This window comes from Streptomyces sp. NPDC096311 (assembly GCF_044763085.1).
Lineage (GTDB): Bacteria > Actinomycetota > Actinomycetes > Streptomycetales > Streptomycetaceae > Streptomyces.
Map to the genome: position 1 here is coordinate 681,999 of NZ_JBIWFN010000001.1, position 56,808 is coordinate 738,806.

Annotated in this window: 52 protein-coding genes and 2 pseudogenes (2 of these 54 running past the window's edge); 33 read left to right on the top strand and 21 right to left on the bottom strand. The window is 71.6% G+C overall.

Features of this window, described 5'->3' with window-relative positions; genetic code table 11:
* The 13 genes from ACIRA5_RS03065 to ACIRA5_RS03125 all read left to right on the top strand — a co-directional run.
* Positions 1–547 carry the final stretch of a beta-galactosidase gene (locus ACIRA5_RS03065; protein ID WP_403686579.1) on the top strand. 1,475 nt of this gene lie to the left of the window's left edge, so 547 of the gene's 2,022 nt are visible here — the last part of the coding sequence; its start codon lies beyond the left edge, outside the window; it ends in the stop codon at positions 545–547.
* Positions 548–773: 226 nt separating this feature from the next.
* Complete coding sequence (locus ACIRA5_RS03070; RefSeq protein ID WP_403686582.1) at positions 774–2,336, top strand: glycosyl hydrolase 53 family protein; 1,563 nt, start codon at positions 774–776, stop codon at positions 2,334–2,336.
* Positions 2,337–2,515: 179 nt separating this feature from the next.
* Complete coding sequence (locus tag ACIRA5_RS03075) at positions 2,516–2,800, top strand: ArsR family transcriptional regulator (protein WP_403686584.1); 285 nt, start codon at positions 2,516–2,518, stop codon at positions 2,798–2,800.
* 200 nt (positions 2,801–3,000) lie between these two features.
* Positions 3,001–3,477 (top strand): fluoride efflux transporter CrcB, encoded by a 477-nt coding sequence (gene crcB / locus ACIRA5_RS03080; protein ID WP_403686585.1) that lies wholly within the window; start codon positions 3,001–3,003, stop codon positions 3,475–3,477.
* A gap of 79 nt (positions 3,478–3,556) precedes the next feature.
* The gene (crcB, locus tag ACIRA5_RS03085) at positions 3,557–3,931 is read left to right on the top strand and encodes a fluoride efflux transporter CrcB (protein ID WP_403687225.1); all 375 of its coding nucleotides are present in this window, start codon (positions 3,557–3,559) and stop codon (positions 3,929–3,931) included.
* 93 nt (positions 3,932–4,024) lie between these two features.
* The gene (locus ACIRA5_RS03090) at positions 4,025–4,861 is read left to right on the top strand and encodes an undecaprenyl-diphosphate phosphatase (RefSeq protein WP_403686588.1); all 837 of its coding nucleotides are present in this window, start codon (positions 4,025–4,027) and stop codon (positions 4,859–4,861) included.
* 169 nt (positions 4,862–5,030) lie between these two features.
* Positions 5,031–5,708 carry a FadR/GntR family transcriptional regulator gene (locus tag ACIRA5_RS03095; protein WP_403687227.1) on the top strand — a complete coding sequence of 226 codons (678 nt, stop codon included), beginning with the start codon at positions 5,031–5,033 and terminating at the stop codon, positions 5,706–5,708.
* Entirely contained in the window at positions 5,705–7,153 is a 1,449-nt protein-coding gene (locus ACIRA5_RS03100) for an amino acid permease (protein WP_099939789.1), read from the top strand. Before ACIRA5_RS03095 ends, ACIRA5_RS03100 begins: the two co-directional genes overlap by 4 nt.
* Before the next feature lie 8 nt (positions 7,154–7,161).
* Positions 7,162–8,169: an asparaginase gene (locus ACIRA5_RS03105; RefSeq protein WP_403687229.1), complete on the top strand. Its 1,008-nt coding sequence runs from the start codon at positions 7,162–7,164 to the stop codon at positions 8,167–8,169.
* A gap of 251 nt (positions 8,170–8,420) precedes the next feature.
* On the top strand, positions 8,421–9,839 hold the full coding sequence (gene aspA / locus ACIRA5_RS03110; protein ID WP_060902532.1) for an aspartate ammonia-lyase: 1,419 nt from the start codon (positions 8,421–8,423) through the stop codon (positions 9,837–9,839).
* Positions 9,840–9,872: 33 nt separating this feature from the next.
* Positions 9,873–10,823 (top strand): glutaminase, encoded by a 951-nt coding sequence (locus ACIRA5_RS03115; RefSeq protein ID WP_403686590.1) that lies wholly within the window; start codon positions 9,873–9,875, stop codon positions 10,821–10,823.
* A 140-nt stretch (positions 10,824–10,963) separates the two neighbouring features.
* Positions 10,964–12,376, top strand: a complete 1,413-nt coding sequence (gene mptB, locus ACIRA5_RS03120; protein ID WP_403686592.1) for a polyprenol phosphomannose-dependent alpha 1,6 mannosyltransferase MptB — start codon at positions 10,964–10,966, stop codon at positions 12,374–12,376.
* Positions 12,373–13,758, top strand: a complete 1,386-nt coding sequence (locus ACIRA5_RS03125) for a glycosyltransferase 87 family protein (protein ID WP_403686593.1) — start codon at positions 12,373–12,375, stop codon at positions 13,756–13,758. Before mptB ends, ACIRA5_RS03125 begins: the two co-directional genes overlap by 4 nt.
* 59 nt (positions 13,759–13,817) lie before the next feature.
* On the opposite strand, the pseudogene ACIRA5_RS03130 reads toward ACIRA5_RS03125, so the two are convergent.
* The 3 genes and pseudogenes from ACIRA5_RS03130 to ACIRA5_RS03140 form a co-directional block, all read right to left on the bottom strand.
* A pseudogene (locus ACIRA5_RS03130) lies at positions 13,818–14,651 on the bottom strand (D-alanyl-D-alanine carboxypeptidase family protein); the annotation flags it as partial.
* Between the two features lie 124 nt (positions 14,652–14,775).
* Positions 14,776–15,918 carry a transcription termination factor Rho gene (gene rho / locus ACIRA5_RS03135; RefSeq protein WP_403686596.1) on the bottom strand — a complete coding sequence of 381 codons (1,143 nt, stop codon included), beginning with the start codon at positions 15,916–15,918 and terminating at the stop codon, positions 14,776–14,778.
* A gap of 286 nt (positions 15,919–16,204) precedes the next feature.
* The gene (locus ACIRA5_RS03140; protein WP_403686599.1) at positions 16,205–17,035 is read right to left on the bottom strand and encodes a class I SAM-dependent methyltransferase; all 831 of its coding nucleotides are present in this window, start codon (positions 17,033–17,035) and stop codon (positions 16,205–16,207) included.
* A gap of 189 nt (positions 17,036–17,224) precedes the next feature.
* Between ACIRA5_RS03140 and ACIRA5_RS03145 the strand changes: the two are divergent.
* From ACIRA5_RS03145 to ACIRA5_RS03175, 7 genes and pseudogenes are all read left to right on the top strand, one after another.
* A pseudogene (locus ACIRA5_RS03145) lies at positions 17,225–18,453 on the top strand (cytochrome P450).
* A 150-nt stretch (positions 18,454–18,603) separates the two neighbouring features.
* The gene (locus tag ACIRA5_RS03150) at positions 18,604–19,374 is read left to right on the top strand and encodes an SDR family NAD(P)-dependent oxidoreductase (RefSeq protein ID WP_403686602.1); all 771 of its coding nucleotides are present in this window, start codon (positions 18,604–18,606) and stop codon (positions 19,372–19,374) included.
* 6 nt (positions 19,375–19,380) lie between these two features.
* Positions 19,381–19,794 (top strand): VOC family protein, encoded by a 414-nt coding sequence (locus ACIRA5_RS03155; protein ID WP_352045439.1) that lies wholly within the window; start codon positions 19,381–19,383, stop codon positions 19,792–19,794.
* Between the two features lie 11 nt (positions 19,795–19,805).
* Entirely contained in the window at positions 19,806–20,642 is an 837-nt protein-coding gene (locus tag ACIRA5_RS03160; RefSeq protein WP_403686605.1) for an MFS transporter, read from the top strand.
* Positions 20,643–20,764: 122 nt separating this feature from the next.
* Positions 20,765–21,502, top strand: a complete 738-nt coding sequence (locus ACIRA5_RS03165) for a nuclear transport factor 2 family protein (protein ID WP_403686606.1) — start codon at positions 20,765–20,767, stop codon at positions 21,500–21,502.
* On the top strand, positions 21,499–21,840 hold the full coding sequence (locus ACIRA5_RS03170) for a YciI family protein (RefSeq protein WP_352045436.1): 342 nt from the start codon (positions 21,499–21,501) through the stop codon (positions 21,838–21,840). Before ACIRA5_RS03165 ends, ACIRA5_RS03170 begins: the two co-directional genes overlap by 4 nt.
* 5 nt (positions 21,841–21,845) lie before the next feature.
* On the top strand, positions 21,846–23,096 hold the full coding sequence (locus tag ACIRA5_RS03175; protein WP_403687232.1) for an RNA polymerase sigma factor: 1,251 nt from the start codon (positions 21,846–21,848) through the stop codon (positions 23,094–23,096).
* Between the two features lie 35 nt (positions 23,097–23,131).
* On the opposite strand, the gene ACIRA5_RS03180 is transcribed toward ACIRA5_RS03175, so the two are convergent.
* The 8 genes from ACIRA5_RS03180 to ACIRA5_RS03215 form a co-directional block, all read right to left on the bottom strand.
* Positions 23,132–23,902 (bottom strand): SDR family NAD(P)-dependent oxidoreductase, encoded by a 771-nt coding sequence (locus ACIRA5_RS03180; protein WP_403686608.1) that lies wholly within the window; start codon positions 23,900–23,902, stop codon positions 23,132–23,134.
* Between the two features lie 36 nt (positions 23,903–23,938).
* On the bottom strand, positions 23,939–24,919 hold the full coding sequence (locus ACIRA5_RS03185; RefSeq protein ID WP_403686610.1) for a LysR family transcriptional regulator: 981 nt from the start codon (positions 24,917–24,919) through the stop codon (positions 23,939–23,941).
* Between the two features lie 153 nt (positions 24,920–25,072).
* On the bottom strand, positions 25,073–26,029 hold the full coding sequence (locus tag ACIRA5_RS03190) for a fumarylacetoacetate hydrolase family protein (RefSeq protein WP_403686612.1): 957 nt from the start codon (positions 26,027–26,029) through the stop codon (positions 25,073–25,075).
* A gap of 3 nt (positions 26,030–26,032) precedes the next feature.
* Positions 26,033–27,403 carry an FAD-binding oxidoreductase gene (locus tag ACIRA5_RS03195; RefSeq protein WP_403687234.1) on the bottom strand — a complete coding sequence of 457 codons (1,371 nt, stop codon included), beginning with the start codon at positions 27,401–27,403 and terminating at the stop codon, positions 26,033–26,035.
* An 8-nt stretch (positions 27,404–27,411) separates the two neighbouring features.
* Entirely contained in the window at positions 27,412–28,380 is a 969-nt protein-coding gene (locus tag ACIRA5_RS03200; protein WP_352045430.1) for a cyclase family protein, read from the bottom strand.
* Entirely contained in the window at positions 28,377–29,381 is a 1,005-nt protein-coding gene (locus ACIRA5_RS03205; RefSeq protein WP_403686615.1) for an amidohydrolase family protein, read from the bottom strand. Before ACIRA5_RS03205 ends, ACIRA5_RS03200 begins: the two co-directional genes overlap by 4 nt.
* Positions 29,378–30,502: an FAD-dependent monooxygenase gene (locus ACIRA5_RS03210; protein WP_403686616.1), complete on the bottom strand. Its 1,125-nt coding sequence runs from the start codon at positions 30,500–30,502 to the stop codon at positions 29,378–29,380. Before ACIRA5_RS03210 ends, ACIRA5_RS03205 begins: the two co-directional genes overlap by 4 nt.
* A 50-nt stretch (positions 30,503–30,552) precedes the next feature.
* Complete coding sequence (locus ACIRA5_RS03215) at positions 30,553–30,858, bottom strand: antibiotic biosynthesis monooxygenase family protein (RefSeq protein ID WP_403686618.1); 306 nt, start codon at positions 30,856–30,858, stop codon at positions 30,553–30,555.
* Positions 30,859–31,086: 228 nt separating this feature from the next.
* Between ACIRA5_RS03215 and ACIRA5_RS03220 the strand changes: the two genes are divergently transcribed.
* The 5 genes from ACIRA5_RS03220 (at position 31,087) to ACIRA5_RS03240 (ending at position 37,327) form a co-directional block, all read left to right on the top strand.
* Positions 31,087–32,061 (top strand): fumarylacetoacetate hydrolase family protein, encoded by a 975-nt coding sequence (locus tag ACIRA5_RS03220; protein ID WP_403686621.1) that lies wholly within the window; start codon positions 31,087–31,089, stop codon positions 32,059–32,061.
* The gene (locus ACIRA5_RS03225) at positions 32,058–32,999 is read left to right on the top strand and encodes a VOC family protein (RefSeq protein ID WP_403686622.1); all 942 of its coding nucleotides are present in this window, start codon (positions 32,058–32,060) and stop codon (positions 32,997–32,999) included. The genes ACIRA5_RS03220 and ACIRA5_RS03225 overlap by 4 nt, the downstream gene beginning before the upstream one ends.
* A 40-nt stretch (positions 33,000–33,039) precedes the next feature.
* Positions 33,040–34,341, top strand: coding sequence for a histidinol dehydrogenase (hisD, locus tag ACIRA5_RS03230; RefSeq protein WP_403686624.1), 1,302 nt, complete (start codon positions 33,040–33,042; stop codon positions 34,339–34,341).
* The gene (locus ACIRA5_RS03235; RefSeq protein WP_403686626.1) at positions 34,338–35,108 is read left to right on the top strand and encodes an SDR family NAD(P)-dependent oxidoreductase; all 771 of its coding nucleotides are present in this window, start codon (positions 34,338–34,340) and stop codon (positions 35,106–35,108) included. Before hisD ends, ACIRA5_RS03235 begins: the two co-directional genes overlap by 4 nt.
* 305 nt (positions 35,109–35,413) lie before the next feature.
* Positions 35,414–37,327, top strand: coding sequence for a hypothetical protein (locus ACIRA5_RS03240; RefSeq protein WP_403686628.1), 1,914 nt, complete (start codon positions 35,414–35,416; stop codon positions 37,325–37,327).
* A 233-nt stretch (positions 37,328–37,560) separates the two neighbouring features.
* On the opposite strand, the gene ACIRA5_RS03245 is transcribed toward ACIRA5_RS03240, so the two are convergent.
* A complete protein-coding gene (locus tag ACIRA5_RS03245) occupies positions 37,561–39,156 on the bottom strand; it encodes an alpha-amylase family glycosyl hydrolase (protein WP_403686629.1) in 1,596 nt (531 codons plus the stop codon).
* Positions 39,157–39,210: 54 nt separating this feature from the next.
* On the opposite strand from ACIRA5_RS03245, the gene ACIRA5_RS03250 reads away from it, so the two are divergent.
* Positions 39,211–40,101: a class I SAM-dependent methyltransferase gene (locus tag ACIRA5_RS03250; protein ID WP_403686631.1), complete on the top strand. Its 891-nt coding sequence runs from the start codon at positions 39,211–39,213 to the stop codon at positions 40,099–40,101.
* A gap of 17 nt (positions 40,102–40,118) precedes the next feature.
* Here ACIRA5_RS03250 and ACIRA5_RS03255 read toward each other — a convergent pair whose 3' ends face one another.
* From ACIRA5_RS03255 to ACIRA5_RS03265, 3 genes are all read right to left on the bottom strand, one after another.
* Positions 40,119–40,952: an alpha/beta hydrolase gene (locus tag ACIRA5_RS03255; protein ID WP_403686633.1), complete on the bottom strand. Its 834-nt coding sequence runs from the start codon at positions 40,950–40,952 to the stop codon at positions 40,119–40,121.
* A gap of 65 nt (positions 40,953–41,017) precedes the next feature.
* On the bottom strand, positions 41,018–41,758 hold the full coding sequence (locus ACIRA5_RS03260) for a GntR family transcriptional regulator (RefSeq protein WP_403686635.1): 741 nt from the start codon (positions 41,756–41,758) through the stop codon (positions 41,018–41,020).
* A gap of 171 nt (positions 41,759–41,929) precedes the next feature.
* Entirely contained in the window at positions 41,930–43,099 is a 1,170-nt protein-coding gene (locus tag ACIRA5_RS03265; RefSeq protein WP_403686638.1) for a serine hydrolase domain-containing protein, read from the bottom strand.
* Positions 43,100–43,295: 196 nt separating this feature from the next.
* On the opposite strand from ACIRA5_RS03265, the gene ACIRA5_RS03270 reads away from it, so the two are divergent.
* Positions 43,296–44,345, top strand: a complete 1,050-nt coding sequence (locus ACIRA5_RS03270; RefSeq protein WP_403686640.1) for a phosphatidylinositol-specific phospholipase C domain-containing protein — start codon at positions 43,296–43,298, stop codon at positions 44,343–44,345.
* A 29-nt stretch (positions 44,346–44,374) separates the two neighbouring features.
* Here ACIRA5_RS03270 and ACIRA5_RS03275 read toward each other — a convergent pair whose 3' ends face one another.
* From ACIRA5_RS03275 to ACIRA5_RS03285, 3 genes are all read right to left on the bottom strand, one after another.
* On the bottom strand, positions 44,375–45,340 hold the full coding sequence (locus ACIRA5_RS03275) for an acetylxylan esterase (RefSeq protein ID WP_403686642.1): 966 nt from the start codon (positions 45,338–45,340) through the stop codon (positions 44,375–44,377).
* A gap of 382 nt (positions 45,341–45,722) precedes the next feature.
* Positions 45,723–47,612 carry a hypothetical protein gene (locus tag ACIRA5_RS03280; protein WP_403686644.1) on the bottom strand — a complete coding sequence of 630 codons (1,890 nt, stop codon included), beginning with the start codon at positions 47,610–47,612 and terminating at the stop codon, positions 45,723–45,725.
* Positions 47,613–47,753: 141 nt separating this feature from the next.
* Complete coding sequence (locus tag ACIRA5_RS03285; protein WP_403686646.1) at positions 47,754–48,338, bottom strand: hypothetical protein; 585 nt, start codon at positions 48,336–48,338, stop codon at positions 47,754–47,756.
* Positions 48,339–48,580: 242 nt separating this feature from the next.
* Here ACIRA5_RS03285 and ACIRA5_RS03290 point away from each other — a divergent pair, with 242 nt between their 5' ends.
* Positions 48,581–49,396, top strand: a complete 816-nt coding sequence (locus ACIRA5_RS03290) for a universal stress protein (RefSeq protein ID WP_403686649.1) — start codon at positions 48,581–48,583, stop codon at positions 49,394–49,396.
* 24 nt (positions 49,397–49,420) lie between these two features.
* On the opposite strand, the gene ACIRA5_RS03295 is transcribed toward ACIRA5_RS03290, so the two are convergent.
* Together ACIRA5_RS03295 and ACIRA5_RS03300 are read right to left on the bottom strand one after the other, a co-directional pair.
* The gene (locus ACIRA5_RS03295) at positions 49,421–50,176 is read right to left on the bottom strand and encodes a ferredoxin reductase (RefSeq protein ID WP_403686651.1); all 756 of its coding nucleotides are present in this window, start codon (positions 50,174–50,176) and stop codon (positions 49,421–49,423) included.
* 4 nt (positions 50,177–50,180) lie between these two features.
* A complete protein-coding gene (locus tag ACIRA5_RS03300; protein WP_403686653.1) occupies positions 50,181–50,786 on the bottom strand; it encodes a sulfite oxidase-like oxidoreductase in 606 nt (201 codons plus the stop codon).
* Positions 50,787–51,009: 223 nt separating this feature from the next.
* Between ACIRA5_RS03300 and ACIRA5_RS03305 the strand changes: the two genes are divergently transcribed.
* A complete protein-coding gene (locus tag ACIRA5_RS03305; protein ID WP_403686656.1) occupies positions 51,010–51,930 on the top strand; it encodes an NADP-dependent oxidoreductase in 921 nt (306 codons plus the stop codon).
* On the top strand, positions 51,927–52,679 hold the full coding sequence (locus tag ACIRA5_RS03310; RefSeq protein WP_403686658.1) for a GNAT family N-acetyltransferase: 753 nt from the start codon (positions 51,927–51,929) through the stop codon (positions 52,677–52,679). Before ACIRA5_RS03305 ends, ACIRA5_RS03310 begins: the two co-directional genes overlap by 4 nt.
* A gap of 30 nt (positions 52,680–52,709) precedes the next feature.
* On the opposite strand, the gene ACIRA5_RS03315 is transcribed toward ACIRA5_RS03310, so the two are convergent.
* Complete coding sequence (locus ACIRA5_RS03315) at positions 52,710–53,192, bottom strand: MarR family winged helix-turn-helix transcriptional regulator (protein ID WP_403686660.1); 483 nt, start codon at positions 53,190–53,192, stop codon at positions 52,710–52,712.
* A 238-nt stretch (positions 53,193–53,430) separates the two neighbouring features.
* Here ACIRA5_RS03315 and ACIRA5_RS03320 point away from each other — a divergent pair, with 238 nt between their 5' ends.
* The 3 genes from ACIRA5_RS03320 to ACIRA5_RS03330 all read left to right on the top strand — a co-directional run.
* Positions 53,431–54,216 (top strand): putative protein N(5)-glutamine methyltransferase, encoded by a 786-nt coding sequence (locus tag ACIRA5_RS03320; RefSeq protein ID WP_403686662.1) that lies wholly within the window; start codon positions 53,431–53,433, stop codon positions 54,214–54,216.
* Positions 54,217–54,414: 198 nt separating this feature from the next.
* A complete protein-coding gene (locus tag ACIRA5_RS03325; RefSeq protein WP_403686663.1) occupies positions 54,415–56,430 on the top strand; it encodes an FAD-dependent oxidoreductase in 2,016 nt (671 codons plus the stop codon).
* A 65-nt stretch (positions 56,431–56,495) separates the two neighbouring features.
* Positions 56,496–56,808 carry the 5' portion of a PadR family transcriptional regulator gene (locus ACIRA5_RS03330; protein WP_403686664.1) on the top strand. 230 nt of this gene lie beyond the right edge of the window, so 313 of the gene's 543 nt are visible here — the first part of the coding sequence; the start codon lies at positions 56,496–56,498; the stop codon falls past the right edge of the window.

Below are 56,808 nucleotides of genomic sequence, written 5' to 3' on the forward strand. Positions count from 1 at the left end.
CATCGTCGACGAGCACGACGCCGTGCACGAGGGCGCCTACCCCGGTGCGCTGCGGGACGTGCTCGGCCTGACCGTCGAGGAGTTCTCACCGCTCCTGAAGGACGACCGGGTCCGGATCACCGGCCCCGACGGCTCCGAACTCACCGGCGACGTCTGGACCGAGTTCGTGGTGCCGCGCGGCGCCGAGACCGTGTGGACGTACGCCGACGGACTCACCGTGGGTCGCCCGGCCGTCACCCGCCACCGCCTCGGCGAGGGCTCCGCCTGGTACGTCTCCACCCGCCTCGGCGCGCAGGGCCTGGACGCCCTCATCGGCTGGGCGTCCGACGACGCGCGGATCGCGCCGCGCGCCGACCTGCCCCGCGATGTCGAAGTGGTGCGCCGCAGCGGTGAGTCGGGCACCTTCCTGTTCGCGGTCAACCACACCTCGTCGGACGCCAAGGTGCCGCTGGACGCGGCCGGCACCGAGCTGCTGACGGGCGAACGCGCCGCGGGCCGCCTGGTGCTGCCCGCGGGGGCCGTCCGGGTCGTACGGCTCGACGGCTGAGCCGACCGGTGTCCCGGCCGTACGGCTCGACGGCTGAGCCGACCGCCGTCCTCGTCGTACGGCTCCACGCTTCACCCGACCGCCGCCGGGCGCAGGACCCCCGTGGCGGAGCCGAACTCCCCTCCGCCCGTGCGTGCCACGAGAGCCGCGGGCGGAGGGGTCGCCCCCCAGAGCCACTCCGGGGGCACCCCCATTTCCCATCACGTCGAAGGGACGACGGACGAAGATGTTCCATCCCAGACGCACACTCAGGACCCTGCTGCTGCCGCTCGCGGCCGGGCTGGCCCTCACCGCCCTGCCCGCGCAGACGGCACAGGCCGCGAGCACCCTCACCAACGCCGGATTCGAGGCCGACGGCGCCGGCACGGCCACGCCCGCCGGCTGGTCGGAGTACGGCGACACCGGCGCCTCCTACGTGGAGGCCGGAGGCCACAGCGGTGGTTACCGCCTCTCGCAGTACTCCTCCGCCGCCTACAAGGTGGAGACGTACCAGTACCTCTCCGGACTGACCAACGGGAACTACCGGCTCACCGCCTGGGTGCGCTCGGGCGGCGGCCAGAACTCCGCCTACCTCGCTCTGAAGAACTGCGGCGGCACCGAGCAGCGCACCGACCTGCCGGTCTCCAGCAGCGGATGGATACACCTCGTCGTCCCTGTGGCGGTGACCAACAACCAGTGCACGATCAGCATCAACTCCGATGCCAACGCGGGCAACTGGATCAACGTCGACGACCTGACGTTCACCTCCGGCAGCGCCACCGGGCTGTCCGTCAAGGGCTCCGACATCTCCTCCCTCGCCAAGAGCGAGGCCCTCGGCGGCGTCTACAAGACCAGCTCCGGCACCACCGGTGACGCGCTCGCCATCCTCAAGTCCGCCGGTATGAACTACGCACGCCTGAAGGTCTGGGTGAACCCCGCCGACGGCTACAACAACAAGACGCGCGTCCTGGCGATGGCCAAGCGCATCAAGGCGCAGGGCATGAAGCTCCTGGTCGACTTCCATTACTCGGACACCTGGGCCGACCCCGGCGCCCAGACCAAGCCGGCCGCCTGGGCGGGCCACTCTTACAGCCAGCTGAAGACGGACGTCTACCACCACACGTACGACGTCCTCAACGCGCTGAAGGCGCAGGGCACCACCGCCGACATGGTCCAGGTCGGCAACGAGATCAACGGCGGCATGCTGTGGTCCGAGGGTTCCACCGACAACTGGTCGCAGCTCGCCGGGCTCCTCAACTCCGGCTACGACGCCGTCAAGGCCGTCAGCTCGTCGACGACCGTCGCGCTGCACCTCGCCAAGGGCGGCGACCTGTCCGGCACCCGCTGGTGGTTCGACAACGCGGTCTCCAACGGCGTGAAGTTCGACGCCATCGGCCTGTCCTACTACGGCTACTGGCACGGCCCGCTCTCCGACTTCCAGACGACCCTGGACGACGCGGCCGCGCGCTACGGCAAGCCGGTGTTCCTGGCCGAGACGGCCTACCCCTTCCGTCTCGACAGCGACGACTCGCTCGTCAACCAGATCGACACGACCGATGAGCTCGTCGCCGGCTACCCGGCCACCACCGCCGGGCAGTCCGCGTGGCTGCGGGACGTGATGAACGTCGTGGAGGCCGTCCCGAACGGCCGCGGCCTCGGTGTCTTCTACTGGGAGGCCACCTGGACCGCCGTCACGGGCAACGGCTGGGACCCGGCCGATGCCACGTCCGGCAATGGCTGGGAGAACCAGGCGCTGTTCGGCTTCGACGACAAGGCGCTGCCCGCCATGTCGCAGTTCGGGCACCGCTGATCAGCCACCTGATCAGTCACCGTCGATGACATGAGGGCCCGGCTGCCGAGGCGGCCGGGCCCTTGTGATGTCCCGGGGATTTCCGGGCCGCGCGATGGCGTGGAAGTCCCGTGCGGGCCGCCCCGGGCTGCGGGACAGTGGCCACACAGCGCCACCATCACGAAGGGCAGGGGGACGAGATGCTGAGGGTTCCCGTCGGCGGGCGACGCCTGGACATCCTGGAGTGGCTGCGGGACCCCGCCGAGCACTTCCCGCCCGAGCGCCACGGCTCTCTCGTCGACGGCGTCGACGCGGCCACCCTCGCCACCAAGCTCGGCGTGAGCCACGCCGTCGCCCGCACCCACCTCGACCTCCTCGTCGGGGTCGGGCTCCTGCGCGCGAGCAGGATCGGGCGGCGCACGCTCTACCACCGCGACGAGTACCGCATCGCCGAGGTCCGCTCCCTGTTCGAGAAGGGCTGGTAAGCGGCGGGGCGCCGCGTGCCCCGGTCGAGTGTGCGAGGGCGTCGGCGTCGGCGTTACCCTGTTCAGCGGCCGCGATCATGTGTCGCGGCGCGGCGGTGGGGCCCGCCGTACCCGAACCGCGGCGCTGATGCCGTCAACGGTCCCTACTTGCGATGAGGTGTGCCCGGGGGCCCGGGCCTGGCGAGTAGGAGAAGTACGTCGTGACAGTCCCGCATCCCGAGCGCGTCGACGAACCCGTTGCCGCCGCACGGCCGACCCCGCGCCCCGCGTCCCCCTGGCACGGCCAGGCCCCGGTCGTGGCGATGGTCTCGCTCGGCGGAGCCATCGGCGCCACCGCCCGGTACGGGGCCACGCGGCTGTGGCCCGTGGAGACGGGCGGTTTCCCCTGGACCACGTTCTGGGTCAACGTCATCGGCTGTGCGGTGATCGGCGTGTTCATGGTCGTCATCACGGACGTGTGGGCGGCCCACCGACTCGTGCGGCCCTTCTTCGGCACCGGTGTGCTGGGAGGGTTCACCACCTTTTCGACCTACGCCGTGGACATCCGGAAACTGGTCGACTCGGGCCACCCCGGAACCGGCCTCGCCTATCTCGCCGCGACCCTGTGCGCGGCGCTCACGGCGGTGTGGCTCGCGGCCACCGCGACCCGCCGCGCCCTGGTACGGAGGCGGCGATGACACGGCTGACGGGCAGCGCCCGGCATGCGGGACGTGACGTCGGATCCGACAAAACGGGCAAGGAAGGTAAGAGGTGGTTGTGAACTGGCTGCTGGTGATCGTCGGTGGAATGGCCGGCGCACCCCTGCGCTATCTGACCGACCGTGCCGTGCAGACCAGGCATGACACCCTCTTCCCCTGGGGCACCTTCGCGGTCAACGTCGTCGGCTGCCTGATTCTCGGCCTGCTGACCGGCGCGGTCGCCGCAGGCGCCGCGGGTTCCCACCTTCAGCTGTTCCTCGGTACCGGCCTGTGCGGGGCGCTGACCACGTACTCGACGTTCTCGTACGAGACACTACGGCTGACCGAGACCGGCGCGGGGTTCTACGCTGCGGCCAACGTGCTCGTGAGCGTGACGGCCGGGCTCGGCGCGGCGTTCGCGGGTGTCTCGTTCGCCCGGGCGGCGTGGGCGTAGGCGCCGGACGGCACCCGCGCATAGTAAGACTGTCTACAGCACTGTCGACCAATACTTCTCATCATCAACCCCTCAGACCTAGAACTGGATCCTATGAGCGTCATCAACGTCGGTCAGGCCGTCGTCCTCGGAGTCGTCGAGGGAGTGACCGAGTTCCTCCCCGTCTCCTCCACCGGCCACCTCAAGATCACCGAGGGGCTGATGAACATCCCGGTCGACGACAAGGCCGTCGTCGGGTTCTCAGCGGTCATCCAGGTCGGCGCGATCGCCGCCGTACTGGTGTACTTCTTCAAGGACATCGTGCGGATCGTCTCCGCGTGGGGCCGAGGGCTGCGCGACCGCGAGGAGCGGCAGCACCACGACTACAAGTTCGCCTGGTGGGTCATCTACGCCACCATCCCGATCGTGATCGTGGGCCTCGCCGCCAAGCCGCTCATCGACGGACCACTCGCGTCCCTGTGGGTGGTCGCGGGCTCGCTGATCGTGGGCAGCGGTGTGATGTGGGCGGCGGACCAGATGGGGCGCCACAAGCGCGGTGAGGACGACACGTCCTTCAAGGACGCGATGCTGGTCGGTTGTTCGCAGATCCTCGCGCTGCTCTTTCCGGGCTTCTCCCGCTCCGGCGCCACGATGTCGACCGCGCTGATCCTGGACCTGGACCGGGTCGCCGCCACCCGGCTCTCCTTCTTCCTCGGCATCCCCGCCCTGACCGGCGCCGGTCTGTACGAACTGAAGGACGCCCTGGGCACGGGGGTGGGCGCCGCGCCGCTCGCCGTCGGCACGATCGTCTCCTTCGTCGTCGCCTACGGGTCGATCGCCTGGCTGCTGAAGTTCGTCGCCAAGCACTCCTTCAACGCCTTCGTGATCTACCGGATCGTGATCGGTCTGGCACTGTTCGGGCTGCTGGCGAGCGGGAACCTCGCCGGCTGATCGTCGAAACAGCAGCTCACAGGGGGTGCGAAGCCGGTTTACAGGCTTCGCACCCCCTGAATGTTTCTTTTCACCGCCCTTGACAGCCCCCTCTTGTCACCCGCAGGATCACCCCGTGAACCTGTCAGACAGCCAGACAGGTGGATCGGTACCGCGGCGCGTCAGCGCCATGGAAGCGGTGCTCACCCACCTTCGCGGCGCCATCGAGCGCGGCGAATACGCCATCGGTGACAAACTCCCCTCCGAGGCCGAGCTGTGCCGCCGCCTGGAAGTCAGCAGGCCGGTACTCCGCGAGGCGCTGCGGGCCCTGCAGGTGATGGGCCTGACGGTGTCCCGTACGGGCAAGGGCACCTTCGTGGTGGCCAACGCGGTCGAGGACCCCACCTTCGGCGACTACGCGGCGAGCGACCTGCTCGAGGTGCGCCGCCACGTCGAGATCCCGGTCGCCGGTTACGCGGCGGCGCGCCGCACCCCGGAGAACCTCGACCACCTGGCCCATCTGCTGGAGCGGATGGAGCGGGAGACCGACACCACGGCGTGGGTCGCGATGGACACGGTCTTCCACATCGCGGTCGCCGAGGCCTCCCAGAACCCGGTCTTCCGCAGGGTGATCGAAGAGATCCGGGACGCGCTGGCCCGCCAGTCCGCCTTCCTCAACGAGCTCGGCGGTCGGCGCGAACAGTCCAACCGTGAGCACCGGGCGATCGTCGAGGCGCTGATCGACGGCAGTGAACACGACGCGGTGGAGGCGATGTCCCATCACCTCGACCGCGTGGAGACCACCCTCACCGACATCGTGCGCCCCGCGCGTACGGACATCCCCACGGAAGGCGGACCCGAGGCGTGAGCGAGCAGTCCCTCAAAGACGAGGCCACATCGGCCGGCAAACCGGCCGCGCACGTCGACGCCGGAGACGCGGGTTACAGCAAGTCGCTGAAGTCCCGGCACGTCAACATGATCGCCATCGGCGGTGCCATCGGCACCGGCCTCTTCCTCGGCGCGGGCGGCCGGCTCGCCGACGCCGGCCCCTCCCTCTTCGTCGCGTACGCGGTGTGCGGCGTTTTCGCCTTCCTCGTCGTGCGCGCGCTCGGCGAACTCGTCCTGTACCGGCCGTCCTCCGGCGCCTTCGTGTCGTACGCCCGGGAGTTCCTGGGGGAGAAGGGCGCGTACGTCGCCGGCTGGATGTACTTCCTGAACTGGGCCACCACCGGTATCGCCGACATCACCGCCGTGGCCGTCTACACCCACTACTGGGGCATGTTCTCCGACATCCCGCAGTGGGTGATCGCGCTCGTCGCGCTCGCCGTCGTCCTCACGGTGAACCTGATATCCGTACGCATGTTCGGCGAACTGGAGTTCTGGTTCGCGATCATCAAGGTGAGCGCGCTCGTCGTCTTCATGCTCATCGGCATCTTCCTGCTGGTCACCCAGCACCCGGTCGACGGCACCACCCCCGGCCCGTCCCTGATCACCGACAACGGCGGAATCTTCCCCAACGGCCTGCTGCCGATGCTGCTGATCATCCAGGGCGTCGTCTTCGCCTACGCCTCCGTCGAGCTGGTCGGTGTCGCGGCGGGCGAGACGGAGAACCCCGAGAAGATCATGCCGAAGGCGATCAACTCGATCATGTGGCGTGTCGGCCTGTTCTACGTCGGCTCGGTCGTCCTGCTCTCGATGCTGCTGCCCTGGAACAAGTACAGCGCGGGCCAGAGCCCCTTCGTGACCGTCCTGTCGAACATCGGCATCCCCGCGGCGGGCGGCGTGATGAACCTGGTCGTGCTCACCGCGGCCATGTCGTCCCTCAACTCCGGCCTCTACTCCACCGGCCGCATCCTGCGCTCCATGGCGATGTCGGGCTCCGCTCCCAGGTTCACCGGCGTGATGAGCCGCAGCCAGGTCCCGTACGGCGGCATCCTGCTCACCAGCGGGATCTGCGTCCTCGGCGTCGGCCTCAACTTCGTGGTCCCCGCCGACGCCTTCGAGATCGTCCTGAACTTCGCCGCCATCGGCATCCTCGCCACCTGGGGCATGATCATGCTCTGTCATGTGCTGTTCTGGCGGAAGACCCAGCGCGGTGAGCTGACCAGGCCGAGCTACCGCCTGCCCGGCTCGCCGTGGACCGAGATCGTGACGATCGGCTTCCTCGTCTCCGTCCTCGTCCTGATGTACGCGGACGGGGGAGCGGGGCGCACCACCGTGCTGTGTCTGCCGCTGATCGCCGTGGCGCTCGTTGCCGGGTGGTACGGGGTGCGCCGCCGGGTCTCCGGCATCCGTGACGGAGTGGACGCGTGAGCACGAGCATGACGTACGCCGCCTCGATCGCGGCCGCCCCGGTGATCCGCGAACCCCTGCACGCCCCCGTCGCCCAGCTCGTCCGCGGTGGAGTCGTCGAAGGCGTCCACTACGGCTCGGTGGTCGTCCTGGCCGCCGACGGCGGCGTCGACCTCCAGATCGGGGACATCGAGGCCGCGTTCTACCCGCGCTCGGCGCTCAAGCCCGTCCAGGCGGTGGCGATGCTGCGGGCGGGACTGCCGCTGGACGGCGAGCTGCTCTCGCTGGCCGCGGCCAGTCACTCCGGTGAGGAACGGCACCTGGCCGGGACCCGGCGGATCCTGGAACTGGCCGCAGTCACCGAGGACGACCTGCGCAACGTGCCCGACCTGCCGTACGACCCGGTCGTGCGGGACGCCTGGATCCGCGAGGGGCGGCTGCCGTCCCGACTCGCGCAGAACTGCTCCGGCAAGCACGCCGCCATGCTGATGACCGCCCGGCTCAACGGCTGGTCGCTCGATGACTACCTCGACCCGGGTCACCCTCTCCAGCAGGCCATCGCGGAGATCGTCGAGGACCTCACTGGGCAGGCGATCGCCCAGGTCACCGTCGACGGTTGCGGCGCGCCCCTCTTCTCCGTCTCGCTGCACGGGCTCGCCCGCGCCGCCGCCCGGATCGCCACCGCACCGGCCGGCACCCCCGAGGCGCGGGTCGCCGACGCGATGCGCGAGCACGCCGAGATGGCGTCCGGCTCCGGCCGCGATGTCGCGGCGCTGATGCGGGCCGTGCCGGGGCTGCTCACCAAGGACGGCTTCGAAGGCGTCCAGATGGCCGCGCTGCCGGACGGCCGGGCCGTCGCTGTGAAGATCGCCGACGGTGCGGACCGGGCGCGTGGGCCGGTGGCCGCGGCGGCGCTCGCGCGCGCGGGGGTCGCCCCGGCGTTGCTCGCGGAGTTCGGCTCCGTGCCGTTGCTCGGGGGCGGCGGCGTTGTGGGCGGGCTTCGCCCCGCCCGGGCGCTCGATCCGCTCATGGAGTGAGCGGCGCGCGACCACGGCCGTGGGGGTGCGGTGGCGGGTCCGGGTGCGGGTTCGTCGTGGCTGGTCGCGCCCATGCGGCGGAGACGCATGTTGTCACAGCCCCGCGTCCCTTGGGTTCGTGCGCCTCAGGCCTGGATCAGGGGCTCGCCTCCGCTGTCCGGCCGGGAGTGTCCCCGAAGTCTCTGTCTCCTGCCCCGCCCCTACGCCTCACCCATCTCACCCTCACCCCTCCGAAAGAGGACCGCTCAGTCATGACCGTCGCCGTAGCGCACCGCAGTGAACACGATCTGCTCGGGGACCGTGACGTCCCGGCCGAGGCGTACTGGGGCATCCACTCCCTGCGCGCCACCGAGAACTTCCCCATCACGGGAACGTCGATCTCCGCCTACCCGCATCTGATCGAGGCCCTGGCCGCCGTCAAGGAGGCCGCCGCCCGTGCCAACGAGGAACTCGGCCTGCTCGAACCGGAGAAGGCGATGGCCATCGTCGCGGCCTGCCGGGAGATCCGCGCCGGCAAGCTGCACGACCAGTTCGTCGTCGACGTCATCCAGGGCGGCGCCGGCACCTCGACGAACATGAACGCCAACGAGGTCGTCGCCAACCGGGCGTTGGAGCTCCTCGGCCGCGCCAAGGGCGAATACCAGTACCTGCACCCCAACGAGGACGTCAACCTCGGCCAGTCGACCAACGACGTCTACCCCACCGCCGTCAAGGTCGCCACCGTCTTCGCGGTGCGCGAGCTGCTCAAGGCGATGGCCGTGCTCCAGGACGCCTTCGCCGCCAAGGCCTTCGAGTTCCGTGACGTGCTGAAGATGGGGCGTACCCAGCTCCAGGACGCGGTGCCGATGACCCTCGGGCAGGAGTTCTCGGCGTACGCGGTGATGCTCGACGAGGACCGCAGCAGGCTCGCCGAGGCCGTCGAGCTGATCCACGAGATCAACCTCGGCGCGACGGCCATCGGCACCGGCCTCAACGCCCCCGCCGGATACGCGGAATCCGCCCGCCGTCACCTGGCCGCGATCACCGGGCTGCCCCTGGTCACCGCCGCCAACCTGGTCGAGGCCACGCAGGACTGCGGCGCCTTCGTCCAGATGTCCGGCGTGCTCAAGCGGATCGCCGTGAAGCTGTCGAAGAGCTGCAACGACCTGCGGCTGCTGTCCTCCGGGCCGCGCGCGGGACTCAACGAGATCAACCTGCCGCCGGTGCAGGCCGGTTCGAGCATCATGCCCGGCAAGGTCAACCCGGTGATCCCCGAGGTCGTCAACCAGGTCGCCTTCGAGGTCATCGGCAACGACGTCACCATCACCATGGCCGCGGAAGCGGGGCAGCTCCAGCTCAACGCCTTCGAGCCGATCATCCTGCACTCCCTGTCCGAGAGCATCACCCACCTGCGCACCGCGTGCCTGACCCTCGCCGAGCGCTGCGTCACCGGGATCACCGCCAACACGGAGGTCCTGCGCGCCGCGGTCGAGAACTCCATCGGCCTGGTGACCGCCCTGAACCCGCACATCGGGTACACGGCCGCCACCGACATCGCCAAGGAGGCCCTCGCCACCGGGCGCGGTGTCGCCGAACTCGTCCTGGAGAAGGGCCTGTTGCCCGCCGAGCGGCTGGCGGCGCTGCTGCGGCCCGAGGTGATCGCGGGCAGCGGCACCCCGCAGGCGGTGTGACCCGATGCGCACCAGGACCGGTCCGGCGGCACAATGGTGATCATGGCTGCGTCTTCGTCGTATCCGTCGTCCCCGACCTTCCAGCCGGTCCTGGAGCGCATCGCCACCGAGATCGGGCAGACACCCGGCCGCGGCCGGCCCGCCGACTACATTCCGGCGCTGGCCGCCTGCGACCCCCGGCGCTTCGGCATGGCCGTGGCCGAGCTCGACGGCACGGTGTACGGCGTGGGGGACTGGCGGCAGCCGTTCTCCACGCAGTCCATCACCAAGGTCTTCACCCTCGCCCTCGACCTGGCCCGTGAGGGCGACGAACTGTGGGAACACGTCGGCCGCGAGCCCTCCGGCAACCCCTTCAACTCGCTGGTGCAGCTGGAGTACGAGAACGGCATCCCGCGCAATCCGTTCATCAACGCGGGCGCCCTCGTCGTCACCGACCGGCTCCAGACCCGTACCGGCGACGCGGCCGGCACCCTGCTGGCCTTCCTCCGCGCGGAGAGCGGCAACGCCGAGCTCACCTTCGACCAGGAGGTGGCCGCCTCCGAGGCCACCCACGGCGACCGCAACGCGGCCCTCGCCCACTTCATGGCCTCGTACGGCAACATCGACAACCCGGTACCGGTGCTCCTCGAGCAGTACTTCCGCCAGTGCTCGATCGAGGCGTCCTGCGCCGACCTCGCCCTCGCCACGAGCTTCCTGGCCCGGCACGGCCTGCGCGCCGACGGCTCCCGACTGCTCACCCAGAGCCAGGCCAAGCAGGTCAACGCGGTCATGCTGACCTGCGGCACGTACGACGCGGCGGGCGACTTCGCCTACCGCGTCGGCCTCCCGGGCAAGAGCGGCGTCGGCGGCGGCATCATCGCGGTGGTCCCCGGCCGCTGCACCCTGTGCGTCTGGAGCCCCGGTCTGGACGAGCGGGGCAACTCGGTGGCCGGCGTCGCCGCCCTGGACCGCTTCACGACACTGACCGGAGTGTCGGTCTTCTGAGCCGTCATGGGGGCGGGACTTGTCTACCAGCCACAACAAAGCCCGCACCCGGCAACGCGCCACATGGAGGTAACGCCACATCCCCCCTCCGGAGGGCGCCCCGTCGCTTTCCGGCCACCCGCCCTTGACACGCTTGCCAAGTGTTGGCCAAGGCTCCCCTCGATCTCCACCGCTGTCAGGCCCTGGGCCTGATCGGTACCGCCTTCCTCGCGCTCGGCGGTGAGACGGCCGGCGCCCTGCCCACGCGGGACTTCCTCGACCCCGGCTCCGTGCGTGCCGTACTCGGCGTGGTCGGGGTCTACTTCGGTGTCGTCCTGCTGATCGCCGCGTGGGTGCTGCTCGGCAAGGTCGTACGCGGTCCGCAGCCGCCGACGCCGCGCGCACTGCTCCTGGTGCTCGCCGCGTGGGCGGCGCCGCTGCTTCTCGCGCCGCCGCTGTTCAGCAGGGACGTGTACAGCTATCTCGCGCAGGGCGCCATGGTCGACGCGCACATCGACGTGTACGCCAACGGGCCCGCGCAGCTCGGCGGGCCGCTCGCCGACGAGGTGGCACCGGTGTGGCAGCAGACCGCGACGCCGTACGGCCCGGTCTTCCTCGCCGTCGCCTCCGCGCTGTCCGGCCTCACCCGTGGGGAGATACCGGCCGGGCTGCTCGGCATGCGCCTGGTCGCGCTGCTCGGCGTGGGCCTGATGGCGGCGGCGCTGCCCCGCCTCGCCCGGCACAGCGGTGCCGATCCGGCCGCCGCGCTGTGGCTCGGCGCGCTCAACCCGCTCGTGCTGCTGCACCTGGTGGCCGGTGCGCACAACGACGCCATCATGCTGGGACTGCTCGGCGTCGGTCTGGTCGCCGCACGCGGCCGATGGCACCTGCTGGGCGTCGTCCTCATCACCCTCGCCGCACTGGTCAAGGCGCCGGCCGTGCTCGGCCTGCTGGCGGTGGTGGCGTTGCGTGGGCGGCGCGGAGTCGTGCGCACGGTTCTGACCACGACCGGGGTCGCGCTCGCCACCACGGCCGCGGTGACCGCCGTGGCGGGCACGGGGTACGGCTGGATAGCGGCCCTGAAGACCCCTGTCTCCCCGCACAACTGGTCCCCCACCAGCGTCCTCGGCCGCGCCACGGGCGCGCTGCTGAAGGACCTCGGCAGCGGTTTCGCCCCGCTGGCGATGCCCGTCTGGCACGCGACCGGCCTGGTGGTGACCGTCCTGGTCGTCCTGTTCATATGGCTGCGCCTGCGACCGGGCCCCATCTACGCGCTGGGCCTGAGCCTGGGCGCGGTCGCCGTGTTCGGTCCCGCGATCCGGCCCTGGTACGCCCTGTGGGGCCTGTTCCTCATCGCCGCCGCCGCGCCCAACGGCTCGGTGCGCCACCGGGTCGCGGCGGCCAGTGCGATACTCGCGCTCGCCGTACTGCCCAGCGGCGGACCGCCGGACGTGGATCAGGTGGTGCTGGCCGTCTCCGGCGGCGCGCTCGCCCTCGTCGTGCTCTGGCAGGCCCGTCAGGCCGCCTGGGCCGAGGAGTCGGCGCAGCCGCCGGTGCTGGGGCGGACGGCATGAGACATCTGGACACCGACGGCCGACGGCTGCTCGGCCTGCTCTCTCTCGCCGTCGCGGTGGGCGTGTTCACCGCGACCGTGCCGCTGCTGCGCGACTGGTTCGATCTGCGCGTCTACTACGGCACCGTCGACGCCTGGGTCCATCACGGTGGACGGATCTACGACTACTGGGTGCCGGGCACCACGTACGGATTCACCTATCCGCCGTTCGCGGCCGTGACCATGCTGCCGATGGCGCTGATCGGGCTGCGCACGGCGATCGCCGTCTCCGTGGTGCTCAATCTCGCGGCGCTGGCGGCCGTGGTGTGGATCCTGGTCGGGCCCGCGCTGCGCCGCTACGGCTGGTACGGCTACGCCCTCGCGGCCTGTCTGCTGACCCTGCTCGAACCGGTCCGCGACACCTTCAGCTTCGGGCAGGTCAACCTCCTGCTGCTGGCCCTCGTCCTGAGCGACGCATGGCTGCTGTCCACCGGCAGGGGACGCCGGGCGGGCGTCGGCATCGGGCTGGCCGCCGCGATCAAGCTCACCCCCGCGCTCTTCATCGGTCTGCTGCTGCTCGGCCGCCGCTGGCGCGCCGCCGGGGTCGCGACGGCCGTCGCCGCGGCGGCCACCGGTCTCGCTGCCTGGGTGACGCCGGACGCCTCGCGTTTCTACTGGTCCGAGGCACTGTGGGACACCAATCGCATCGGACGTCTCGCCTATGTCTCCAACCAGTCGCTGCAGGGCGTCCTGGCCCGGCTCGCCGCACCGGGCGAACCGAGCCGGGCCGTGTGGGCGGCGACCGCCCTGGTGTTCCTGTGCGTGTGGGCGTGGCGGACCTCGTGGGCGCTGGCCGACGAGGACTGGACGGCCGCGTTCGCCCTCACCGGGCTCGCCGCCTGCCTCCTCAGCCCGATCACCTGGGTGCACCACCTCGTCTGGCTGCTGCCGTCCTTCGCCGTACTGCTGCATCGGCACCGTGCGCGGGTCGCGGCGGCCCTGTACGCGGTGCTGTGCAGCAGCGTGGTGTGGCTCTGGTTCGACGACTCCTCCGGCCTCGACGGATTCCTCGGCAGCAACACGTACACGTGGATCACGCTGGGGCTGCTGCTGTGGCTGCCGGCGGGTCAGTCGCGGGTGGCCCGCACGCCCTTGAGACGCAGAGCGAGGGCCACTCCGCCCGCGCCCAGACCCGCGGCGCCCAGGATTCCGGCCGCCTCCGGCCAGCCCCCGTCGGGGCCGTCCGCGGACCCGGTCCTCGCCTGTACGGGCGAGGCGCCCGCCGCAGGGACGGACCGGCTGTCGGGGAGCGATCCGACGGGTTCGACGTGCCCGGCGGCCGCGAAGCCCCAGTCGAGCAGCGAGCGGGCCTCCTCGTACACCGTGGTGCCGCCGCCGGCCTGAGGATTCATCACCGTGACGAGGAGGGTGCGTCCGCCCCGGTGCGCGGCGGCGACGAGTGTGTTGCCCGCGTTGGTGGTGTAGCCGTTCTTGACGCCGATCAGGCCCGGGTAGCGCGCCACCCCGTCGGCGCCGGTCAGCAGCCGGTTGGTGTTCTGGATCCGGTACGGGTAGCCGTCGCCGGGGAAGCTGGCCTCGGCGGTGGAGCAGTAGCGTGCGAACTCCGGGTTGCGCAGGCCGGCCCGTCCGAAGACCGCGAGGTCGTACGCCGACGAGACCTGGCCGGGGGTGTCGTAGCCGTCGGGTGACTCGACATGGGTGTCGAGGGCGCCCAGCGCGCGGGCCTTGGCCTGCATCCGGGTTGTCGTCCGCTGCCAGCCGCCGTTCATCGCGGCCAGTACGTGCACGGCGTCGTTGCCGGAGTTGAGGAAGACGCCGCGCCACAGGTCGGAAACGCGGTAGGTGTGCCCCGCGGCCACGCCCACCAGGCTGCTGCCGTCGCCGATGCCCTCCAGTTCCTCCTCCTTGACGGTGTGCTGGATGCCGGCGGGCAGCACCGGGAGCACGGTCAGCGCGAAGAGGGTCTTGAGGGTGCTGGCGGGCGGCAGCTTGAGGTGCGCGTCGTGCGCGGCGAGCACCTCGCCGGTGCCTGAGTCGGCCACCACCCACGACAGCGCCGAGATGTCCGGCAGCGCGGGGGCGTCGGACCGCGTGCGTACCTGCGTCCCGGCCCGCTGGAGGTAGGGCGTCTGGGAGGCCATGGGTCTCGGCAGGCCCGTACCGAGGCGGGCGAAGGCCGGACTCGGCGCGAGGGCCAGTGCTCCGGCCACACAGAGGGCGGAGCAGGAGAAGGCGGTCAAGGAGACGACCATCCGGGATGGGAATCCGATTGTCATACCGCAAACGTAGGAACGGAGTCGCCGTGCGCCGGGGTGCCAGGCCCGAGCGAGGGAATGCAGTACCCGGATGCCACACGCGGGAGAGGTCCGGGAGGTCCGGCGCGGTGGATCCGGGGTGGGATCAGGCGGTGGGCAGGGTCGGCTGGACCTGACGCAGGAAGGTTGCGTTGTCCGGCGTGGCGCGCAGCCGCTCCAGGAGGGTTTCGAGGGCGGCCTGGGCGTCCCGGGTCTGCAGGGCGCGTCGCAGTCCGCGTACGGCGGTCAACTCGGCCCCGGGCAGAAGCAGTTCCTCGCGGCGGGTGCCGGAAGGGGTGATGTCCACGGCCGGGAACACACGCCGTGAGGCGAGGGTACGGTCGAGGCGGAGCTCCATGTTGCCGGTGCTCTTGAGCTCCTCGAAGAAGTAGTCGTCGGCGCGGGAGCCGGTCTCCACCAGGGCGGTGGCGAGGATGGTGAGCGAGCCGCCCTCCTCGGCGAGGCGCGCGGCGCCGAAGAACCGCTTGGGGCCGTGCACCGCGGCGGCGTCGACACCGCCGCTGAGGGTGCGGCCACCGGAGGCGGCCGCGTTGTTGTGCGCGCGGCACAGCCGGGTGAGCGAGTCCATCAGGATGACGACGTCCTCGCCCTGTTCGACGAGCCGCTTGGCGCGCTCGACGACGAGCTCGGCCAGGGCGATGTGCTGCTTCGGCGTTTTGTCGAAGGTCGAGGCGTAGACCTCGCCGCGGACGGAGCGCCGCATGTCGGTGACCTCTTCGGGCCGCTCGTCGAGGAGCAGCACGAGCAGACGGCATTCGGGGTGGTTGCCCGCGACGGCCGCCGCGAGCTGCTGGAGCAGTACCGTCTTGCCGGTCTTGGGCGGGGCGACGATCAGACCGCGCTGGCCCTTGCCGACGGGGGAGACGAGGTCGAGGACGCGTCCGGCCATGCCGCTCGCCGGGTGCTCCAGGCGGAGCCGGTCGCGCGGGTGCAGCGGGGTGAGGTCGTGGAAGTGCGGGCGGCGGCGCAGCTCTTCGGGGGTGCGGCCGTTGATCCGCTCGACCTCGGCGAGGGCGCGGGGTCCGCCGCGTACGCCTTCGACGGTGTCGCCCTTGCGCAGGCCGTGACGGCGGATCAGTGCGGCGGAGACCTGGACGTCGGTCGGCGTGGGCAGGCAGCTCTCGGCGGCGCGCAGGTACCCCTGCCCGTTGTGCGCGATGTCGAGGACACCGGCGGCGTGGGCCGGGAGCTGCTTCTGTACGGGAGGGTGTTCGAGTGTGGTGGTCATGAGAGGTGGTCCTTTCGAGGACGGATTCATGAGGTCATGAGGAAGGGAGGGGTGTGCCGGGGGGAGGCGGCGTGCTCACGCCTCGGTGCGGCGGGGAAGATCACCTGAAGGAGCTACGGCTGACCGCGCTCGGAAGGTGATGCGAAGAAGCTGGTCGCCCGATCGGAAAAGCGAGGGAGCGTGTCAGCGAAAGAAGGAGATTCAGCACCGGCGCCCGAGACGGGGCGTACACAAGTGCTGACCGGATACTACCACGGCTTGCGGCGGAGCGGCTGTGATCCGACTCTCAACGGCTCGCCAGGAGGCCGTACAACAGCGGAATGCGCGGCTCCCCCTTCGGCAGGCGCCACCAGCCGGACGGCGTGCGGACCATCTGCGGCCAGCGCGGCCAGGGAAGCTCGTCGCTCTCCCGGAGCCGGCGGATGACGAGTCCCGCTGTCGTCAACGCGTTGACGACCTCGTCCATTCCGTGCATCCACTCGTAACTGTCGGTCGCGCCCTCGACGGCCGGTCCGTCGGTGTACGTGTAGGTCGCGTTCCGGTGCACGGCGTCCCGGCCGCCCAGGTAGTCGTGGCGCAGCAGCAGTTCGCTGCCCTCGCCCTCGGCGGGCTTGGGGCCCAGCGCGTTGAGCAGCGGATGGAACTCGGCGATGTACAACCTCCCTCCCGGGCGCAGCAGTTGAGCGATGACGGCGGCCCAGCGGTCCAGGTCGGGCAGATAGCACAGGGCGCCCTTGCCGGTGTAGATCACGTCGAACCGCCGCCCGTCCAGGGATTCGACGGCGTCGTACACATTGGCCCGTACGTACGTCACATCGGCGCCCGCCCGTGCCGCGATACCGGCCGCGGCCGTCACGGACGCCTCGGAGATGTCCAGGCCGACGGCCCGCGCGCCGCGCTCGGCGAAGGCGATCGTCTCGGTGCCGAGGTGGCACTGGAGATGGAGCACGTCGAGGCCGGCCAGGTCCCCGAGGTCCTCCCACTCGAAGGCGGCGAACCAGCGCGCCGGGTCGAGCTTCTCGCTCAGCCCGTAGAACCGGCTGGCGAGATGGACGGGGGTCCGCGCGTCCCAGTTGGCCTGGTTGGCCCGCATCATCCGCTCGTGCTCGTCGGTCATGGAGTCATCCAACCGTGGATGGCGGCGGATCCGGGGGAAGAACCGCGGATCGGCGCGTACGCCATCGCTGTCGGCCACGGGGTCGAGCGGGCAGAATCCTTCGTCGTACCGGCTCGCGGCGCCCGCGCCCGGCTTCCCACCCCCGCAAGGAGACCTCCGGTGGACACCTCTCCCGTCACGCCGCATCGCATGGACCCGGCCGGTGGCTGCCCGCACGCCGACAACGTGCGGCTGCTCGAGCGCGGCGCCGTCGCGGCGGTGGTGCTGCCCGGCGAGGTGGAGGGGATGGCGGTGCTCGGGCACGAGGCGCTGAAGGAGTTCCTCGCACATCCCGAAGTCGCCAAGGGCGCCGAGCACTTCACCGCGCTGCGGGAGGGGCGGATAGCGCCGGGGTGGCCGCTCGCGACCTTCGCGCCGTACGCGGGATGACGACCGCGGACGGCGAGGACCACCGGCGGCTGCGGTCGCTGGTGAGCAAGGCGTTCACCGCGCGCCGGGTCGAGGAACTCCGGCCCCGGATCGGGGAGTTGACGGCGGGACTGCTCGACGACCTCCGGGCCGCGGCCGATCGGGACGGCGGAGTCGCCGATCTGCGGCGGCACTTCGCGATGCCGCTGCCCATGGGGGTCATCGGGGAACTGCTCGGGGTGGACACGGAGCACCGCGACCGGCTGCACCACCTGTCGAACCAGGTGGTCGCCACCGACATCGGCCCCGAGAAGGCCCTGGCGGCCAACCGTGAACTCGTCGCCGTGCTCGCCGCCGTGGCCCTCGCGCGGGGCGAGCGGCCGGGCGACGACCTCACCAGCGCGCTGATCGCGGCCCGGGACGAGGAGGGTGACCGGCTCAGCCAGGAGGAGCTGATCGGCACCCTGGTACTGATGATCATCGCGGGGCACGAGACCACGCTCAACCTCCTCATCAACGCCGTACGGGCGCTGTGCGGCCATCGGGACCAGCTGGAGCTGGTCATGAAGGGCGAGGGCGGGGTGGGCTGGGCGGACGTGGTCGAGGAGACCCTGCGCTGGGACGCGCCCGTCAGCTACTTTCCCTTCCGCTACCCGGTGCGGGACCTGACCGTCGACGGCACGGTGATCCCCAAGGGGACGCCCGTGCTGGCCGGATACTCGGCGGCGGGCCGCGATCCGTCCGTGCACGGCCCGGACGCCGACCGCTTCGACGTCACCCGGCCCGGCAGGTCCGGCGCCGCCCGCCACCTCTCCCTCGGGCACGGCGCCCACTACTGCCTCGGTGCCCCGCTGGCACGCATGGAGGCGACCATCGCCCTGGAGCGGCTGTTCACCCGCTTCCCGGACCTCGACCTCGCCGTGACGGAGGCGGAACTCTCCCGGCAGTCCAGTTTCGTCGGCAACAGCGTGCGGGCACTTCCGGTACGGCTCGGCACCTCCCACGGCTGACCGCGCATACCGCGGTACGACACCGCGCCGCATACCAGCCATACGACACCGCGATGCCCCTGCGCCGACCCTTTTCTTGTTCTGGGCAATGGCCGTCCCTACGCTGCCAGCACCGCACACCGGCGGCACTGGACAAGGGACACGGCAATCATGGGTCGACTGGCCGGAAAAATCGCTTTCATCAGCGGAACGGGGGCCGGAATAGGGCGGGCCGCGGCCCAGGTATTCGCCGCGGAAGGCGCCACCGTATTCGGCTGCGACCTCGATGCCGACGCCGCCGCGGAAACGGTGGAACTCGTCGAGAAGGCCGGCGGTGTCATGCGGTCCCTCGCCCCGGTGGACCTCTCCACCGAGGCGGGCGCCCATGAGTGGATCGACGCGGGGATCGACGCTCTCGGCGGGATCGACATCCTCTACAACAACGCCTCCGCGCTGCGGAACGGGCCGTTCGCGACCATGCCGGCCGAGGACTGGTACTTCACCATCAAGAACGAGCTCGACATCCCCTACTTCTGTACGCAGGCCGCCTGGCCGCACCTGATCGCCCGCGGCGGCGGAGCCGTCCTCAACGTCGCCTCGGTGGCCGCCGTCCGGGGCGCCCCCTTCATGCCGATGGTCCCGCACGGCGCCGCCAAGGGCGGGGTGCTGGCGATGAGCAAGCACCTGTGCGCGGCCGGCGCCCCGCACCACATCCGGGTCAACACCATCGCCCCCGGCATGACCCGCACCTCCGCGACCGCGCCCTTCCTCGACGACCCCGACGGACCGAAGGCACAGCTGGAGGCGCGGATCCCGGTGGGCCGGGTGGGGGAGCCCGAGGACATCGCGCGCGCCGCCGCCTTCCTCTGCTCCGACGAGGCGGCGTTCGTCAACGGCGCCAACCTGATGGTCGACGGCGGCGACAGCGCGATGGCCGGCTGAGCGCCGGTGACCGTCCGACTCGACCACGTGGGCGTCAACGTACGCGATCTGCCCGCCCAGACCAGCTGGTACCAGGGGGCGTTCGGACTCAGGACCGTCTTCGCGTTCACCCTCGAAGGACCCGGTCTGAGCGCCGTCGTCCTGGAACATCCGCACGGCTGGCGGATCGAACTCCTCGCCAGGCCCGGATCCGCGCCGGGGCTGCGAGCCCCGGACCCGCTGACCGCCGCCCTCACCGAGGGATACGGGCACTTCGCGGTCACCACCCCGGAACTCGACCCCGTCTACGCGGCCTTGGTGGCGCACGGAGCGGGCGAGGCCATGAAACCGGGTCCTTCCCCCGAACCCGGTATTCGCATGGCCTGGGTCACCGACCCCGAGGGAAATCTCATCGAACTCATAGAGAAAAACGCAGAGTGAGGGCACGCACGATGACGGATTCGATCTCCACGACCTCTTTGAAGAAACTGGACCTCGGAACACTCATAGCCTGCTGTCTCGCAGTCGCCGCCGCGCAACTGTGCATTACCGTTCCGTCCCCCATCAATGGGGAAATCCAGGCCGCCTTCGGGGCGTCCGGTTCCCAGGTCGCCTGGGTCACGTCCGCCTTCATTCTCCCCACCGCCATTCTTGAACTGAATTTCGGTGTGGTGGGAGACCTCTTCGGCCGCAAGCGCCTGCTGGTGCTCGGCGGCCTCGTCCTGGCGTTCGGTGAACTCCTCAACGCCACCTCCCAGAACATCACCATGATGTGGACCGGACAGGCGCTGGCCGGTGTCGGCGCCGCGGCGCTCTTCCCCAGCTCCCTCGCGGTCATCGCGGCCGCCACCCCGGACGGGAAGGACCGTGCCAAGGCGGTCTCCACCTGGGCGCTCAGCATCTCCCTCGCCTCCGCGGTGGGACCGCTGACCGGCATGGCCAGCGGCGCCACCAGCCTGGTCCGCGAGTTCGGCCAGGGCCTCGGCCCGGCCGTCATCAGCACCATCGCGATGAGCGCCGCGTCCTCCGCCCTGGTGGGCAAGCTGGGGGGCGCGGACGCCGGCATGGAGGCCGCCGCGGGCCCGCTCGCCGTGGTCAACGCGGGCAGCGACAGCGCGAGGGCCGCCGCGCGGACCGCGCTCGGCCACGGCATGGCCCTCGGCGTGGTGATCTGCGGCTGCGCCTCCCTGCTCGGCGCGCTGGTCACCCTGCTGCTGGTGCGCAAGAACACCGCCCGAGCGGCGGTCGGCGCCGGCGGTGAGGCGTCGGTGCGGACGGCCACCGCGTAGCGCGGATCTTCACGAAGAGGCCGGGACCCGGGTCCCGGCCTCTTCGTGTGCCCAGGGTGTCGATTCGGGGCGGTCCCGTTCGTCGGTGGGGTGTAGGAAGTTCATGAGCACCGGGAGGAACCATGAAGTACATGCTGCTGGTCTGCGGCGACGACACCGCCGACGCCTCGGGCATGGCCCCCGTCGAGCCCTGGGTCGAGGAGCACGGCGCCCGCAGCGGCGTCCGGCTGCACGGCCACCGGCTCCGGCTCCCCGCTGAGGCGGTCACCGTGCGGGTGCGCGACGGCGAGGTGCTGCGCACCGACGGGCCGTTCGCCGAGACGAAGGAGTACGTCGCCGGATACGACATCCTCGACTGCGACAGCCTGGAGGAGGCCGTCGAGGTGGCCGCGCAGCACCCCGTGGCGGCCGTCGGCGCCATGGAGGTGCGCGCCTTCTGGGACGACGAGGACGCCGAGGCCGAGATCCGCCGGCTCGACGCGGAACTCACCGCCGCGGGCCGGGACCGGGACTTCGACCGGGCGATGGCCTGCTACGCCCCCGACGTCGAGGTGTTCCACCCCGTGAGCGGTCTGGAACAGAGTGGCGTCGAGGCCCTGCGCAAGGCGGCGGAGCTGTGGTTCTCCACACTGTGCGGGCCCGTGCACCGCGAGGTGTCCGACTTCCGTGTACGGGTCGACGAGAGCGTCGCCTTCAGCCACGCGCTCGTACGCATCCGCGCCACGCTCGCCGCCGGTGAACCGCTCGACACCACCGCCCGGGTGACCACCGGCTACCGCGCCGCGGGCGACCGCTGGCAGATCGTCCACCAGCACACCTCGATCCCCTTCGACACCGGCGTCACGGAGGTCCTGTCATGAAGTACGTCCTGTTCATCTGCACCCCTGTCGGCGGCGAGGAGCTGAGCCCCGCGCAGATCGCCGACGACCCCCGCTTCACCTCGTACATCGACGAGGTCCGCAGCCGCGACATCGTCAAGGGCGGCGCACGGCTGCGACCGTCCACCGACGCCACCACCGTCCGGGTCCAGGGCGACGAAGTCCTCCTCAGCGACGGGCCGTTCGTGGAGTCCAAGGAGTATGTGGCCGGCTTCGACCTCATCGAGGTCGCCGACCTCGACGAGGCCATCGCGCTCGCGTCCCGGCATCCGGCGGCGCTGGCCGGCGGCTCGGTCGAGGTGCGGCCGGTCTGGGAGTGAACGACATCGGCGACGTGGAGGCGGCGGTCGCCGCCGCCTTCCGCGAGGAATGGGGCCAGGTCGTCGCCACCCTGATCCGGGTGACCGGCGACTGGGACCTCGCCGAGGAGTGCGCCCAGGACGCCTTCGCCCAGGCCCTGGACCGGTGGCGGTGCGACGGAGTGCCCCGCCGCCCCGGCGCCTGGCTGACCACGACCGCACGCCACCGGGCCCTGGACGTGCTGCGCCGCGAGGCGGTGGGGGCTCAGAAACTGCGGGAGGCGGCGGTGCTGGCACGAGACGAGGGGCCCGGCGACCCGGAGTACGACGGCGACGACAGCGGCGTCCGGGACGACCGCCTGCGCCTCATCTTCACCTGCTGCCACCCTGCGCTCCCCATCGAGGCCCGGGTGGCACTGACCCTGCGCACCCTCGCCGGGCTCACCACCCCCGAGATCGCCCACGCCTTCCTGGTGCCCGAGGCGACCATGGCGCAGCGCCTGGTGCGCGCCAAACGGAAGATCCGCAACGCCGGCATCCCCTACCGGGTACCGCCCGCGCATCTGCTGCCCGAACGCACCACCGGCGTCCTCGGCGTGGTCTACCTGCTCTTCAACGAGGGGTACGCCGCCACGTCCGGCGCCGACCTGGTGCGTACGAACCTCTGCGCGGAGGCCATCAGGCTCGCCCGGGTCCTGGCCCGTCTGATGCCCGACGAACCCGAGGTCGTCGGTCTGCTCGCCCTCCTGCTGCTGCACGACGCCCGGCGCGCCACCCGGGTGGACGCGGCCGGCGAACTGGTGACCCTGGAGGACCAGGACCGTACGGCCTGGGACAAGGCCGCCGTCGACGAGGGCGCCGCCCTCCTGGAGAGCGCCCTGCGCCGCGGACGCCCTGGGCCCTACCAGATCCAGGCCGCCATCGCCGCCTGCCACACCACCGCCGCGACGGCCGGGGACACGGACTGGGCCGACATCGCCGCGCTGTACGGGGAACTGGCGCGCTTCGTGCCCTCCCCCGTGGTGCGGCTCAACCGTGCGGTGGCGGTGGGCATGTCCCAGGGACTGGAAGCGGGGCTGGCGCTCGTCGCGGAGCTGGAGCGGGAGGGCGCGCTGGACGGCTACCACCTGCTGCCCGCCACCCGCGCGGATCTGCTGCGCCGCATGGGACGCCCGGCGGAGGCGGCCGAGGCGTACGACCGGGCGCTGGAGCTCGTGGAGAACGCCGCCGAGCGGCGCTTTCTGGAGAAGCGGCTCACGGAGTGCCGATCGGCGTAGGACCCGTTCGCGGCGACCGTCCCCGGGCCGGGTGGTCACACCGAGTCGAGCGCGTTCGTGATCGCCTTCACGCCGCCGTGCGCGGAGTAGCCGCCGTCCACGGTGATCTCGGCGCCGTTCACGTAGGACGACTCGTCGGAGAGCAGATACACGACCAGCGGAGCGACCTCCTCGCAGCTGCCCGGGCGGCCCTGCGGAGTCATCGAGAGGTGCGCCCGCGTGAAGACCGGGTTGGCCGTCGCCATCAGGGGCGTCTCGATATAGCCGGGGTGGATCACGTTCGTACGGATTCCGCGCGGCGCCAGTTCCAGCGCGGCCACCTTCGACAGGCCGCGCAGCGCCCACTTGCTCGCCGTGTAAGCGACCGCGTGATGGGCGGTGAGACCGGCCACCGAGCCGACGTTCACGATCGAGGACCCGGGGGGCATCAGCGGGGCGAGGGCCTGGATGCCGAGCATCGGGCCGGTGGTGTTCACCGCGAACGCCCGGTTCCAGTCGGCGAGTTCGACCGCGCCGAGGCGGGCCCGCATGGGGATCCCGGCGTTGTTGACGAGCCCGTGCACGGCATCGAGGGAGGCCGCCAGGGCCGCCCAGTCGTCCGGGGACGACACGTCCAGGTGGTGGTAGCGCACGTCGAGGCCGTCGGCGCGCAGGGCGGCGGCGAGCTTCTCGCCGGGCTCGTCGAGGACGTCCGTGGCGACCACCGAGGCCCCCTCGTGGGCCGCCGCGGCCACCTCCACGGCTCCCTGGCCCTGTGCGGCTCCGGTGACGACGACGGTACGACCGGCCAGGCGCGTACGGCTCACGGCTTCCTCCAAGGGGGCGGGCGTTCGCTCCCCACGCTAGGAAGCCGGGGCCAACTCCGGAAACGCGCGTTCGCCATGGCTGGCATCCACGTCGACGATCTCCGCGGGCGCGGGATCGTCCAGTGACGCGCCCACCTTGCGGACCTTCTCCCGCAGCCACCGGTGCGCGGGATCCGCGTGCCGGTTGTGGTGCCAGTACATGGCCTCCACGAGCGGCACGTCCGGAAACGGCGTCGGTACGACGGCACAGCGGGCGAAGCCCTCGTAGCGCCGGGCGAGCCGCTCGGGCACCAGGGCGATCAGGTCGGTGCCGCTCACCAGGAACGGCAGCACGTTGAAGCCGGGCGTACTGACCTGCACCCTGGGCGTGATGCCGAGGGTCTCCAGCTGGCGGTCGGCCGGTGTGAGTTTGCCGATGCCGCACGCGGCGTGCGGCATCTCCGCCAGGTCGCGCAGGGCGAGCCGCCCGTCCACCAGCCGCGGATTGTCGGGGTCGACGAGACACACGAACCGGTCGTGCATCACGGTCTCGCTGACGCCCGGCAGCTGGTACCCGAGCGGCACGATCATCAGGTCGTGGCAGCGCAGATGGGTCTCCGTCTCCAACTGCCCGTCCACGATGGGGTGGAAGTCGATGCGGACGCCCGGCGCCTCCTGCGCGATGGCCCGCAGCAGCGGCTCCACGAACACCGTCATCACATAGTCCGACATCACCACCGAGAAGCGCTGCCGGCTGCGTGCGGGCTCGAAGTGCCGGGTCAGCGAGAGCGCCTCCTCGGCCTTGTGCAGGGAGGCCTGGACGACCGGCAGCAGGCGCTCCGCGAGCGGCGTCAGCTCGTACTCGCGGCCCACCCGCACCAGCAGCTCGTCATTGAAGTGCCGCCGCAGCCGGGCCAGCGAGCCGCTCATCGCGGACTGGCTGGTGGACAGCCGCACCCCCGCGTGGGTGACGTTCTTCTCCTCCAGGAGGGCTTCCAGCGCCACCAGGAGATTCAGGTCGATCGCTCCGAGACCCATGTGTGTCTCCTTCCGGCCGCGTCGTTGAAGCTCGGTGAAACGGGAGCGTAACGACCGGGTTCCCGCCGAGGAAGGGTCCGGAGGCAACTCACAGGGATCCGATGGCTGCCATCGGATCCCTGGATGTGTGCAGGTCGAAAGGGGTACGGAAGGTTACGGCCGGGGCGTACGGCCGCGCCCCCGAGCCCGCGGCAGATATACGTCCGTGCGCCCGGGGACGATCCGGTTGGAGACGCTGCCGAGGCGCTCCACGGTGAGCGTCACCTCGTCGCCGGGCTTGAGGGGCGGCGGCGTACGTTCCCCGACGCGTCCCCAGAACTCCGCGAGCGCCCCCCAGCCGCAGGTGCCCGAGCCGAGGATGTCGCCGGGGCGCACCCAGGTGTCACGGGTGGCGTAGGCGACCATCTCCTCGAAGGTCCAGGAGACATGGGCGAGGGTGTCGCGGCCGATCAGCTCGCCGTTCAGGGTGACCGTCATCTCCAGGTCGAGGAAGCCGTCCGGGTCGCGCCGGTCCGCCACCTCGTCGGCCGTGACCAGATACGGGCCGAGGGTGTTCGCGAAGTCCTTGCCCTTGGAGAAGCCGAGACCGAGGTTCTTCTCGGGTTTCTGCAGATCGCGCGCCGACCAGTCGTTGAAGACGAGAAAGCCGACGATGTGTTCGCGGGCCCGCTCGGGCGTGAGGTCCCGGCCCGCGCGGCCGACGACCGCGCCCACCTCCAGCTCGAAGTCGAGCACCGAGCAGCCCGCAGGTACCGGAACGTCGTCGTGCGCGCCGTAGGCCGCGTGCGGGTTGGTGAAGTAGAAGTTCGGCGCCCGATACCACTCCTCGGGCACCTGCTCCAGACCGTCCAGCGACTTGGCGACCCCCTCGATGTGCGCCTCGAAACCGACGAAGTCCCGGATGGACGGCGGCTTCAGCGGCGGAAGCAGTCGTACCTGATCCACCGTCAGCTCACTCTCGGCACGGAGCGCTTCGCTGCCCGCGGCATGCAGCGCCTCCTGCTCCACGAGCGACAGGACGGTCGTACCCGGCGGCAGCGGATGGATGATCCCGTCCCGCACGACCCCGGCGCGCTCCACGCCCTCGTACGCGTATGTCGTGAACCGCATGCCCTATCGCTCCCAGTCGTTGGTGTTGGTGACGGTCCCGGCGCTCAGATGGCCCACGAAGAGGCCCTTCGGGTCGCGAGCCGTCCGGATCCCCCGAAGCCGCTCCCACTGCGCGTCACCCATGAACCTCAGCTGCCGCACGGTGAAGTCGCAGTCCCCGAGGTACTGGCCCGCGGTCACCGGCCGCATCGCCGCCATGGCCTCGTCGAGCCAGCCGCGCAGCTCGGCGTCGCGCCCGGGATCGTCGTGGATGACGTAGGTGGCGCAGTAGATCTCGGACTGCAACGAGAAGGCCATGTCCGGGAGTTCACGCAGCGGGGCCATCGAGAACCAGATGGTGAAGGTCTGCCGGGTCGGCTGCTCGGTGAACGCCTTGCGGATCGCCGGCACGACCTCGGCGGCCGACCCGGTCAGCCAGGCGTTGTCGACGAGATAGCGGTGCCCCTCGGGGTTGGCGACGCGCTGGCCCTGAAGCTGCTCGGCGAGGGTCGTCGGCCGCGCCTCGATCCGCAGCAGCGCCCGGTCCGCGTACGGGTTGGCGTGCAGCGGGCCCAGCGCCTCGGCGGCCTCCTCGGCGGTGTCCGTCATCGACACGCCCGTGACCAGCAGCACCGGACCGTCCCCGGCGGGCGGCGTCTGTGTCAGGGCGACGATCTCGACCAGGTCGGAGACGGTGTGGTGCATGCCGTGCAGCCAGGTCATGACCTCGTCGAACAGGTCCAGCGGGTACGCGTGGACGGTGTGCGCCAGATGCTTCGGCAGCGGGCGGGTGCGCAGATGGAAGCGGGTGACGACCCCGAAGAAGCCAGGACCCGCGCCGCGCGCCGCCCAGAACAGATCGCCGTGGTGCGTCTCGTCCGCACGCACCAGCTCGCCCTCGGCGGTGACGACGTCGATCGCGACGACGTTCTCGGCCGCCCAGCCCCAGCCGCGCGCGTTCCAGCCCTGTCCGCCCTGGAGCAGAAAGCCGCCGATGCCGACGGAGGGACAATGCCCGCCGTTGAAGAAGCGCCCGAACTCTCCGAGATACGGGTTGAGTTCGTCGCCACCCTTGATGGCCGGGCTCGCCGTCACGATCCCGGTCCGCGGGTCGTACGCCATCTCGCGCAGGCCCCCGAGGTCGATCAGCAGCGCGTCCTCGCGCACCGACCAGGCGGCCCAGCTGTGCCCGCCGGAGCGAACGGCGACCTGCCAGCCCCGCTCCCGGGCGAGTCGTACGCCGTCGACGACGTCCTGTTCGGACCCGGCCATCAGCACGGCGGCGGGGGTACGGTCCGACGGGCGGCGGGCGTTGAAGACCCGGCCGAAACACGCCTCCCCGAAGTCCTCGTCGCCGGGGAAGTGGAGGGTGCCTGAGAAACGGTCGATGTGCACGCGCGTACTCACTTGATCGCGATCGGATTGACAGGGGCGCCCACCGCGCCGGTGACCGGCAGCGGAGCCGCGACCAGCAGGAACTCGTGGACACCGTCGGCAGCGCAGTCCTCGGCCAGCTCCTCCAGGTCCCACATCTCACCCAGCGGAAGGCCCATGTTGGGGATCGCGATCTGGTGCAGCGGGGACATCGCCGGCTGGACGAACTCGTACGGGCGTACTTCGAGTCCCCAGGTGTCGGAGGCGATAGCGGCGATCTCCGTACGGTGCAGCCAGCCGAGTGTGGTGAAGGAGAGGCCCGGGGCGTCCCCGGCGGCGTACCCGCCCCACGCGCCGAGTCGCCGTACCCGCCCCAACTGCCCTGTCCTGATGAGGACTAGATCGCCGCGCCGTACGGACGAGGTGGCGCCCTGCGCCTCGATCGTGGCGCGCAGATGCTCCTCCAGGATCGCGAAACCGTCCGGGAGTTCGCCGTGTTCGTCGCCGACCGCGCGGCCCACGTCGAGCAGGACCCCGCGCCCGGTGAAGGCGTCCTTCATGTGCTCGATGCCGGTGACCGAGTCCCCGTCGCCGTTGACGATGGTGCACGGACGGCCGTTCCAGGCCTGCTTGTTGTCGTAGATGTGCCCGAGGCCGTCCCACTGGGTGGAGGCCTGGAGCGGCATCACGACATGGTCGTCGGCGCCCCCGAAGCCGTGCGGGAAGCCCTGTGTCCCGGCGGCCGCGTCCGAACCGGTGTCCTTCATGTAGTGGACGGGGTTGATCCGGCCACGGAAACCGCGCTGCGGGCCCCTCTCGTTGAACTCCTGGGAGAGCGAGAACGACCGGCCCCGCCGGACCAGGCCCGCCGCGTGCGCCCGTATCGCGTCGTCGATGAAATTGAGCGTGCCCAGCACGTCGTCCTCACCCCAACGGCCCCAGTTCCGGTAGGCGGAACGGGCCTTGGCGAGCTCTTCCTCAATCGGACCCAGGCTCATCGAGTACGTCCTTTCTGCAGCAGGTCGAGAGCGTTGCCCCCGGCGACGGCGGCACGGCCGGCCGCGGACAGCCCGGCGGCGTCCAGCCGGGCCACCGGGTCCCCGACGCCCATGTCGAAGGGGTGATCGGTGCCGAGGACGACCCGGTCCGCGCCGACCTCCTCGACCAGATGGCGCAGTCCGCCCGGGGTGTAGACGAGCGCGTCGAACCACATGCGCCGCAGATACGCGCTCGGCGGCTGCGCGCAGCCCCGCGCGTCCTCGCGCATGTGCCAGGCGTGGTCGGAACGGCCGATGTACGTCGGCAGATAACCCCCGCCGTGCGCGGCGACGAGCTTGAGGCGCGGGAAGCGGTCCAGGACACCGGTGAAGATGAGGTGCGAGAGCGCGACCGTCGTCTCGAGGGGCTGCCCGACCGTGTTGCCGAGGTAGTGGGTGGCCAGCCGTTCCCCGAGCGAGCAGCCCCAGGGGTGCACGAAGACGACCGCGCCGAGCTCCTCGGCCCGCTGCCACACCGGGTCGTGCGCGGGGTCCGCGAGTTCCCGTCCGTCCACGGTCGTGGACACGCTGATCCCGTACAGGCCGTACTCCGTGACCGCCTTGTCGAGGAGTGCGACCGCGAGGTCGGGATGCTGGAGCGGGACCGTGCCCAGGCCGTACAGCCGCTCCGGCGCCACCGCGCAGTGCGCCGCCACGGCTTCGTTGACCGTGCGCGCCAGGCGTACGGCGAGATCCGCGTCCGCCCAGTAGTGGTGCATCGGCATCGGGCCGACCACCTGGAGGTCGACACCCATCGCGTCCAGGTCGGCGAGCCTGGTCGTGACGTCCGTCAACTTCGGAGCGACACGCTGAAGTTGGGCGCGGTTGACCGCCAGTGACGTGGGGGAGTGCGCCCGTTGTTCGGCGGCCAGCTCGGCGGCCAGGCCGGGCGTGCCCGCGCACAGCGCGTCGGCGGCGGGGACGGCGAGGTGACCGTGGAAGTCCACGACGGGAACGTTCATGCGGCGGCCGTCAGATAGTCCAGGGTCTCCGACATGATCCGGCCGGGGTCCGCGCCGGGCGTCTCCGGGTGGATCTCCCAGTCGGCGAGCCGCAGCGAGTTCTCCAGCACCACTCGCACCCGGGGCAGCCGGCGCGCCATGAACGTGTCGAGCGCCTTGTCCAGCGGCGCCCCGCCGGTGACGAGTTCCGCGAGCACGACCGCGTCCTCGGCGCACATCGCGGCGCCCTGCGCGATCAGCGGCGGGCAGGCATGCGCGGCGTCCCCGATGATCACCGTACGGCCCCGGTACCAGGGCTCGTCGACGAGGATCGCCTCGATCCACCGGTAGTCGACCGGAGTGTCCTGCGGCAGCGAGGCGAGGATCCTGCCCCAGGTGCCGCCGTACCCGGCGCCGCGCTCACGCAGCAGCGACAGGGGGGCGCGCGGACCGATCAGCGAGGCGTCGAGGTTCTCGTCGAGCAGGTAGGCGTAGCACTGGTCGGGCGAGATCGGGCTGTAGCCGGCCTTGTAGCGCGGGCCGCCGTAGTACACCTCCGCGCAGTCCATCTCGGGCGGCCGCTGCGCGACCACCCGGAAGATCGACATACCCACCGGGCGGGGCCTGGTGGTGATGCCGATCAGCTGCCGCATCCGCGAGTTGATGCCGTCGGCGCCGACCACGAGGTCGTAGCGGCCGCTGGTGCCGTCGGTGAACGTGACGTCCACGTGGCCGGGGGACTGGTCGAGCTTCGCCACGCTCAGCGCGAGCCGGACGCGCACCCCTTGCGCGTAGACCGCGTCGCACAGCGCGTCCTGAAGGTCCGAGCGCAGCGCGCCCGCCGTCGACGGCAGTTCGGCACCGCCGGTGTGCGGGGTGCGCAGCTCGGCGAGCAGTCCGCCGTCGGCCCGGCGCAGCCGCATCACGTCGAACGGGACGGCCCGGGCGAGCACCCGGTCGAGCACGCCCACCGAGTGCAGCGCCTTGAGCGCGTTGCCCTGGACGGTGATGCCGTGGCCCACACCGAACCACTGGGGCGATATCTCGGCGAGTTCGACGTCGGCGCCCCGCTGGGCGAGTGCGAGCGACAGCACGCTACCGGTGATGCCGCCGCCGACGACGAGCACCTTGTGTACGGGCATGGGCGATCCTTGCGAACGTAGAAGAAGAACAGGGGTGCGGTGGGGTGCGGTCAGGCGGTGAAGCGGCCGCCGAGCGTGCGGTAGTGCTCGACGGCGGGCGGCGCGGCGAAGAACGGCCCGACCAGGGCGCGCCACCGCTGGAAGCGCTCGGAGCTGCGGAAGCCGACCGTGTGCGCCTCCACGGACGTCCAGCCGACCAGCAGCAGATAGCGGTCAGGGCGCTCCTCGCAGCACAGCAGCTCGGTCCAGCAGAACCCGTCCGCCTCGGCGAGCACCTCGCGGGCCTTGTCGAAGACGGCCTCGAAAACCCGCTCACGACCGGCTTCCACGGTCAGTTCGGCATGCTCGACGATCACACTCGCTCCTCAGGTCCGATGGTGCTCCGAGCCTGCTCGGAGGGTCATTGCAGGGTCAACGGATCGAGGCATCGGCAAGGGGGACGTCATCCATCCCGTACGACGATGGGCCGCTGATCACACGGCCTCCGGCCCCCTGATGGCAGGCATCGCGGATCGCCATTTCCGCCCCGCCCCCGCGCTGCCTAGCGTCGAAGGCAAGCCAACCGCCGTACGAGGAGACAGCCTGTGCCCGACCGAATTCCCTCCCACACCGGGCCCTTCGCCCTCGGCACCTTCGGCTACGGCTCCCGGGTCTTCCCGGGCCTGGTCGTCGGGCCCCGGGTACGTGACCTGTCCGACGTGGCGCCGTCCGTGCGCGCGGTCATCGAGGACTGGGCGGCCCTCTTCCCGCGCCTGGTCGGCCTTGCCCAGGAGACCGCCGGCGCCTGGCACGGCCTCGCCGACCTGCGCGTCCTCGCCCCCATCGAGCCCGGCCAGGTCCTGCAGAGCGGCGCCAACTACCGCAAGCACGTGGTCGACCTGGTCGCCGCCGAGAAGGAGAGCGTGCACGGTGCCACGCCCGAGGAGGCCCGCGCGGACGCCGAGCGGATGATGGACGAGCGGATCCACAGCGGCGTCCCGTACGTCTTCCTCGGCTCGCCCCGCGCGATCTGCGGCCCGTACGACGACATCGTGCTGCCCGCGCTCGGTGAGCAGCACGACTGGGAACTCGAACTCGCCCTCGTCATCGGCAGGACGGGCAAGCACATCCCCGCCGAGGACGCGATGTCGTACGTCGCCGCCTACACCATCTGCAACGACCTCACCACCCGCGACCGGCTCTACCGGCCCGACCTCAAGGCGATCGGCACCGACTGGTTCACCGCCAAGAACGCCGACACCTTCCTGCCGACCGGCCCCTTCCTCGTACCGGCCGCCTTCGTCGGCAACCCCACCGAAGACGCGGACGTCCGGATCACCCTGCGCCACAACGGGATCGTGCGCCAGGACGAGTCCACCAAGGACATGATCTTCGACATTCCCCGGCTCATCGCCTACGTCTCCACGACCACCACCCTGCGCCCCGGCGATCTGCTGCTCACCGGTTCCCCGGCGGGCAACGGCGCGCACTGGGGTGTCTTCCTCAAGCCCGGCGACGTCATGGAGGCGGAGATCACGGGCCTCGGCCACCAGCGCAACACCGTCAGGAGCGGACAGTGACCAGCACCTTCCAGCCCCTCACCCATCTCCGCCATGTCGACCTGGCCGTGCCGGACTACGCCCGGCAGCGCGCCTTCTACGGCACCACCTGGGGTCTGACCGAGGTCGCCGGCGACAGCGGGATCGCCTTCTTCGCCGCCGAGGGGAGCCCCGAGCAGTACATCGTCCGCATCCGCGAGGACGAGCACAAGCGGATGGACCTGGTCGCCTTCGGCGCCGTCTCGCCGGCCGCCGTGGACGAGCTGCATCTGCGGCTCGGGCGGTCCGGAGTCCAACTCATCGGCGAGCCGGGGGCTTTGGACACTCCGGGGGGCGGCTACGGCTTCCGCTTCTTCGACCCGGACGGCCGGGTCGTGGAGGTGTCGGCCGATGTCGAGACGCGCGCACACCGCAGGATCGAGGAGCGCGAGGCGATCCCGGTGCGCCTCTCGCACTGTGTGGTCAACTCGCAGGACCCGGAGGGGCTGAAGGACTTCTACGTCCGGCACCTCGGCTTCCGGCTCACCGACACCCTGTACTCGGCGCACATGGGCGACCTCATGTACTTCCTGCGGTGCAGCCCCCTCCACCACTCCTTCGCCATCGCACGCGGACCCCATGTCTCCCTGCACCACGCCTCGTTCGAGATGCGCGGAGTGGAGGAGTACATGCGCGGTACGGGGCGGGCGCTGCGCGCCGGGACACGTCTCACCTGGGGACCGGGCCGCCACCTCGCGGGCGACAACACTTTCTCCTACTTCCACGACCCGCACGGCAACACGGTCGAGTACACGACCGAACTCGCGGTCCTGGAGGAGGACCTGTGGCACCCGGGCCGCCACGACGTGGACGACCCGATCACCCAGGACCAGTGGGGCACCGCCGACCCGATGAGCGAGTCGGTCGCCAAGGAGCAGTTCAACGATCCCGACGTGCTGTTCGTCGCACCCCCCGTGTAGCCGTCGACCGCCGTCAACCACCCGCAGAAAGGCCGCAGTTGTGGCAACGATCCTGAAGCACGCCGTACCGGGGGCGGAGGTCACCGCCTCCCTCGACCAGGTGCGCGAGACCGTGGCGGGCGTCATCGCGGACGTCCGCGAGCGCGGCGACGCGGCCGTGCGCGCGTACTCCGAGAAGTTCGACCGGTGGAGCCCCGACGCCTTCCGGCTCTCCGCCGAGGAGATCGAGAAGATCGTCGCCTCGGTCCCGCGGCAGGTCATCGACGACATCCGCTTCGTCCAGGACCAGGTGCGCTCCTTCGCCCGCCACCAGCTCGACTCGATGGGCGAGTTCGAGGTGGAGACCCTGCCGGGCGTCAGGCTCGGGCAGAAGCACATCCCGGTGCGGGCGGCAGGCGCGTACATCCCTGGTGGCCGCTACCCGCTCACCGCGTCCGCGCACATGACCATCGTCACGGCGAAGGTCGCGGGCGTGCCGCGGGTCGTCGCCTGTACGCCCCCGATCCACGGCGAGATCCCCGCGGCCACCGTCGCCGCCGCGCATCTCGCGGGCGCGGACGAGATCTGGCTGCTGGGCGGGGTGCAGGCGGTCGCCGCGATGGCCGTCGGCACGGACACGATGGAGCCGGTGAACCTGATCGCCGGGCCGGGCAACGCCTATGTCGCCGAGGCCAAGCGGCAGCTGTTCGGCGAGATCGGCATCGACCTCTTCGCGGGCCCGACGGAGATCCTGGTCCTCGCCGACAGCGCCGCCGACCCCTTCGTGTGCGCTGTCGACCTGCTCTCCCAGGCCGAGCACGGACCCGACTCCCCGGCCGTCCTGATCACCACCTCCCGCGAGATCGCCGAGAAGACCGTCGCCGAGGTCGAGCGACTTCTCCCCGGCATGCCCACGCGCGACTTCGCCGGGCCGGCCTGGCGCGACCACGGGCAGGTGCACGTCGTGGACTCCCTCGACGAGCTGTACGTGCTCGCCGACGCGTTCGCCTTCGAGCACGTCGAGGTCCTGACCGCCGAGCCGCGCGAGGCCCTGCGCAGGATGACGCAGTACGGCGCGCTCTTCCTGGGTGAGGGCACCTGTGTGTCCTTCGGCGACAAGGTCATCGGCACGAACCATGTGCTGCCGACCCGGGGCGCCGCCCGCTACACCGGCGGCCTCTGGGTCGGGAAATACCTCAAGACGGTCACCTACCAGGAGGTCACGGACTCCGGCTCGGGGGCCCTGCTCGGCCGGCTGTGCGGGCGCGCCTCCCGCGTCGAGCTGTTCGAGGGGCACGCCCGCTCCGGTGACGTACGGGCGGCGAAGGCCGCGGGCGACGAACTGCCGTGGAACGAGGCATGACCCTCCACGGTCGTACGGCGCTGATCACGGGTGGCGGCGGACCGCTGGGGCGGGCCTTCGCGCTCGCCCTGGCGGGAGCCGGGGCGCGGGTGATCCTCGTCGGCCGCGGCGAGCGGGCTCTCGCCGACGCCGCGGCGCTGGTGGCCAAGGAGGGCGGAGGGGCCCGTACGGCGGCGTGTGACGTCCGCGACGCGGAGTCGGTGCGCGCCCTGGCCCTCGAACTCGCCGACGAGGAGGTGTCGTTGCTCGTCAACAACGCCGGAGTCGCGGGACCGGTACGGCCGCTCACCGACATCGAGCCCGAGGAGTGGGACGAGGTGTTCGCCGCCAACGTCCGCGGGGTGTACCTCATGTGCCGGGCCTTCCTGCCGCCGATGATCGCGGCCGGAGGCGGTGACATCGTCAACATCGCCTCCGTGAGCGGGAAGCGGCCGCTGCTGAACCGCACCCCGTACACGGCCTCCAAGATGGCGCTCCTCGGTCTGACCCGGACGCTGGCCGGTGAGGCCGGGCCGCACGGCGTCGCGGTCAACTCCCTTTCCCCCGGGCCGGTTCGGGGCCCGCGCATGGACCGCAACTTCCGGCTGACGGCCGAGCTGACCGGGACGAGCGTCGAGGCCGCCGAGCGGGACTTCGCCTCGCGCGCCGCGCTGGGCCGGCTCGTGGAGGAGGACGAGGTCGCCCGGGCGCTGGTGGCGATGCTCGCGATGCCGGGGCTGTGCGGGGCGGACATCGACCTGTCGGCGGGGATGGTCGCACCGGCGTAGTCCCGGGCGCGGCGAGCACGGTGAGCACGGTGCGGCGGACGGTCTCAGGTCGTCCGCCGCACCGGCATGCGGTCCCCGCCGACCCGTCTGTGAACACGCTGTGTGACGGCCATGAAGCGGGCCGCGCGATCCGAGACATCGCCCTCCGGTATGTGTCCACGAGGTGGCTACTTCCTTGTGCACAGGGCTGATTGACTTTCTCACGCGCACCTTTGGTGCCTCCGCCCGAGCCGTCGCCCCCATGCATCCGACGGCCGGCCGGTCACGCTGCGCGACGGCGCACTCGATCTCTGGGAAGGCATGCAATGACGCTGATCACCCGACGTTCGTTCCTGATCGCCGGTACGGCCACGGCCGGAGCCCTGCTCGCTTCGGCGGCCCCCGCCCTGGCCGTGGGACCCACGGCGAAGAAGACCAGGGCGGACAAGATCACCGTGGGGGCCGGCGAGACGTACCAGCTCTCGGCGACCACGCATGTGAGCGAGCTGTCCATAGCCGAAGGCGGAAAGGTCACCGCGTCCGACGGGTACAGCGTCACCCTCACCGTCGACGGGGTCGAGACCGGGCAGCTCCTCACCGAGACGGGCGGAACCGAGACACTGATCTCCGCCGGCACCTACCAGGGCGACATCGTGCTCACGGTGGCGGAGGCCAACACGGTCACGTACCAGACCCTCACCTTCCCCTTCCGGCAGGCCCTTTACGTGGGCGCCGACGGCGTGGACCGCGCCAAGTCCGTCCTGTCCGGCGTCGTCGGCGGCACGCTCACCGACTCCCTCGCCCGTAACGTCGCGATCACCTCCACCGGCGAGTGCTTCGACGGTGTCTTCGTGAAGAACGGCACCTACACGCTCAAGAGCCCCGCCATCTCCCTCACGGGCAACGGGCGTTGCGACTTCGCGGGATACGGCGCGGCGGTCGTCGGCACCGGTCCGGCCACGACACTCGTCGTGGACGGCGCCAGGATCACCAACAAGGGCGTGGTGCGCACGACGGTCGTCGCGGACGACGGCGCCAACGTCATCGTGAAGAACTCCCGTCTGCGGGCCCGCAACGGCACGCTCCCCGCCGACTACCAGGCGACCGTGGAGACCCCGTACATGGAGTCCGTGCCGTGGATGCTGGGCCTCGACGGCAATGTCCGCGCCACCAACCTCATCGGCTCCGGCACCAAGGCGACATACATCAACTCGACCGTGCAGTCGGAGACCTGGGGAGCCCTGTCGGTGGAGGGCGGCAGCGGGCTCCAGCTGACGGCGATCAACAGCAGCGTCGGCAACACGGGAACGTACGGCTACGGCACCTACGCCATCGGGGACGCCACCGTCCGCGTGCTCGGCTCGCAGTTCGACGTCGGCAGCTACGCGACCATCTGCGCGGGCCCGGCCGCCTCGATCCACTACGGCGACAGCACCCGCGAAGCCGTCGCGGCGCTCAACACCTCGCTCGGCCTCGGCCTGACCAAGGCCGAACTGGCGGCCGTCCCGGCGCGGATCACGGTCGTCAACTCGGGCCATTTCGGCTTCATGTTCTTTGGCACCGGCACCCTGAAGCTGGACGGCGGCACGGTCATCACCTCCGCGCAGACCACCTTCCTCAACAAGGGCCAGCAGACCTCGATCACGGTGGACGGTTCGGACGGGGCGCAGCTCAACCCCGGCAACGGGATCATCCTGCAGATGATCGAGAGCGACGACCCGGGCCCGGTGAACGTGGACGGCAAGATGATGAACGTCGGCGTCTACACCGAACCCACGGGCGACCCCGCCAAGGACACCTCCTTCGACCCGGCCTCGGTCCACACGGCCGACGGCGCCGCCACCTTCACCTCCATCGCGCTGGCGGGCGACTTCTACAACGGCATGCGCGCGGGCAAGAACATGGTCCTCACCTTCGAGGACTCGACCGTGCAGGGCGTCATCTCGGCCACGGAGGCCAAGCACCGCGTCGACACGATCGACTCCTCGAACTTCTACGAGCTGGGCCAGGTCACCAACACCGTCAAGCCCGCCGTCAACAACGGCGTGATCGTCCAGCTGAACAGCGGTTCGACCTGGACCGTGACCGGCACCTCGTACCTGACCAGGCTGACGCTCGCCGCCGACGCGGCGGTGCGGGCGGCGAGCGGGAAGTCCGTGACCATGACGGTCGACGGCACGCAGACGGCCATCGAGGCAGGAGGCGCCTACTCCGGAGCGATCGTCCTCATGGTCGGCTGAGCCACCGGGGGCGTCCGACGCCGGGGCCCGGCCGGCGACGGCCGATGCCTGTCATCTCCCGCATGGTCGATCACCTTGCGGTCGACGGGGGAGGGGTCCGGCTCGTCTGCCAGGTGCGGGGGCAGGAATCCGCTCCGCCGCTCGTCCTGTTGCACGCGCTCGGCGAGAGCAGCACCGACGGGGCCGAGGTCATGCCCGCCCTCGCCCGCGGACGACAAGGGCAGGGACGGCGACTAGCGGTCGGGGCCCAGGTCGAAGACCCCGTAGGCGAAGCCTTCGGCGGTGATCGTGGAGCCGTTCACCGTGACCCCGTCGGCCTCCAGGGGCACCCCGGTGCGGGCACCGTCGTAGGCACAACTCGCCGCGCGCTCGCTTGGGTTGATGACCACGAGGTACCTTCCGCCGCGCAGGTACACGAACGGATGGCCGGCGTGCAGCACCTCCACCGAGCCCCGGGAGCCGAGCTGCGGGGTGTGGGTGCGCAGGGTGACGAGGCGGCGTACGAGGTGGAGGAGTGAGGCCTCGTCGGCGCGCTGGGCGGCGACGGTCGGGCGGGTGGGCGACGGGTCGACGGGGAGGTAGAGGCGGCCCGGCTCGGCGGTGGAGAAACCGGCGTTCGGGCCCTCGTCCCACTGCATCGGGGTGCGGGAGCCCGCGCGGTTGTAGCGAGGGCCGAGGACGCTGCCCTCCTGGTCGGGCAGGCCCGGAAGGTAGCGCATGCCGATCTCGTCGCCGTAGTAGATCGCCGGGAGCGTCGGCCAGGTGAGCTGGAACGCGAAGGCGGCGGGCAGTTGTTCGGGTGTGCGTGGGCCGCAGTTGAGACGGGAGAAGTCGTGGTTGGCGGTGGGCAGGGAGATGAATCCGCTCGCGCCGAGCGCGGTGGACGCCTTCTCCCAGGCTTCGAGGAAGGGGCGCGGCGAACCCCGGCCGCTCCGGTCGAAGAAGCAGTCGAGCGGGTCCCAGCTCTCGTTGACCGTCCCCTCGCCGTTGCTCCACAGCGAGCGCAGGGCGAGGCCGTCGGTGGGGCCGCCGAACTGGAGGAAGAAGTCCGCGTGGAAGCCCGCAGGGACGGACACCTCCGGCTCGCCCCACTCCGAGAGCAGCACCGCGTCCGGATGCGCGCCGTCCAGCCAGTGGCGCACCTCGGCCCAGACCTTGGCGGTTTCCGTCTTGTCCGGATCGTCCTTGACGAGCGAGGCGGCCATGTCGACACGGAAGCCGGACAGGCCGAGACCCAGCCAGTGGTCCATGATCGCGCGCAGCGCCGCCCGGTTGGCGCGCGGCCCCTCGGCGTCGACCGGCAGGCGCCAGGGCTCGGCCGCATTCGCCCGCGCGTAGCCGAAGTTGAGGGCAGGCTGGAAGGCGAAGAAGTTCGGCAGGTACGCGCCCGGGCGGGTGCCGGGGGAGGGGACGAAGCCGTCGGGACGGCCCTCGGCCGCCCAGATGTACCGGTCGTCGGTCGGATCGTGCGCGGCGGCCTTGAACCACGGGTGCTCGTCGGAGGTGTGCCCTGCCACGAAATCCAGCAGGACCCGGATGCCGCGCCGGCCGGCCTCGTCGACCAGCTTGGCCAGGTCGTCGAGGGAGCCGTAACGCGGCGCGACGGCCAGGTAGTCGCTGACGTCGTACCCGGCGTCGCGGAACGGTGAGACGAAACACGGGTTCAGCCACACGGTGTTCACACCCAGCCACGCGAGGTGGTCGAGGCGCTCGGCGATCCCGTTGAAGTCGCCGATGCCGTCGCCGTTGGAGTCGGCGAAGGACTGCGGATAGATCTGGTAGAAGACGGCGTCGGCCAGCCAGGAGGGGGCGGGACGGAACGAAGTCATGAACGGGACCCTAGACCGGCGCCCGGGGCGCGCGCTGCCCCTAAGCTGAGGGTGATGTTCACCCCGCAAGGTCCCACCCTCCGCGAACTGGCCACGCAGGCCCTGTCCTCCGTCGAGCACGGCTATGACCTGCTCGCACCCAAGTTCGATCACACGCCGTTCCGGACTCCGGACGCGATCCTCGACGCCGTGGCCCGTGCACTACGCCCCATCGGCCCGTTCGACCACGGTCTCGACCTGTGCTGCGGCACGGGCGCGGGCATGGAGGTGCTGAGCGGACTGTGCCGGGGTCGGGTCACCGGGGTCGACATCAGCGCGGGGATGCTGGCCGTGGGGCGGGAGCGGACGGGTACGGGGGGACTGAAGCGAACGGAAGCGGACGCGCCGGGGGTCGCGCTCCCCGGCGCCCGAACGCGCCCGCGGCCCGGCGCGCGAGCGGGGGCGAGCCCCGGATCGTACGAGGGCGCGGACCAGGGGATGTCGCCGCGCCCCGCGTGGGTACGGGGTGACGCGCGTGCCCTGCCCTTCGGCCCCGTCTTCGACCTCGTGGTCAGCTTCGGCGCGTTCGGGCACTTCCTGCCGCGCGAGCTGCCGGGTCTGTTCGCCCAGGTCCACTCCGTACTGCGACCGGGCGGGCGCTTCGCGTTCCCCGTCACGGCCCCGCCGCGCCCGAGTTCGCCCTGGTACTGGGCCCTGTTGGGCTTCGACATGGCGATGCGGGTGCGCAACGCCGTCTGGCGGCCACCGTTCGTCATGTACTACCGGGCTTTCCGGCTCGGCGACGTACAGCGGGAGCTGAGGCGGGCGGGGTTCGAGGTGGAGCTCCTGGCGCTGCCCGAGTTCGGGTGGCGGCGAGATGGCAGCCCGCGATGCCGGATGGTCGTGGCCACCCGAAGCGGCGGTGCCTCCGCCGCCGCTTCGGATGCCGCCTCCGGTTCCGGCTGACCCGCGCTGCCGGGAGGTCAGGCGAAGCGGCGGACGAACTCCAGCGTGGTGTCGGCGACCTCCTGCCAGCCGTGGTCGATGGTCAGCGCGTGTCCACGGCCCGGGATCTCGGTGATCTCGGTGACGCCCGGGTTGTGCTGCTGCTTCTTGTACGAGGCGTTCGCGATCGCCCACGGCACGGTGTGGTCCTTCTCGCCCGAGATGATCAGCAGCGGGCCGCGGTCGGGGTTCTCGGCGTCGACCTTGACCTCGGTCCACGGGTTGAAGTTCGCGGTGGCGGCCTGGAAGAGCGGGGCGCCCGGCGCGGGTACGGCGTACGTGTCGTACAGCTCCTTGGCCTCCTCCTCGCTCACCGCGTTGGCGAAGCCGTAGCGGAACTGGTCGAAGGTGAGCGGGACGGCCCGGTGCCGGTTGGCCGGGTTGCCCAGGACCGGAGCGGCGGAGCGCAGCGACGAGATCGGCAGCGGCAGCACACCCCGGAACGGTGCCGGGTCGATCGCCACCGAGGCGGCGGACCGGCCCCGGCCGGCGAGGATCTGGGTGAGCAGTCCACCGAAGGAGTGGCCGATGACCGCCGGCTTCTTCACCAGGCCGCCGATCAGCGTCTCCAGATGGTCGGCGACCTGCCCGACCGTCTTGCCGGCGAGGACCTCCGGGTGGGCGTTGGCCTCCTCGACCGTGTCGGGGTCGTCGGGCCAGGACAGGGAGACCGGCGCGTAGCCCGCCTGCTCGAAGTGCGCGGTCCAGCGGTCCCAGCTGCTCGGCAGCAGCCACAGGCCGTGGACGAAGACGACCGGGACGCGGCCCGTGGCGTTGGCCCGCTCGATCTGCTGTGCGTCGTTGGTGGTCATGTCTCGAACGTAGTCGCGTACGGCGCTCCTGGGATCTGTCACGTGACTGCGTCCCCGGATCGGTCTCACCCCGCCGCGGGCAGTACGAACTCGTAGACCAGGGCGTCCTGTTGTGCCTCCACCACCAGTTCGGTGATCTCCAGGAGCCGGTCGTACTGGTCGTGCACGCGCCGGGTGACCCGCACGGACTGCGGGAGCCGTGTGATCGCGTCCCGGTGGTGCAGGGTCAGCCCGGCCTTGCGCATCCAGTCGTAGGCCCGCCGCAGCTGCGCCGACGCGCAGCCGTCCGCGCGGTCGCGGTAGCGGGCGAGTTCCTCGACCTCGGTCACGGCGACGGCGGAGAACGAGGTGAAGGCCGTACGCAGTCCGCTGCCGTCCGCCGCGGCCGACTCGTAGCGATGCACGAGGGTCGGCCGGGACGGCGCGATTCCCAGTGCCTCGGCGTGCTCGGGTGGGGGAGCCTCCCAGGTGACGCTGGCGCGGTGGACGGCGCACGGCTCGGCGGTGTGCGCGCCGACGGGGAAGTCGAGCGAGGGGATGTGCTCGGCGGTGGTGCCGGGCAGGGTGGCGTGGCTGCCGCGCCGGTCGGTGGAGACGAGACCGTCGCGCCGCAGCCGCTGCAGCGCCTGCCGCACCGTCTCGCGGCTGACGCCGAAGCGCGAGGCCAACTCCCTTTCTCCCGGCAGTCGTTCACCGGGTGGAACCGTCCCGTCGCGCAGTTCGCCGAGCAGTTGTGCGGCGATCCGCGCGTAGCGGGGTTCCTGGTCGGACGGGTGGGTGCTGAGGGGACTGGTGGTGCGGGCCATGTCCGCGCCTCCTGAGAGGTGACCGTGGTGAGCGTGCTGATCGTGGTGACAAGACGTAGTCGTGCGGGCTCTGTGCGCCACCAGATCTAGCATTGGTCTAAACCACGAGGGAAGAGCGGTCGGCCGGTTCGGCCGGTTTCAGCCCGCGCCCGCCGGGCGTCGCGGGCGCGTTCAGAGCGCGCTGTACAGGGCGTCCACGAGCGCCATCTTCCTTGGGTCGTCGGCGATGTGCGGGCCCATCCGGTTCATGACGTACCCCAGGGAGAGGCCCGATTCCGGGTCGGCGAGACCGCAGGAGCCGCCGAAGCCGTCGTGTCCGAAAGCCCTCGGGTTGGGACCGTACGAGCCATTGGGCCCGCTCAGCCACAGCCCGAGGCCGGTTTCCGTCTCGTGCTCGAACCCGGCGCCGAGCACCAGGTCCCGGCAGCTGCCCTGCCCCTCGCGCACCCGCTCCGCGGCCTCCGGGGAGAGCACCTGCCGGGAGCCGTACGCCCCGCGACCGGCGAAGATCCCGTACAGCGCGGCGACCGCGCGGGCCGTGCCGTGGCCGTTCGCCGCCGGTATCTCGGCCGCCCGCCACTGGGCCGTGTTGGCCTCGCCGGCGCCGACCGGCGGATTGGCGAGGGCGGCCACCGCCGCGGGCGCCAACTGGGAGAAGATCGCCGCCTGTTCGCTGCGCGACGCGACCGGCGGATGCACCAGCTCGGCTACCCGCTCGGCCTCCTTCTCCGGCAGCCCGATGGTGAAGTCGATCCCGAGCGGCCCGGTCACCTCCCGCTCCAGGAACGCGCCCGGCCGCAGCCCGGAGACCCGCCGCACCACCTCTCCCACCAGATGGCCGAAGGTGAGCGCGTGGTACCCGGACCGGGTTCCCGGCTCCCACCACGGCTCCTGCGCCGCCAGCCGCTCCACGGTCAGCTCCCAGTCGCACAGCTGGGCCAGATCGTGCGGCTCGCGCAGCCCGGCCAGCCCCGCGCGGTGCGACAGCAGATGCCGTACGAGCACGGACTCCTTGCCCGCCGCCGCGAACTCCGGCCAGTACGCGGCCACCGGGGCGTCGAAGTCGAGCAGCCCGCGATCGGCCAGGATGTGCGCGCACAGCGAGGTCGGGCCCTTGGACGTCGACCAGACGTTGACCAGCGTCTCGCGCTCCCAGGGCCGGGTGCGCGCCGCGTCCGCCCAGCCGCCCCACAGGTCGACCACCGTCTCGCCGTCGAGCGTGACGGTCACGGCCGCGCCGAGCTCGTCGCGATCCCGGAAGTTCTCCTCGAACGCGGTGCGCACCGCCGCGAAGCGGGCGTCGCAGTGGCCGTGAACACGCGGCGGCGCGGGCTGGGTCATGGGACCTCCGTCATCCATCGGGACTCCGGCCCCGAACGTACCGACTGGTCGGACTGGAGGGAAGCGGTGTGACGGCATCCGTCTTGCGTACGTGTCGTCGTTGCCCGTCGCCCTTCACCGCGGGATCTTCCGGATGTCACCCAACGCCCTTACGCTGCACGTCGGTTGACCACCGAGACGCAGGAGGCAGGGGAGCATGTACAGACATGTGAGGGTGTTGACGCGCACCGGGATCGCGGTGGCGACGGCGGGAGCCCTCGCTCTGACCACGGCCCCCGGCGCCACCGCCGCGGACCTCTCGTACTCCGCCAGCACCTCGGTCGGGGTCCACAACTCCTACGACAAGGCCAAGTACACGTACTTCGCCGACGCGCTGGACTCCGGCGCCGGAATGCTCGAACTCGACGTGTGGACCAATGTGTTCGGTGCCTCCTGGCGCGTCTCGCACAGCAATCCGATCGGCAACGACAACAACTGCGAGAACGCGGCGAACGCCTCCGAACTGCGCACCAAGTCCCGCAACCGCGACCTCGCCGGCTGCCTCTCCGACATCAAGGCCTGGCACGACGCGCACCCGGGCCACCGGCCGATCCAGCTGAAGATCGAGATGAAGGACGGATTCCAGGCCAACAACGGCCGCGGCCCCGCCCAGCTGGACGCCCTGCTCACCGCGAAGCTCGGCGACGCCCTGCTGCGCCCCGCCGACATCGTCGCCTCCAACACCGACCTCGACTCGGCGGTACGCGCCGACGGCTGGCCCGCCCGCTCGGCCCTCGCGGGCAAGTTCATGGTCGAGCTGATCCCCGGAACCGTCGAGGAGGGCAACCCCCTCGACTCGCTCTGGACCGACCGCGAGTACGCCACCCATCTCCGTGACCTCGCCGCGGCCGGGCGGCTGCGCGAGGCGGCCGCCTTCCCCGCCGTGCACAACGCGGCCGCGGGCGACCCGCGCACCCGCTACACGGACCCGACCATCCGCCCCTGGTTCGTGATCTTCGACGGCGACGCCGCCACCTACGCGAACGGCACCATCGACACCGCCTGGTACGACGACCGCCACTACCTCGTCGTCATGACCGACGGCCAGAACGTGCCCCCGGCCATCGACGCCACCAACCCCACCCAGGCCCAGGCCCTGGACCGCGTCGCCCTCCTCGCCCGGCAGCACGCCAGCGTGGTGTCGGCCGACTGGTACCCCCTGCCCGCGGTGCTGTCGACGGTCGTGCCACGCGGAACGGCGGGCTGAGCGCCGGCCGTCACCGCTCCACGGCCGCGTCAGAGGTGCGCGGGCAGCCAGGCCAGCTTGGCCGCTTCCTGGTAGGGGCCACCGCCCTCGTGGTCGTTGAAGTCGTAGACCTCGATCTTCTTGTCCTCGTGGTCCCAGGCGTTGAAGGCCGCGAAGATCGTGGAGGGCGGGCAGGTCTGGTCCTCCAGCGCGACCGAGAAGAGGGCCGGCGCCCGCCCGCGCGCCGCGAAGTGCACCCCGTCGAAGTAGGACAGCGTGCGCAGGACGTCCTCGGTGCGGCCGCGATGGGTCTTGAGATAGTTGCCGATCTCCCGGTACGGGTGCCGGTCCGTCAGCGTCGTCGCACGCGGGAAGTCGCACAGGAACGGCACGTCGGGCGCGATCGCGGCCAGGTCGGGGACCAGACCGCCCACCGCGATCGTGATCCCGCCGCCCTGACTCCCGCCGACGGCCGCCACGCGCTCCGCGTCCACCAGCGGATGCGAGCGGGCCGCCTCCACCGCGCGCACACCGTCGGTGAACACCCGGCGGTAGTAGTAGTTCTCGGGTGCGTCGATGCCACGGGTCATGTAACCGGGGTACGCGGGCGCGCTGCCCACCGGGTCCGGGGTCTCGCCGCCGCCCCACGCACTGCCCTGACCACGGGTGTCCATCACGAAGTGCGCGAAGCCCGCCGAGGCCCACAGCAGATGCGTGTGCGAGAGGCCGCGACCGCCGCCGTAGCCGACGAACTCGACGACCGTGGGCAGGGCGGAGTTCGCCCAGGCGGGCAGCGTGAGCCAGCCCTTGACCGGGTGCCCGCCGAACCCGGCGAACGTCACGTCGTACACCTTGACCGTCTTGAGCGGCGTCTCGACGGGTTCGAAGCGGGCGTCGAGGTCGTGCTCCCGCGTCTCTTGGAGGGTCTTGGCCCAGAAGGTGTCGAAGTCCTCGGGCTCGGCGGACGCGCTGCGGTAATCGCGAAGTTCGTCGAGGGGGAGGTCGAACTGGGCCATGAAGGACCACCTTTTGACGTCACGGGTGCGGATGATCACACCGTACGTGTGACGCCGGAGGGCCGCCAGACCTCCCTTCGGTCAGTCACCGGGGCCGAGGGCCGGGGCCACGGACCAACCGCAGTCACGTCGCCCGGCCCGCTCGTCCTCACCCTTGCGCGACCAGCGGTTGGCGTTCACGGCGACCTCCTTCGCGCCGGCCCCGACACGGCGTCGGGCGGGCGAGCGCCACGCTAGGCAGCGCCGTCCCGCCCTGCCACGTCACGTGTGCACAGTCGGGCCGCCGGACGCGCCGCCGGGGCGGACGGGAGCCGTTCGGGTGCACAAGAGGGCGGGCGCGCCACCTCACCGGTGCACAGTCCGGCGCCGGTGAGGGGCGGGTTCAGGCGGCCGGCAGGGAGGGGAGGCCGGTGTCGGCGTGCAGCGCGAACGCCAGCGGGCGTACGCCGCTGAGCGCCTGCTCGTGCTCGTTTCCGTCGAGCCTGTCCGTCTCGTCCGGGCCCACCGGCAGGTGGCGCTGGATCAGCGGCGCGGCGGCCCGCAGATGACTGCGGACCGTCACCGGCGCCACGTCGAGCGCGGCGGCCGTCCGCCCGGTGTGGGTGTCGTTCTCCAGCCAGACCCGGAGCGTGCGCAGCAGATCGCGGCGGTCGGCCCGCAGCGGCTCGAGGAACGAGTCGGCCCAGGCGCGGACCTCCGGAGCGGACACCATCGCGGTGAAGTCCGCCGCCGGGTCGGCCGAATGCGCGTCATGACCGTACTTCACGACGACCTGGAGCGCCGTCGAGACCACCACCCGGTTCAGGACCTGGCCGCGGTCGAGGCCGAGCAGACCGAAGCCCTTGCTGATGCGGTGCGTCACCGTGTTGCGGTGGATGCCGAGCAGTCGGCCGACGGCCGTGTGCGGGAACTCGAGCCCCAACTCCAGTGTCCGTACGAGCTGTTCGCGCTGCCCGGCCGGCAGGGTGAGCACCGGGCGCAGCAGTGTGCCCGCCCACCGTCGGGCCGTGGCCGGCGGCAGGACGTCCATCAGGTCGGCACGCTGTTCGGCGAGCGCGACCCGGCCGGCCGTCCGGCGCGCCGTCACGAGGGTGCCGGCCGCCTGCGTGTACGCGTCCGCCACACTGCTCAGCGCGTACACCCGGCTGCCGCCCATGCAGTGCCTGGGCAGCGCGGCGACGACCGCCTCCAGCGTGTGCCACACCCCGCCCGGAGCGTCCTCGTCCGTCTGGAGCGGATCGACCACGATCAGGTGATTGAACACCGGGCACCGCGCCAGCAGCGCGCGTCCGGCGAGCGCGTCCTCCGCCTGCCGGAGCGCCACCTCGCGGTCCTCCCGCGCGCAGTCGATCACATGGACACGCACCGACTCGGTCGCCAGCAGCCCCGGTGCGAGGCCGGCCAGCACGCGCTGGGCCGCCACCTCCTCACCCACCATCAGCAGTTGCAGGACACTCAGCTGCACCTCGCGCCGGGTCTCCGCCAGTTGGTCGGGCAGCCGAGTCCGGTCGATGAGACCCAGGGCCGTCGCCGCGTGCCCCAGCAACTCGGTGCGCACCTCGTCGAGCGGACGGCTGGGGGTCACCGACAGGACCGCGCCGGAACCGGCGGCGCTCAGCGGGAGCGCCTGGGTCCGCGTCCGGGGGAAGGCGGTGCGCGGGGACTGCCGAGTGAGGACGTCGGGCGCCGCGGCCAGCACACCGCGCAGGGGATCACTGACCACCACTTCGGCGTCCACCGCGGCTGCCAGCCACTCCGTGATCCGCTGCATCGCGTCCGTGTCCGCGTCCGTGGCCGTGCGCGCGTCGGTGAGCCGGTCCGGAAGCCGGTTCAGCAGCGCGGTGAGCTGATCGGCGTGCCATTCGGCCTGCCGGTAGCGGTACTCGCGCAGCCGCGGGATCAGTTCGTGCCAGTCGTGCAGCTCCTTCGTCGTGGTCAGCAGCGGTACGCCGAGGCGGACGGCCGAGCTGCGGATCACCACCGGAACGGACTGCGCGCCGTGCTGCCCGACCACCACGGCGAGTCCGGCGGCCCGCTGCCGCGACAACTCACGCAGCAACGGCTCGACCCCCTCGTGCACGGACGTCCGCCCGGAAGCCCAGAAGTCACCGATCACCACCAGCGCGTCCCTCACATCACCCAGCGCGCCGCCCGCGGTCGCGGCCAGGGACAGGGCGCGTACGGAATCGACCGCGCGGTCGGCCATCGGGCCCCCGTTGACGAACCGAAGACAGAAGTCGGGCTCCTCGCACAGGTTGATCAGCGTGGGCATGGCGTCCTTCCCGTGTCGATGGCGCACCGGCCGCTGTCGACACCGTAGGCGCGTCGGCCGCCGGACCGCAGTACGGGGTGCGCGAAAAAGACGCGGGACGGGTGGCACCCCGCGCTGCCAAGACGGGTGGTACCCCCGTCATCAAGCCGTGTGCCGTCGCCACTTGGGCCCCGTACGCGCCCACTCCCGCTCCCACTCGGCCAGCCGGCGACGCGCGGCGATCCGCCGTACGGCGAAGTGCCAGGCGAGTACGACGGCCACGACCCCCGCGGCGGTCGACACGCCCGTCGTCAGAGCGTGTTGCCAGACCGCGCCCGTGCTCACCGGCGGACCGACGGTCCGGCCGCGCGCATCGAGCCAGACGGCGACGCGGTCGCCGGGCTGCCCGCCCGCGGGGACCAGGGCCTCACCGGTCCTGGGCCCCTTGCCCGGCTCGGTCCAGCGCACCTTCACCCGGAACGTGGGCAGCCTGGCACCCTGCGGCGAGGGCACCGCCGCGGGCGCGGTCTCGACGAGTACGGCGCTCACCCGCTGCCGCTCGGCCCGCTGCGTCGCCGCCCGTGCCTGCGCGCTGTCGTACCGCCACCACCCCACAGCGGCTCCGGCCAGCGGCGCACCGACGAACAACAGCACGGCCACGGCCAGTACCGTCCACGCCTCGACGACGTCCGAGCGGCGGCGCAGCGGATTGCGGCGCCAGCGCCAACCGCGTACCCGGGTACGCATCTTCACTCCTCGCCTCCAGGTCCCGCCCGCGGAGGGCCGAACGGACCCCGCACCGGGACGATTCGGCTCACCCGGCGTGACTGATCCGCGCCTCCTGTGGAACCCGCGAACCACTCCGCGCAGCGAACAGGAGCCACCATGACCTGTGCCCATCCAGCAGCACTCGACGCACACTGGCGCGTAACCAACCCCCGAACGAAGGGCAGTTGCCCGCGGTCGCACCCGGTGGGAAGGCGGAAGCCATGAGCACCGGCACACGGACGATCACCGTGGGCATCGACGGCTCGCGGCCCAGCCTGGACGCGGCCGACTGGGCCGCCCGCGAGGCGCAGCGTCGCCGACTCCCCCTGCGGCTGCTGCACGCGGGAACCGAACCGGCCGTTTCAGGCGGCGTCTTCGGCATCGACGTCCCCGCCGGGCGCACCCGCGCCGCACTCGACCGGGCCGCCATCGAACTCTCCTACGCCCACCCGGCCTTGGACATCATCGCCCGCCGCACCGCGACACCGGCGGTCCCGGCGCTGCTCGCCGCGGCCGTCGAGGCGGAGGCGCTGGTCCTCGGCTCGCGCGGCCGTACGGGGAGCGCGGGGTTCCCGGTCGGCTCGGTCGCCCTCGGCGTCGCGGCCCGCGCCGACCGCCCGGTCGTCCTGGTGCGCGCGGGCGAACTCCCCGAGGACGAACGGGTGCCCGTCGTCGACGGCTCACCGCCGAGTACGGCGCCCTACCTGCCGGTCGTCCTCGGACTCGATCCGGACGCCTCGGCCGACGACCTGATCGGCTACGCCTTCGACACGGCCGCCGTGCGCTCGGCGCCGCTGCACGTGGTGCACCCGTGGACCCTGCCCACCAGCACCCTGCGGCCGTGGCGCCACAGGTTCCCCACAACCACGGTCCGCGAACACCGCGTCGACGGCGATCCCGGCCCCCGTCTGCTGGAAGCGTCCGCGCGAGCCGGTCTGCTGGTCGTCGGGCGCCGCACGGGCCGGGGTCCGGGCCGCGCCGCGCGGTCGCTGATCCGGCACGCCGGCTGCCCGGTGGCGGTCGTTTCGTACGACTGACCGGGTTCGACGAGTGAGGACGTCTCAGCCGAAGCGTTCGATACGAATGCGGTCCACGGGCTGCCCGGCCTCCACCAGCAGCCGCGAGGCGTGCTCCGCGAACCCGTTGGAGCCGCACACATAGGCCTCCCAGCCACCGGGCGGCCGCTCGGCCAGCAGTGGCGCCAGATGCGCCGCCGCGAGCCGTCCCACGGCCACCCCCTCGGGGGCGGTGCGCGTGAAGACGGGCGTGGTCTCGGCGCCGTACTCCCGCGCGTAGATGAGCTCTTCGGGGCCACGCGCGGAGACGAGCAGCCGCAGCGGCACGTCCAGGGCGCGGGCCCGGTGGTGGCGCAGCATCGACATCAGCGGTACGACACCGGAGCCCGCGCCGACGAGCAGCGCGGGCCGGTCGCCGGGCCAGGCGAAGAACCCGCTGAGCGGACCGCGCACCTCGACCGAGTCACCGGGCTTCGCCACCGTGTGGAACCAGCCGGAGACCTCGCCGCCCTCGACGCGGTCGAGGGTGAGCTCGATGTGCCCGGTGTCGTCGGGCGGCGACGCGAGGGAGTAGTGACGCTGCGCCACGTACCCGTCCTCGGCGGTCAGCCGCAGCATCAGGTGCTGTCCGGGCAGATGCCCCGTCCACTCCGGCACCGCGAACCGGAAGGTGGCGGCGCCCGGCGTCTCGCGGCGGATCTCGGTGAGCGTGGCGGTCTGCCAGGTGGCGGCGGCCCGGTTGCTCACCGCGATCCGTCCGGGCACGGCGAACCGGGTGGGCGGTACGAACGTGTCGGTCATCGTCTCAGTCACCGCAGTAGCGCTGTTCTTCCCAGGGGTTGCCGCGTGCGTGGTAGCCGTTCTGCTCCCAGAAGCCCGGCTCGTCGTGGTCGAGGAGCCTGAGGCCCGCGATCCACTTGGCGCTCTTCCAGAAGTACAGGTGCGGGACGATCAGCCGCGCCGGGCCGCCGTGTTCGGCGGGCAGCGGCTTCCCCTCGTACTCCCAGGCGATCCAGGCACGACCGCCGGTGATGTCGGCGAGCGGGAGGTTCGCGGTGTACCCGGTGTGCGAGTAGGCGACCACGTGGCTGGCGGACGCGTCCGGGCGCACGGTGTCCAGGAACGCGTCCAGGGAGACACCCCCGAAGCGCACCCCGAACTTCGACCAGCTCGTCACGCAGTGGATGTCGCCCTCGTACGCCGAGGCGGGCAGCGCGTGCGCCTGCTCCCAGCTCCAGGTACGCGGCTCGGCCACCAGCCCGTCGACCCGGAAGGTCCAGTCGGCGGCTGCCAGGTCGGGGGTGACCTCGGCGGACAGGACGGGCCAGTCGTCGCCCGCGTCGTACTGGCCGGGCGGCAGTCCGGCGTTGTCGACGCGGGGGCGCCCGGTGAAGGCTCGGGTGACGTTCATGGCGGTGGTGCCTCCAGGCCGTCGGGTACGGCGGCCCGCGGATCGAGCGTGATCGGTGCTTACGCAACCAACCGTACGTGGCCGCGGGCCGTGCTCCGCGCCGGGGCGGGATCCCGATCATTGCGGCCGTATGAACACTCCCGGGGCCCGGGAATAGCCGCGCCGTGATCTTCCTTGCCGATAGTGCCGCCCGCGGTGCGGCACGAGGAGAGCGAGGAAGCACATGCCCAAGGCGTACGTCTTCACCCGGTACGGCGGACCGGAGACCGAGGCCCTGGTGGAACAGGACCGGCCGAGCCCGAGCCCCGGCCAGGTACTCGTGGCGGTCCGCGCGGCGGGCGTGAACCCCGTCGACTGGAAGCAGCGGACGGGATTCGCCCGTCCCGGCTCCGGGGCACGCGAGCTCCCCGCCGTCCTCGGCAACGAGGTCGCGGGCGTCGTCGAGGAGCTCGGTCCCGACGTGACCGGTTTCACCGTGGGGGACGAGGTCTTCGGCAACCCGGTGGCCGGCGGATACGCCGAGTACACCCTGCTGCCGGCCGCGACCGCCGCACACAAACCCGCCGACCTCTCCTTCACGGACGCGGCGGCCCTGCCCGTCGCCGCGGCGACCGCGTACGACGGGATCCACCAGCTCGGCCTGCCCTCCGGCGCGACCGTGCTGATCACCGGTGCGGGCGGTGGCGTCGGTGTCGCGGCCACGCAGATCGCGCGCGCCTTCGGACTCACCGTGGTGGGCGTCGCGAGCGAGGGCAAGAAGGACTTCGTCGAGGAGCTCGGGGCCGTGCATGTCCCGTCGGGCCCGGATCTGGCCGAGCGGGTGCGGGCCGCCGCGCCGGACGGGGTGGACGCCGTCTTCGACCTGGTCGGGGGCGAGGTGCTGGAAGCCGCGGCGACCTTGCTGGACGACCGTACGAAGCTGATCACCGGAGCCGACCGGGAGACCGTCGCCCGGCTCGGGGGAGGACCCGTCGTACGCGCCCGCACCGCCGCCGTCCTCGACGAGGTGGCGCGCCTGGTGGCCGACGGCCGGCTGAGGCCCTTCGTGACGGGGACCTTCCCCCTCGACCGGGCCGCCGAGGCGCTGCGCACCGTCGAGGACGGCCACGCCCGCGGCAAGATCGTGATCGAGGTCGCCCGATGAGTGACCGTCGCATCACGAGCCCCCGTCCGCCGGCCGACGCCACGCACCCGCTGGACAACCCGGCCCTCGCCTCGCTGACCGGCCCGCACGCGCACTTCGCCGAACGCCGGGGACACGTCCTGCGCTATCCCGTCGACGTGTCGCCGTGGCTGGCCCTGCCCGACGACCCGACCGACGACGACTGGGCGGACCTCGCGGCCCTCGTCGGCCCCGGCGGCGAGGCCCCGCTGGCCGGCTTCAACGGGCCGACGCCGGAAGGCTGGGAGGTGACCTTCAGCCTGGACGGTGTCCAGCTCGTCGACGACGGACTCGCCGCGGCGCCGGACGCCGAGGCGGTGCGGCTCGGCCCCGCCGACGTACCCGAGATGCTGGACCTCGTGGAGCGCACCAGGCCCGGCCCCTTTCTGCCACGCACCGTCGAACTCGGCACCTATCTCGGCATCCGGCGCGGCGGCGTGCTGATCGCCATGGCGGGCGAGCGGCTGCACCCGCCGGGCTGGACCGAGATCAGCGCGGTCTGCACCGACCCGGACGTCCGCGGCGAGGGACTCGCCACCCGCCTGATCCTGGCTGTGGCGCACGGCATCCGCGAACGCGGCGAGACCCCGTTCCTGCACACCGCCGCGAGCAACACCAACGCCATCCGGCTCTACGAGTCCCTGGGCTTCACGCTGCGCCGCAGCACGCGGTTCATGGCGGCACGGGTTCCGGAGCACCTGACGGACGGCCAGGCCGTGGGGGTCCGTTGACGGCTCCCGAAGGCCTCCGGTGGTGAAGCCTCAGCTCCCGGAGGCCTGCGCGGCGAGCGGTTGCCCGGCCGCCGCGGTGTTGTACCGCACCAGGTAGGCGGCGAACCGCTCCAGGTCCGCCGCCGGCCAGTCCGCGAGCCGCTCACGGAACGCGATCCGTCGGCTCTCGGTGACCTGGGCGAGGATGCGGGTGCCCGCCTCCGTCAGCTGGAGCACCTGTACCCGGTGGTCCTCGGGGTCGACTCGGCGTTCGATGAGCCCGGCCCGCTCCAGCGCCGCCACCTGTCGGCTCACCGTGGACTTGTCCAGGGCGTAGTGCGCGGCGAGGTCGGTGGCACGACAGCCGTCGCTCTCCTCCAGATGACCCAGCAGGGTGTACGAGACCAGCGACAGCTCCGGATGCATACGCCCCGCCGACGCCCGGGCGCGGCGGGCGAAGGCCGTCATCTCGTGCTGGATGGTCTCGACGGACGCATCGGCTGCATTCACGGGAGCTCCTTCCTCTAGTTGCATAGTACAACTTGGCGGACCGCGACCGGCGCGAGGCGGGGGAGCACCTCCCCCGCCGTCCGGCCCTTCCTGTAAGGTGACCGTCCTGGCTGCGGACCACCCCAGCCCGGGAGTTGCCGAGGAGGTGAGACCCATTACCGCTGTGTCAGGTCGGGTGCTCTCACCTCAGGACCCTGCGGATCGCCGCCTGTAGGTGACCGCGAGAGCGCCCTTCGGCTCACCGAAAGGCTTCTCGGCTCTCATGCCCCCTCTTTCCGATTCCGTTGTCGCCGCGCTCCGTTCCGCGGGCTGTGTCTTCGCCGAGGACGAGGCGGAGTTGATCCTCTCCACCGCTCGCACCCCGGACGAGGTCACCGCCATGGTGGACCGGCGCGTCTCGGGACTTCCCCTCGAACACGTCCTCGGCTGGGCCCGGTTCCACAGCCTGCGCGTCGTCGTCGAGCCGGGCGTCTTCGTACCCCGCCGCCGCACGGAGTTCCTCGTCGACCAGGCCGTGGCTCGCGCGCGCGGCGCCGCCCTCGTCGTGGACCTGTGCTGCGGCTCCGGCGCGGTGGGTGCCGCACTGGCCGCCGCCCTCGGCGGGCCCGAACTGCACGCCGCGGACATCGACCCGGCCGCCGTGCGCTGCGCGCGCCGCAACGTCGCACCCTTCGGCGGGCACGTCCACCAGGGCGACCTGTTCGAGGCCCTGCCCGACGCCCTGCGCGGCCGGGTCGACGTCCTCACCGCCAACGTGCCGTACGTCCCCACGCACGAGGTCGGCCTGCTGCCGCCGGAAGCCCGCGACCACGAACCGCTCGTCGCCCTCGACGGCGGCGCGGACGGCCTCGACGTCCTGCGCCGCGTCACCGCCGAGGCACCCCGCTGGCTGGCCCCGGGCGGCTGCCTCCTGGTCGAGACCAGCGAGCGCCAGGCCCCCGCGGCCGTCGAGGCCTTCGCCCGCGGCGGTCTGACCGCCACGCTGGCCGTCTCCGACGAGCTGTACGCGAACGTGGTGATCGGCACCAGGCCGCCGCGGGCGGCCTGACCTGCGAGGCGAGCTCGGTGAACGCCGGGGCCCGCCCGTCGCCACGGAGCAGGCCTGCCCGTTGCCGCGGAGCGGGGTCGGTCGTCGCCACGGAGCGGGGTCGGCCCTCGGCGAGTGACCTCCGCCATTGTGCAACTAGTTGCATAAGGCGCTGTCCGTCGTCTACAACAGACACACGACACCGCCACGGAGGGCCCGATGAGCCGTTACCCGCACCTGATGAACCCGCTCGACCTGGGCTTCACCACGCTGCCCAACCGCGTGCTCATGGGCTCCATGCACGTGGGCCTGGAGGAGGCCGAGCGAGGCTTCGAGCGCATGGCGGAGTTCTACGCGACCCGGGCCCGCGGCGGCGTCGGTCTCATCGTCACCGGCGGCATCGCGCCCAACGACGCGGGACGGCCGTACGAGGGCGGCGCGAAGCTGACCACCGAGGCGGAGGCCGAGCAGCACACCGAGATCACCGCCGCGGTGCACCGCGAAGGCGGGAAGATCGCGATGCAGATCCTGCACTTCGGGCGCTACGCCTACCACCAGGACCTGGTCGCCCCGAGCGCCCTGCAGGCCCCGATCAGCCTCTTTTCGCCGCACGCGCTCACCGACGCCGAGGTCGAGCGGACCATCGACGACTACGCCCGCGCCGCCGAGCTCGCACAGCGGGCCGGGTACGACGGCGTCGAGATCATGGGCTCCGAGGGCTATCTGATCAACGAGTTCATCGCCGCGCAGACCAACAAGCGCGAGGACAGCTGGGGCGGCTCGTACGAGAACCGCATGCGCTTCCCCGTCGAGATCGTGCGGCGCGTGCGCGAGGCCGTCGGCGAGAACTTCATCATCATCTACCGGCTCTCCATGCTGGACCTGGTGCCGGGCGGCTCCACCCTGGACGAGGTGATCACGCTGGCCCGGGCCGTCGAGGCGGCCGGAGCGACGATCATCAACACCGGCATCGGCTGGCACGAGGCCCGTATCCCCACCATCGCGACCTCCGTGCCACGCGGCGCCTACACCTGGGTGACCAAGAAGGTCATGGGCACGGTCTCCATCCCCCTGGTGACCACCAACCGCATCAACACCCCTGAACTCGCCGAGCAGTTGCTCGCCGACGGCCACGCCGACATGGTGTCGCTGGCCCGGCCGATGCTCGCCGACCCCGACTTCGTGGCCAAGGCGGCGGCCGGGCGGCCGGAGGCCATCAACACCTGCATCGGCTGCAACCAGGCCTGCCTCGACCACACCTTCAGCGGGAAGATCACCTCCTGCCTGGTCAACCCGCGCGCCTGCCACGAGACGGAGCTCGTCCTCGCACCGACCCGGCTGCGCAAGCGCGTCGCCGTCGTCGGCGCCGGGCCCGCCGGCCTGGCCTGCGCGGTCTCCGCGGCCGAACGCGGCCACGACGTCACCCTCTACGACGCCGCGAGCGAGATCGGCGGCCAGCTCAACGTGGCCCGCAAGGTCCCCGGCAAGCAGGAGTTCGACGAGACGATCCGCTACTTCCGCACCCAGCTCCAACTGCACGGCGTGGACGTCCGGTTGAACACCCGCGTCGCCGCCGAGGACGTCTCCGCCTACGACGAGGTCGTGGTCGCCACCGGCGTCAGCCCGCGCACCCCCGAGATCCCCGGCGTCGACCACCCCAGCGTCCTCGGCTACCTCGACGTCCTGCGTGACGGCGCCCCCGTCGGCGACCGGGTCGCGATCCTCGGCGCCGGCGGCATCGGCTTCGACGTCGCCGAGTACCTGACCGACGGCGGCGACAAGGCGAGCGAGGACCCGGCGACGTACTTCCGCCACTGGGGCGTCGACATGGACTACCAGGCACCCGGCGGCCTCGCCGCACCCGAGCGCCCCGCCCCGCCGCGCACGGTCCACCTCCTCCAGCGCAAGGCCTCCAAGGTCGGCGCCGGACTCGGCAAGACCACCGGCTGGATCCACCGCACCGAGCTCAAGCACCGGGGGGTCACCATGGTCCCGGGCGTCCAGTACGACCGGATCGACGACGCCGGACTGCACGTCACCGTCGAGGGCCACCGTCAGGTCCTGGAGGTCGACACCGTCGTGCTGTGCACCGGCCAGGACCCGCGCCGCGACCTGTACGAGGAACTGTCCGCGGCGGGGCGCAGCGTGCACCTCATCGGCGGTGCCGACGTGGCCGCCGAACTGGACGCCAAGCGCGCCATCAAGCAGGGTACGGAGCTGGCGGCGGCGCTGTGACCGGCCGCGCCGCGGCCGGGGCGGTCGCGCCCGGGGCCTCGGGCCGGCGTCCCTAGGATGACCCCATGTCACTCCCGCACGCGATCCTCACCGCCCTGCTCGAGAAGCCGTCGTCGGGCCTCGAACTGACCCGGAGGTTCGACAAGTCGATCGGCTACTTCTGGTCGGCGACGCATCAGCAGATCTATCGCGAGCTGGGAAGACTGGAGTCCGAGGGCTACATCCGCGCCCTGCCGTCCCAGCAGCCGGCCCGAGGACAGAAGAAGAGCTACGAGGTGCTGCCGGCGGGCCGCGACGAACTGGCCCGCTGGACCTCCGCGACCCAGGACCCGAAGCCCATGCGGGACACGATGCTGCTGCGGCTGCGCGCCTCGGCCG

Coding starts and splice junctions, on each gene's coding strand:
- ACIRA5_RS03320 (WP_403686662.1), top strand. CDS start 53,431: ATGCCCCCTCTTTCCGATTCCGTTGTCGCCGCGCTCCGTTCCGCGGGC.
- ACIRA5_RS03290 (WP_403686649.1), top strand. CDS start 48,581: ATGAGCACCGGCACACGGACGATCACCGTGGGCATCGACGGCTCGCGG.
- ACIRA5_RS03235 (WP_403686626.1), top strand. CDS start 34,338: ATGACCCTCCACGGTCGTACGGCGCTGATCACGGGTGGCGGCGGACCG.
- ACIRA5_RS03165 (WP_403686606.1), top strand. CDS start 20,765: ATGAAGTACATGCTGCTGGTCTGCGGCGACGACACCGCCGACGCCTCG.
- ACIRA5_RS03310 (WP_403686658.1), top strand. CDS start 51,927: ATGAGTGACCGTCGCATCACGAGCCCCCGTCCGCCGGCCGACGCCACG.
- rho (WP_403686596.1), bottom strand. CDS start 15,918: ATGACCACCACACTCGAACACCCTCCCGTACAGAAGCAGCTCCCGGCC.
- ACIRA5_RS03090 (WP_403686588.1), top strand. CDS start 4,025: ATGAGCGTCATCAACGTCGGTCAGGCCGTCGTCCTCGGAGTCGTCGAG.
- aspA (WP_060902532.1), top strand. CDS start 8,421: ATGACCGTCGCCGTAGCGCACCGCAGTGAACACGATCTGCTCGGGGAC.
- ACIRA5_RS03295 (WP_403686651.1), bottom strand. CDS start 50,176: ATGACCGACACGTTCGTACCGCCCACCCGGTTCGCCGTGCCCGGACGG.
- ACIRA5_RS03190 (WP_403686612.1), bottom strand. CDS start 26,029: ATGCGGTTCACGACATACGCGTACGAGGGCGTGGAGCGCGCCGGGGTC.
- ACIRA5_RS03070 (WP_403686582.1), top strand. CDS start 774: ATGTTCCATCCCAGACGCACACTCAGGACCCTGCTGCTGCCGCTCGCG.
- ACIRA5_RS03160 (WP_403686605.1), top strand. CDS start 19,806: ATGACGGATTCGATCTCCACGACCTCTTTGAAGAAACTGGACCTCGGA.
- ACIRA5_RS03265 (WP_403686638.1), bottom strand. CDS start 43,099: ATGACCCAGCCCGCGCCGCCGCGTGTTCACGGCCACTGCGACGCCCGC.
- ACIRA5_RS03140 (WP_403686599.1), bottom strand. CDS start 17,035: ATGACCGACGAGCACGAGCGGATGATGCGGGCCAACCAGGCCAACTGG.
- ACIRA5_RS03125 (WP_403686593.1), top strand. CDS start 12,373: ATGAGACATCTGGACACCGACGGCCGACGGCTGCTCGGCCTGCTCTCT.
- ACIRA5_RS03250 (WP_403686631.1), top strand. CDS start 39,211: ATGTTCACCCCGCAAGGTCCCACCCTCCGCGAACTGGCCACGCAGGCC.
- ACIRA5_RS03170 (WP_352045436.1), top strand. CDS start 21,499: ATGAAGTACGTCCTGTTCATCTGCACCCCTGTCGGCGGCGAGGAGCTG.
- ACIRA5_RS03185 (WP_403686610.1), bottom strand. CDS start 24,919: ATGGGTCTCGGAGCGATCGACCTGAATCTCCTGGTGGCGCTGGAAGCC.
- ACIRA5_RS03305 (WP_403686656.1), top strand. CDS start 51,010: ATGCCCAAGGCGTACGTCTTCACCCGGTACGGCGGACCGGAGACCGAG.
- ACIRA5_RS03150 (WP_403686602.1), top strand. CDS start 18,604: ATGGGTCGACTGGCCGGAAAAATCGCTTTCATCAGCGGAACGGGGGCC.
- ACIRA5_RS03325 (WP_403686663.1), top strand. CDS start 54,415: ATGAGCCGTTACCCGCACCTGATGAACCCGCTCGACCTGGGCTTCACC.
- ACIRA5_RS03270 (WP_403686640.1), top strand. CDS start 43,296: ATGTACAGACATGTGAGGGTGTTGACGCGCACCGGGATCGCGGTGGCG.
- ACIRA5_RS03300 (WP_403686653.1), bottom strand. CDS start 50,786: ATGAACGTCACCCGAGCCTTCACCGGGCGCCCCCGCGTCGACAACGCC.
- ACIRA5_RS03240 (WP_403686628.1), top strand. CDS start 35,414: ATGACGCTGATCACCCGACGTTCGTTCCTGATCGCCGGTACGGCCACG.
- ACIRA5_RS03255 (WP_403686633.1), bottom strand. CDS start 40,952: ATGACCACCAACGACGCACAGCAGATCGAGCGGGCCAACGCCACGGGC.
- ACIRA5_RS03315 (WP_403686660.1), bottom strand. CDS start 53,192: ATGCAACTAGAGGAAGGAGCTCCCGTGAATGCAGCCGATGCGTCCGTC.
- ACIRA5_RS03095 (WP_403687227.1), top strand. CDS start 5,031: ATGGAAGCGGTGCTCACCCACCTTCGCGGCGCCATCGAGCGCGGCGAA.
- ACIRA5_RS03200 (WP_352045430.1), bottom strand. CDS start 28,380: ATGAGCCTGGGTCCGATTGAGGAAGAGCTCGCCAAGGCCCGTTCCGCC.
- ACIRA5_RS03115 (WP_403686590.1), top strand. CDS start 9,873: ATGGTGATCATGGCTGCGTCTTCGTCGTATCCGTCGTCCCCGACCTTC.
- ACIRA5_RS03275 (WP_403686642.1), bottom strand. CDS start 45,340: ATGGCCCAGTTCGACCTCCCCCTCGACGAACTTCGCGATTACCGCAGC.
- ACIRA5_RS03205 (WP_403686615.1), bottom strand. CDS start 29,381: ATGAACGTTCCCGTCGTGGACTTCCACGGTCACCTCGCCGTCCCCGCC.
- ACIRA5_RS03210 (WP_403686616.1), bottom strand. CDS start 30,502: ATGCCCGTACACAAGGTGCTCGTCGTCGGCGGCGGCATCACCGGTAGC.
- ACIRA5_RS03075 (WP_403686584.1), top strand. CDS start 2,516: ATGCTGAGGGTTCCCGTCGGCGGGCGACGCCTGGACATCCTGGAGTGG.
- ACIRA5_RS03280 (WP_403686644.1), bottom strand. CDS start 47,612: ATGCCCACGCTGATCAACCTGTGCGAGGAGCCCGACTTCTGTCTTCGG.
- ACIRA5_RS03285 (WP_403686646.1), bottom strand. CDS start 48,338: ATGCGTACCCGGGTACGCGGTTGGCGCTGGCGCCGCAATCCGCTGCGC.
- ACIRA5_RS03260 (WP_403686635.1), bottom strand. CDS start 41,758: ATGGCCCGCACCACCAGTCCCCTCAGCACCCACCCGTCCGACCAGGAA.
- ACIRA5_RS03245 (WP_403686629.1), bottom strand. CDS start 39,156: ATGACTTCGTTCCGTCCCGCCCCCTCCTGGCTGGCCGACGCCGTCTTC.
- ACIRA5_RS03105 (WP_403687229.1), top strand. CDS start 7,162: ATGACGTACGCCGCCTCGATCGCGGCCGCCCCGGTGATCCGCGAACCC.